Below are 41,595 nucleotides of genomic sequence, written 5' to 3'. Positions count from 1 at the left end.
GACAGATCACCTTTCGTTCAGGTTCTCCTTTTTTTGCTTTACCCGCGATGAATAAAGAACAGAATTTTATGAAATTATTTATGCAACATTAGTGAGTTCTCATATGTATCGGGTGGAATTTGTTCATAGGACATCACCCATTCGTGTCGTGCAGGAAGCGCATACAATCCCCAGTGAATAAAGAGCCCAAAGCGATCGTGCAACAGCCAATCCGGGTTTCCATAGTGTTGTGGCCAATTTGCTTTCAATTGATTCGTCATCTTGTCCGCTCCTTTGTTGATGTGTTCACCTTATACACCTTCTGTATTCATCATTTATTGAATAATCCCTTCTTTTCTGACAAATGATCAGGCGGTGAGACGTGATTCAGTTAGTGAATTCGGGTATAGTCAAGTAAGTACGAACTTAATTGAATGGAGGCATACAATGAGCGTCTATGAATTCAGCGCGAAAACCTTGATGGGGGAAGAAAAAGCGCTTGCCGACTATAAAGGAAACGTCCTCATCATTGTGAATACTGCGAGCAAATGTGGCTTTACCCCGCAGTTTAAAGAATTGCAGGAGCTATATGACAAATACAAGGATGAGGGGCTGGAGATTCTTGGCTTCCCTTGCAATCAGTTTATGAACCAGGACCCCGGAACGGATGAAGACATTCAGGAATTTTGCCAGTTGAACTTTGGTGTCAGCTTTCAAATGTTCAGCAAAATTGATGTGAATGGAAAAGACGCACATCCGTTATACGCCTATCTAGCCTCCCAAAAGTCTGGCATGCTCTCCAAAAAGATTAAGTGGAATTTCACGAAATTTCTCGTTGATCGTCAAGGAGAAGTGATTGATCGCTATGCGCCACAGACCTCCCCAGCAAAAATGGAAGACGACATAAAGAAAGCCTTACAAAGCTGAAGAAAACATCCGCACCACGGGACAGCCCCCTGGAGTGGATGTTTTAACTTTTGCAAGGAAACTAATTACCTTCTACACTGACTGTGTCTAGCAACATTTAGTTCAATTAGTAAGGTGAAGATAGCAATAATCACTAACTACATCTCAAAAAAACAAAGTCTGCTATTAGAAAGCTCACACCTCAACCATTAATAATTCGAATCGGTGTTGCCTTATGCCTTTAGGGTGAAAAGAAATCACGAACGCTTCGTCAAAATACTTCGCTTTCTGTGGGGCACGGCTTCAGCTTCCTCGGAAAGCAGGCTTTCCGAGGGGATCTTCAGCTCGCGCTGATCCCACTAGAGTCTACGTCTGTTGACTACGCTGGGGTTTGCTTCTGCGTAAATTGTTTTATTGTCTTTGTCACAGTTTCGCATAGCGAGTAAAAAGCGTGTTACAATCAAATTAGGCAAGTAAGTGCATCGTCACGCAAAGTTAGATCACCTAGTGCAGTATTGATGCAGCGGTGGACTTATGTTTAGAAAACTTGTGCAGTGCAAAATCAACTTCAACGCTGGATGTGTTCTAGTAGATGCAAGATCAATTGACCTTTGCGGAACAACACTTGCTATCTCCAGTAAGTAGCACGGTACCAATGGTCACAATCCTTTACTTTCTAAAAGGTCGTCTTTCAGTAATAAAGCTGACTTCTACGCTCTATATCACTAAATGAGCCTCTCTTTAATTGTGTTCATATCATAAAAATAAGTTCATCATAAAAACTGTCACTAGCGAGACTTCTGCGGCTAAGAAAACACGACGAGGTCCTTTCGAGTCGATGTTGCCCTTATGCCCTTTAAGGTACTAAGAAATCTAGGCCGCTTCGTCAAAACACTTCGCTTTCCGCGGGCACGACTTCAGCTTCCTCGGAAAGCAAAAGCGGCTTTCCTCCGGGATCTTCAGCTCGTGCTGTTCCCGCAGGAGTCTGCGTATTTTGACTACGCTGCTGTTTATTCTGTGGAAATTGTTTTTCTTTTGTCCCGGTCTCGTGTAACGAGTAAGAAAACGTGTTCAGGCGTTATTGCTTACCAAACAAGACAAGTAAGTGAATCGTTTCATGCAAAGTGATATCACTTAATGCAGTATTGATGCAGCTACGGACATAAGGTAGCGGTTAATGCCTTACTAGCAAAACAAAACTCCCAACAGATTCAATTGAATTGTTGGGAGTTTTGTTTTGCCCTAGTCTTTTCATATAAACTGTATGCGTTTTGCAGACCTCTCTTCGGTTGATGTTTTTATGTTCTTACTCTATCCCTTCACCGAACCGATGGCTACGCCTCCCATAATTTGGCGGGAGAATATCGAAAATACAATAATGATCGGGATGACGGATAGCGCAACGCCTAGGTATTGCAAGCCATAATCCGTGCTGTAGACATCCTGCATCATCGCTACAAGCACAGGCAACGGGTATTTATCCTGAGAAAACAAGAGCACAAGCGGGGTAATAAAGTTGTTCCATGCCCCAATAAAGCTAAAAATGCCAAGGGCAGACAACGGAGGCAACAACATCGGTAGAATAATCCGGTTAAAAATTTTTAATTCCCCTGCTCCATCTATTCGCCCTGACTCAATGACGGAATCAGGAATACTGCTCTCAATAAATTGCTTTAAGAAAAACACCGCAAAGGCGTTGGCGGCTGAAGGCAAAATGATTGCTGCATGCGTGTCGAGAAGCTTTAGCGTAGCCATGAGCTTAAAGTTCCCGATAAGCCCTAGCTGCATAGGGACCATCATCGTTGCCAGCACGAACACGAACAGGACATTTCGACCCTTAAAGTGAAATTTCGCAAACCCGTAGCCATTTAATGCAGCGCAATAAAGCGTAATTATGGTTGTCGACCCGGCGATGATTAGGCTATTCATAAAACCACGCCCGATGTTTACAGAAGCGCTCATCCGTTGAAAGTTGGTGATGAGCTCTTGCCCCGGGAGGATGATAAATTTCGACGCTATATCGGCATTGCTATGTGTCGCATAGATAATCATGATATAGAAAGGAACAATACAGACAATCGCCAGCAGTGATAAGGAAATATAGATGAAGAGTCTTGGCAATATCGGCTTTCGATGGCGAAGTGTTTTTTGTTGTTTTTCAACAGCAACCTGTTGGGCCATTGTTTATTTCACCTTCCTTTCTCTGTTCGATCGAGTGGATATCCAAAAGGACAGGACAGACAAGAGGATGATAAAAATAAACAAACAAAAGGCGATGGCAGCTCCATACCCATACTGGTATTGCACAAATGCCCTTTGGTACAAATACATGACGCTTGTTAAGATGGATCGATCTGGGGCGCCGGTTCCTTCTGAAAGGGTAAAGGGCTGATCGAAAATCTGCACGCCTCCGATAAGCGTGGTGATCACTTGAAAGATGATCACTGGCTTTAGAAGTGGAATCGTAAGTTTAAAAAACGTTTGTATTTTGCTTGCACCATCGATTTGTGCCGCCTCGTTGTATTCATGCGGAATGCCTTGCAAGCCAGCAATATAAATGATCATTGAAAAACCGAAATATTGCCAAAATAAAATAGCTGACGTAATGAGGCGCATAAACCAAGGATCGCTCTTCCAATTGATAGGATCATCAACAATGCCTAGTTGCAGCAAAATTTGATTGACGCTCCCCGCCTGCCAGTCAAACATCAGGCTGACGAGCAGTCCAAGGGAAGCAGCCGTAACAATATTCGGGAAAAAGAAAACGGCACGAAACATGTTCTTCCCTTTTAGAAATGCTTCATTCAAGATGACGGCGAGCACGAGACTAACGGTGAGCTGAGGAATGACCGAGATGATCCAGATAAACATTGTATTAAACAAAGCTTTGTAGAAAATCGGGTCAACGAGAATATAGCCGTAGTTTTGCAGACCAACGAACACTGGGTCACGAAGTCCATCCCATTGAGTAAGGCTCAAGTAAAACGAATAGATCATCGGATACAGCCCAAATATCGCGAAAATGATAAAAAATGGTGCGATAAAATAATAGCCATAATGATCTTTTTTCAATCCGCTCAGCGTCTTCATTCCCCTGCCCCCTCAACATCGAGATCTGGATAATAAAGCTTCACGTCTCGTTTGAACCGCTTCACAACATCCTCGTGTGTTTGAATGGAACCATCCACATAAAGTTGAACAGTATCAGTGAAGATCGGCGAGATGGTAGAATCGTATTTCGTTTCCTCCAATGGATAAACGCGATCGCCTTCATTCGCAAAAAATTCAAAGTAATTTTGCCCAGCTAAGAAAGGTGACCCCGTAGCGTTTGTTTTTTCTGCCATATACGCATTCACCTCGCGATTGCTCACAAAATATTCTTGATCGGTTGCCAACTGCTTCAAAAATTGGTCATCCCCTGCGTAAAACTTAATAAACTTCCAGGCGTTCTCCTTTTTCTCACTCCCACTGTACATCGCCAAGAACGTCCCACCTGCACTAAACGCATGTGGTGGACTTGCCAGCCCCCATTTTCCTTCTGTGTCAGGTGCGTTATTTTTAAACGTATATTGTAGTCCCCAAGTGGCGCCAGGAAAAAAGGCAACCGTCCCATTTTGCATCGCAGCCGTCCCCGCAGGAGAGCCGTTACGAATACGCTTCACTACGTTACGTGCATGGGCTTCATCAATAAGATCAAGAATCTCCAAGCGCGCAGGATCAATAACGAGCTTGCCGTCCTTCACCCAAGGTTTTTTCACATTTCCAATCTGAATTGTGTTTAAATTGTTCCAATTTGTGAAGCCGTACACTTCTCCCTCGCTTTTTTCATAAATCGATTCGCTCACTTCCATGACGGATTCCCAGTCAGCCATCATTTTAGTAATCTCTACTGGATCTTGCGTACCGAGATATTTTTCTGTCAAATCCCGACGATAATAAATCCCTCCTGGAGTGCCTTGATAGCCTAACGCTTTAACGTTACCATCTGCGTCCTTGGATGCGGCAGCGACATAATCATATTGTTCGTTTGTAATTTCTTCTGCATTGTATGGAGCATTTGACAGATTTTCGAGTTGCTTCAAATCAATAAGCTTTGGAAGGACACTCTTTTCAATAAGAAATACATCGGGGGCGTTGACTCCGGTCTGCAAAACAGCACGAGCCTTGGATTCATATTGGCTTCCTGGAATTTGCACATAACGGATATCAATATCGGGGTACTGTTCTTTAAATTTATCGACCGCATAGACTGCTTCATCCGTAAAGCTCCAAATGACAAGACGGTCATCGTTCGCGAGCACTGAACAGGAGCAAAGAAATGCCAACATGACAACTAAAGGGATGACGCGAAGCTTTTTCATCGAATGCCTCCTTTTGTTGATAACGCTTACATTTTGAACATTGCGTCAAATGGGCTCTTAATGGTTTCTTTGTTTAAGTAACATATCATAATTCGTATCGTTAGTTTAACCACTCGCCCTCTCTTTGTCAAACAAATAACTGTGTTTTTTCTGACAAATCACAAAAATCCTCGTCATTAAATTACTCTCGCGATGTCTGACGAAGAAAGGCAAAGAAACCGATACAGACCAAAAAAGCGAGACTAATAAGGAAGCCGACCCGCCCTTCTGTATGACTTAAAGTTCCGCTTATGGCAACCAAAATGAGGACGAATGCGAGCCGAATTGGCCATTGACTCACATGCTGCAATAGAGCTTTCCCTGAAGCCAGAATCATGACCCAAGTAAAAAGCAGCATCAAGCCAGCTGCCGTCGTCACGTACACATAGATACGTTCCGGAAGAATTAGCGCCGCTCCCACCGTACAACATAACCCAGCTGCCGTTAAACAAAGTGATCGCAACGGGATACCCCTTTTCGTTGCTTTAGAAAACCATGCGGGTGCGTCCCCTTCTTTGGCAAAGGTTTGAACTAAGGTGGTGATCGCAAATAGCGAGGCGAGCATTGTTGAAAAACCCGCTGCAATTAGGGCAGCATTAAATAGACTTGGAATAAATGGCAAGTCAAAGAGGGCAAGTGCTGTGACAAAAGGGCTTTCGTCTTCGGAGTAAACGCTGGCAGGGCGCATGTATAGTACAAGACCGAGGGACCCTACATAAAGAACAGAAAGCATAGCCAGCATCAACTTGCCTGCTTTTGCCGCCTCCTTAGGCTGCTTTAAATCATTGGCCATGATCCCCATGATTTCGATGCCACCAAACGCATAAAAGGCATAGATGAGCGCAGACCAAAACCCTAAACCACCCTGTAAAAAGAACGATTCTGCGTCTGTAGTAGCTTGAGTTGAGACTTCAGGAAGCCACCCCAGCAAACCTGCACAGGAAAGTCCGATAAATAAAATGAGGGCAGTTATTTTTATAATAGCAAATCCATGCTCCATTTTTTCAAAGGAACGTACCCCTGCAAACACGATAAGCCATCCGATCGCACCATAGAGAAAAGCAAATAGCCAAAGTGGTGCAGCTGGAAACCAAAGCTTTGTAAAAAGGCTCAACGCCGTTAATTGGCTCCCCATTATTAAAAGCTCCGCCGAACAGTATACCCAGCCCGTACTAAAGCCTGCCAACCTGCCAAATGCCTGCTTTGCATAAGACCTGAATGAGCCTCTCTCAGGGTGTTGCGCAGTCATTTTTGCTAACGTGGCATACACAATATACGTCGTTACTGCTGCAATAAGGATAGCAAGCGTAAACGATGCTCCTGTTTTTAAAATCGCCAAACTGGAACCTAAAAAAAAGCCTGTTCCGACAATACAACCGACACCAAGAAGAGATAATTGCCACCATGTCAGTTGTTTTTTAGGTTGCTCCATTTCAATCACCTCCTCGTTCGTGCTCATTATAGATGAAGATTCCTCACTTCACTAGGGCGTGTCTGAGAACTCAGAAGGGAGCAAATGTTGCCGAATTTTCGTTCCAAGCAAGGCGCTTTTTCGCAGGCGTACCGGGCGTACGTCAAGGAAAAGGAACGCAGCAGGGGACGAAAAGGCGGTGACAGATGCCTCTTAGCGAGTTTTAAGACACGCCCTAAACAGCACTCGCAAAAAACGTTATTGCATCCTAGCATAGAACGCTGTATCATGATAATGAGAATTATTATCAAAGGAGATTGCATATGATGCTTATGAAAAAGACCACTCTACTCTTCGGACTCTTCCTTGTTCTCTTGCTCGCCGCATGTGGAGCCAATGGAACTGGAGATTCGGAGACTAGCGATTCAACAGATTCAGCACAAACAGCTGATCCAACCGAGGAAGCCACAGAGAATGATGCGACACAAACGGTGACGGACGGGAAGGATCGCGAGGTTACCATACCTAAAAACCCAGAAAGCGTTGTTGCCTTAACTGAAATCGGCGAAGTGATGGGTCTTGGTGTCCAGCCAACTGCCTCTATAGGATACTATCTGGATAAATTCAATCCAGAAAAAGTCGAAGGAATTGAAAACGTTGGACAAGATCAAGCGAACTTAGAGCAACTCGTTGCGCTTGCCCCAGATTTAATTATTATTCCTAGCTATATGGAGCCTACTCAGGTGGATAGCTTAGAAAAAATCGCACCAACGTATGCGACGAAGTTCAAATCCACGCCGCTTGAGCGAATGGAAGGCTTGGCAACGATCTTGGATAAACAAGATGAGTTTGCCCAATGGAAGGAAGAGTATGCAACGAAGGTGGAAGAAACGAAGGAAGCGATTGCCCCTTATGTTGAGGAAGGGGATAGTGCACTCGTGGTGCAATTTTATGACAAGCTGATCTATCAGCATGCCCCTACTGTTTTCTCAGCGCTGTATGACAATGGCGTCGGGTTCCAGGTACCAGAAGGAGCTGAAGCCATCACCGATACACAAAGCATTTCGGAGGAAGTGGTTGCCGACTATGCAGCCAACACCGACTTTTTGTTCATCTTGACGCAAAACCCTGAGGACAATGACCGCTATCAGCAGTTGATTGATACTGTTTGGGCGGACATTCCCGCTGTACAGAACGGAAAAGCGTTCCTCGTTCCAAATGAACGCTGGAACGATTACAGTATCTCTGGCATGCAGTGGACACTTGAAGATTTGCCTAAAGTGCTTGCGGGAGAAAAAGTCGAATAACATACCCAAAAACCGTCACGTCCATGAATTTTGGACGTGACGGTTTTTTGTATGGCCATAGTCATCTAGGACAGGCTGAATGAAAGCGGCGCATTGTTGCCATGGCAATGAGTAACGAATTAGGCACCGACGAAAGCACGTGTGTCAGCTGCCTGAGCTTTATTCGTACTGGCTTTCAGACGTCTCGTGTTTCAACTTTCGTCTCAACACGATAATCGTCAGCGCTGTTACGATAAGGAGGATCGACCCCGTGATTAAGACAGCATGAAAGGCTTGATTAAAGGCTTCTTTCCCCGTAGTAATAATCGCATTTGCTGTACTATCGGGCAATTGCTCCGACGACAGAATTGCTTCATCTAGACTATCTCGTACATTCGCTGGGACATTGGAAATCCCCTCTGGCAAAATAAAGGACGCTGTATAAATAAACGATGCGACACTCCCTAAAATAGCAATGCCAATGGCTGCGCCTAATTCGAAAGCCACCTCTTCAATGGAGGATGCCATGCCTGCTTTTTCAACTGGCGCATTGTTAATAATGGAGCTTGACGCTGCCGTCATTCCGCTCCCAACCCCTAGTCCAAAAATGACAAGACACACCACCTGAATGACCACGGAGCTGTCCGCAGCAAACAAGTAGGCTCCCATCCCTACCCCCGCCGTCATCAAAGACAACCATTGGATGTTGAGCGTATTTGAAGCATTAATGATCGCCCCAATAAAGGTGCTTGAAAGAAATGAGGCCGCTGCAATAGAAAGTGTGAATAAGCCAGCTTGAAGCGGTGTAAGCCCCTCGACTAGCTGGAGTTGTTGGGTAAACACATATTGCATCCCCATCAGAGTAAAGGAAGACATTAACGCAGTAAGCACACCTGTCACAAAGCGGACGTTTCTAAAAAGAGTCAAATCGATTAAAGGCGCCTGAATTCTTTGTTGCCTTCTGATGAACAAAACAATCGCGATAAAGCCGATAATCGCAGCGATAAACATCGTCAAAAGCGAGCCATCTCGTTTGCTGAGCTCCTTCACAGCGAAAACGACCGCAACGAGGCCTACAAGTATTTGAACAGAACCGATCAAATCCCAAGTTGTACTTCGGTCTCCTGCTTGCTTTGGAACAAAACGAATCGTTAATAATATAGCGATGAGAACAACTGGTACATTGACGAGGAACACAGAGCCCCACCAAAAATGCTCCAGCAAAAGCCCACCAATTAACGGACCAAGAGCTGCACCACCTGACGCAACAGAAGCCCAAATGCCAATCGCCAAAGACCGTTCTCTATCGTCTGTAAACGTGAAGCGAATAATCGATAAGGTTGCTGGCATACTCATCGCGGCACCAATGGCAAGGAAAACCCTCGATGCAATAAGCACTTCAGGTGTAGGCGAGAACGCAGCCATAACAGAAGCTATGCCAAAGGTGATAAGACCCAACGTAAACAGGCGCTTATGACCAAAACGATCCCCTAACGAGCCCAGCGCAGGTAAAAGGCCTGCAACAATTAATGAATACACATTGACAATCCATAGTTTTTCAGAGGCTGTTGCAGCCAAATCATGTGTTAAAGCTGGAAGGGCCGTATAAAGAATGGTCATATCAACGACAATCAAAAAGAGTGCACTGGAGACCGTTCCTAATACGAGCCAACGCTGAAGTTTTGTCATTTGCGATACCTCCAAATAGCCAAGGTGCTATGCACTTACTCTCGGCTGTCCATAATGCCTTTTAAGAAAATAGGCCATGCCGCTGTAAAACGACGTTGAAAACTTTGCTTATTCACTCCATACACCAACTCAATCGTCAACCCATCATAGAGTGTTAAAAAGGCAGCAGCTGCATCCACAGGTCTGGTCTGCTTGATGTCATTGCGCTGACGCATAACATCAAAATAAGTCACTAAATACTGCTCAAAAGAGGCAAAGAAAGGGTCAATTAAATCAAAAACTTCCTCCAACAGCGATTGTGGAGGGAAATACGACATTCTAAGCAGGAAAGTAAATTCACTGCTGTTTTCAAATTTTGTCTGTTGCTGTTCAAGTAGACCATGCAAATGCTCATCCATCGGCTTCTCTATATCAGCAAGGTACGTTTTTAACAAGTTGCTTTCTCGTTGGAAGACTTTTTTTATAACGTGCAGGAAGATATCCTCTTTCCCGCTAAAATGAGCATATAACGATGGTTTTTTAATCCCTACATCCTTTGCAATCGCGCTTAATGTAGCTCCTTCATAACCGTTCCGCGCAAAATGATCTTGAGCAACTTTTAAGATTTGATCTGCGGTCAATATCATCACCTACCTAATGGTCGTTAGGAACATCATACAAAACATCCATCCCCTTTGTCAATAAGACGCAGGTGGATGGATGTTTGATCAACTAATGCCTTTATTTGATAACGTATTCTCGCAGGAACAATGACTCTACGAAAGGCATTTATTGTAGAATGCTCACAACGGGCTGTTCGTCCTTGGTTTCAGGAGATGTTTAATATCACGAAAGCCTACAAAGCGATTTTGTGATTGATCCCACAATCGAAAACGCAGTGATTGAAGGCTTGTTCGTAGCGTTATAGTAGTGACATGCTGAAGAGCAGGAATATGATTATGCGCCTTTTCAAGAAAATAATTTGGGACCCTTGGGCTTAAATGATGGATGTGATGGAAACCAATATTCCCTGTGACCCATTGTAAAATCTTAGGCAACTTATAATAGGAGCTTCCTTCTACAGCAGCTTTCACATAGCTCCATTTGTCTTCTTTTTCAAAGTACGTGTCCTCGAATTGATGCTGTACATAAAACAACCATATTCCAATCACACCCGCAATATAAAAAATCGGGCCATGGACGAGTAAAAAGGCTTTCCAACCAATTGTCAAACAAAGAATCGTTACGACGACAACCATTGCAGCATTTGTCAGATACGTGCTCGACCGCACACGCCACTTCGTCCCTTTTTTGTTGATTCGATTCATAATAAGAAAGCTAACGATTGGACCCAAGCCAAACATGATAATTGGATTACGATACAGACGATAACCAAACCTTTTAATAAAGGATGATTGGATATATTCATCGACGGTCAATACCCAAATATCCCCTGTACCTCTCTGGTCTAAGTTACTACTTGTCGCATGATGCACCGAATGATCTCGCTGCCATCCACGATATGGGAAAAATGTTATAATGCCCGTAACAGTGCCAACAATTGCATTGACACGCCTCTGTTTGAAAAAAGCGTAGTGACAGCAATCGTGAAATAGGATAAATATCCTTACGAAAAAGCCAGCAGCAACCACACAAATGCCGAGAGTAAGCCAATAGGAAATCGCTAAACTTTGATACGCCAAATACCATAAAACGAGAAAAGGAAGAATGGTATTTATCATTTGCCATATACTGCTTTTCGTGCGCGGTTTTGCAAAGGCGGCAACAGCCTTCGTTAATGCACTGCGTTCTGATGCCATGAAATCTCCAGTCCGAGCAATATAGCCCAAAGTTATAGTCGTTTTATTATGTTTAATTTGACAATATTTATAGGTAAAGAATCATGGCGCCATGATAAAGACACTACAATCCCACTCTACCCATCTTGACGCATTACATCACGGATTACAAGAGAAGTAGTCTTTCTCTTGTAATCTCTTTAGAAAGCGTCACATCTTCGCCATCTTTTTGATGTATTTATTTCCGATAATTTCTGGATTTAGTCCATTCACCACAACTCGGGGGTTGACATTGATTTAACAGTCGCCCGAGTCAATTTCAGGAATTGCAGTTTTATTAAAGACGACATAGATTTTGAGGTCGGTCAACGCAGCAGATGGTCGTGCTGGAAAAATGGGTGGGTATCTTGAGCGGTGATGGGCAGTAAGGATTACTTAACTCAACTTTTGTACCTTACATTTGGCAGACACGCTTCCTTTATAGTTACTGAATACAGCAGGAGCTGTTCTGTCAATCAATCGATCTATCTCACCTTGCTTTCACTAAAGCACTGCCAGCGTTGAAGGTGATTTCACACTGTCCAAGTTATCTAAACATTCGTTAACCACTGCATCAATACTGCACTCGGTGATGTAACTTTGCATGAAACGATGCACATACTTGTCTTGATTGGTAAGCAGTACGTCTTAACACGCTTTCTGACTCGTTATTATGAGACCAGGACAAAATAAAAACAATGTACGGAGAAACATACATCAGCGAAGTCAAAATACGTAGACTCCTGCGGGAACAGCGCGAGCTGAAGATCCCGCAGGAAAGCTTGCTTTCCGAGGAAGCTGAAGCCGTGCCCGCGGAAAGCGTAGTATTTTGACGAAGCGGTCCTGAAGACGTCGTGATTTCTTTGCCGCTGGAGTCTCACTAGTGGCTTCTTTTAATGATGAACTCGTTTTATGATATGACATGAATTAAAAAGGAATCGATCTATCTCACCTTGCTTTCACTCAGGCGCAGCCAGGGTTGAAGGTGGATTTTTGCTCTACGAAAGTTTGTCTCCTAATAATGAGTATTGTTCTTTTTTACATAATGGAGTTGTTTCGCACTTTACATTTGATAAGCTCCCTGCTAATGCAGGAAAAACCCACATTAACAAGGAGCTATTTGTTATACGATTAGCCTTATACTCGCTTTCACTCATGGGCAATCGCTTTTTGGTTGAAACGAGCTTTTCCGGTCAGGTCTAAGTTTCCGGTTACCTTCCGCTTTTTTATTGTTGAGAAGCTGATAAATGAAACTGGATTGCCGCCTCTTCGGCTTTACCAAGTGTTAACGAAATCACTTTGCGCCCATGAAGTTCATGAGTTTCAGCTTTCACGCCATTAACCATAGCATTGTCCCATTGAAGACCAGCCGACAGACGGATTGCATTTCCTTCCGTCCTTGACCTCAATATAAGCTTAATTTCATTAGAAGAAATGTCCCATGCAAGTTCCTTGACCTCTACTTGCGATCGAGCCATCAATCCATTGATTGAGCCAGTGGTCCAATCTTTTGGCAATGCCGGAAGAACTTCAATTTCACCAGAATTAGAGAAAAGTAAAGCCTCATTAATCGCTGCTACTGTCCCATACGAAGTGTCAGTACAGTAGGAATGATTGCGTCGATTCGTATCATGGTCCGTCATTAACGATAGATAGTACCCTGTATCCTGCATCATTGGCAGCAAGGATTGGACGACCCCCTCTCCATCCTTCAATCGCGCACTCACTAACGCTTTATGCATCCATCCGTGTCCTGCCGTTGCGTCCTCCGTATTGTATTTGTCTCTGTTCGCCAGAGCTTTGGTCGCCGCGGTTGCGAGATCACGGTCGTTTTGTGTTTCATAAGCTGGCCAGGCAGGATACAAATGACTTAAATGGCGGTGGTTATTGTTTTCAATATACTCATTCACCGCCCATTCTCGTAACGCGCCGTCTTCATCCAATAAATAGTTTGGCAGCTGTTCCAATAAGGCTTCCCATTTTGCAACGGCTTCTTCATATCCCGCTCGTTTCACTGCCTTCTCCAAGGCAATGACCATCATTAGCCCATCTCGCGCAGCAGAAATGTCCATCGTTGCGTTTGCAGTAATTCTGCTGCTGTACCCAATGGGATGATTTTCGGGGGAATACGCAGGGATAATAATGTAGGTCTCACCAGGGAGCAGCTCTGTTTTCCCCTGCTCATGGCATACCTCACCTTTGACATTTGTATAGTATTCAGGTGTACATATCTGCTCCCAAAAATTTGCCTGCTTTGTTAACAGTGGTAGTAAAATGTCTTGTTCAAGATCAATGGCGCCTTTTGCTTTCAACGCCGCAAACTCATTGTCTGTCAGCCCACCATTGTTTACGCTGAGCAGATGCTGGAGGGCATCAATGCGCATCAGCTCTTGAATAGGAATCTTTTGATTTCCATAACACTGCCAGTATTCATAAATTGGTAGCAGACACCAGCTGGCGCCAGCATTCCAATACTCAAACGGGAAGTCGTTATCGTATTCAATATGCATGGCTCGGTCCCCATCCGAGTTGACAGAAACCTGTATAGCGTCATGCATACCATACGCCATTCTTGCATTGTACTCAAAATCAGGTGCTTGTCGAAGGAAAAACGTAATGTATCCAAGTGGTGCATAGGTTAAATGCCCCGAGTTCATCGCTGCAATTTGAAGGTTTACGTTCGCATCTAACGTGTATATAGCACGCCAGGCTGGGTTCCATTCGCCTGTCCACAAGCCATATAAACGCGGCGCACTTTGTCCGCTTGTACAAATCATTGCATAACGTCCCTGATTATACACCTGTTCTATAAAAGCATGATGGAGCGTTGAACCTGTGTTTCTCTGTGTTTGAATCAACGCTAAGTTATCTAGTGCTTTCTCCTCTGCATTCCCATGAATAGAAAATTGAACAGCATTGAATTCAGGAGCATGCTTTTCAACATGTGCTTCAAGAGCATCGTCATAGTCAAATCCAACTTCTGTATCGGTGTAAGCGGTAGCTACTTTGTTCGTATGTTGAAGCAAAGCATCGATAATTTGATAGTCCTCCGCGCTTGAAAAGTCCTCTATTGGCCCCATATCAAAGGTTCTGTTGGATTGCGTGATCAAATAAACAGCATCCGCATCGGTGATTTGTATACCTGGATTTTGTTGCATACCCACATTCATCGACTCATCTGTATCAGCTAGGTGCACCCTTTTCTTCGTACCGTTCACTGCTATGACCTGTGTCACACCAGCATAGCCGCCGTTCATAAGCTCGCTACCAGGATACGAAGGGTAATGAACCACCTGAGCGACATAACTGGCAGACTCATCAACGAGTTTCTTGTATCGTAACGCTGTTAATTCTGTCTCTTTGTCGTGTGCACGGCTCATATTTGAGATGTCATCAATCGAGATTACAAGATTGAGTTTACATCCTGTCGATGAGGCGGTTAATTTCGTAATCGACACATTGTCTACTCTTGATGTAAACGAGGTTCTCGTCCATTCACCAAGTTCATCCTGGTACGTCACTCCGGTTTCTGCTGTTTCATAATTTGTCCAGCGTTCATAATTGGCGACGCTCCCCTTTCTTTCCATTGTCAAACGAAGCTGATGTCCGGGATGATAGCTGTAATAAAATGGCCTTCTTCTACGCTCGCCAGAAGCATCCTTTATCACCCATTGGTCATTTTGCTGAAACACATTCAGTCTTGCTTCCTCCAGTTGACCAGTTAGCTCCTCTGGAATTTCTCTCGGATCCTTTGATGGGTAGTTGTACCACATGTGTTGGAAAATGAAGCTATCCGTATATGGTGAGCCCGACGTTATGTAACCGTTCTCACCATTCCCACTAACCATACCGTCTCTCCACTCAAAACCAGGGTTTGTCGCTGGAACCTCGGTAAACGAGTTCGTATAGTTACCCTTTGTATACTTTCGTTTCGCTGTTGTGTCCGCTTTCATTTAGGATCCTCCTCGTATCGTATGGTGTAAGCTCAATATTCGAGTTACTTCCCTTCCCAAACATCTTCTTTTTCTTTTAGCTGGTGATGGATAGTGAAAATTGGTAAAGCCAGCGTTGAAGATAATTTTTGCGCAGCGAAGGTTATCAAAATTTAAGTCCACCGCTGCATCAATACTGCACTTAGGTGATCCAACTTTGCATAGAACGATACACTTACTTGTCTTGTTTGGTGACCGAGACAAAATAAAAACAATTTATACAGAAACAAACATCAGCGTAGGCAAAATACGTAGACTCCTACGGGAACAGCGCGAGCTGAAGCCGTGCCCGTGGAAAGCGAAGTATTTTGACGAAGCGGTCGTGATTGCAACAAGCCAACATCGATTCGAAAGGACCTCGTCGTGTTTTCTTTTCACCCTACGGGCACAAGTGCATCATCGAATCGAAAAAACCTCATCCTGTTTTCTTTGCAGCTGGAGCGTTTTTCAACAGCGTCAAGCGGGGGCTCATCTAAAGATGAACCCACCGGCTTCATTTTTACTTTGTTTCAAGGGCATCATACGATTTTTGCATAATTTCCAAGTATCGACTTCCATTCAAGCCATCAAACCCCGACACATACTCCTCCCATTCCGTTTCTATGTCCTTTGCACCAGTGATAAACTGAACCATGTTCTGTTCAATGTACCCGTTAAGGTTAGTGATCAGCATAGCCACTTCTCCAGCCTCTTCCTGATCAATCCATACCTTCCAATAAGGGTACATGTTTTCTTCAGGGGGTTCATGCCCCTCATAAAGGAGTGTTGCCTCTTGTAAACGGCGTTCAAAACCGGCCGTTGTATATATTTCTGTGCTTGAAACTTCCGCATCACGAAGACCTCTAAAATGCCAGTATTGCCCATTTGCTCCCCACGAGATATTCTCTTCCCTTTCTTCCTCCTCACGATTTTCAGGGAGCTTTCTATAAATTGGATCTACATCGGAATTCAACGCTACTTCACCCTCTTGAGGATCGCGCCAGCCAACGCCTTTAACTCCAAACTGAGCATTTAATGAACCTTCTACTGTAAACATGTAGTCTAGCGCCTTAATGGCTGCAATTTGTGCTTCCTCACTTGCTTTGTTCGTTAACACAAATGTCGCCCCAGGCATGCTCGGAAACTGATAGGTTGTAAGATTTTTTTGACCCTCTAGTGGTGGAATTGCTTGGTACTTATCTGAATTAAGGCGCTCTTCGTCAGTGGTAAACGTTCCTGGGTGGGTTCCCGGGCCAACACCCAAAATCACATCTCCGCCATTATTCCCTATTTGTAACAGCGCGTCAGCATTTTGCGTAAACGTGCCTGGGTCGATTAAACCAAGCTCAAAAAGCTCTGCCGCATAGCGAACCCCTTCTCTCCATCCCTCTGTTGTTGCAGCAAAGCTCACATTGCCATCTTCAAGTAGGAGCGGTATTTCACTTGAGTGGTAATACTCAAAAGAGTTCATTAAAAACGGGATTGGTGAATCATCAACACGGCCACTCATTGGAATTTCATCGGGTTTGCCGTTGCCATTTGGATCTTCGTTTTTAAAGGCCAAAAGGACATCCTTCATTTCCTCAGTAGTTGTAGGCATCTCAAGCCCTAACGTATCCAGCCACGTCGTATTAATCCATAATTTTTCTGGATATGAACAGTGGTAGCAATCGTTCCATTGAGGCATGCCATAAATGTTTCCATCAGGTGCCGTTGCCATCGCTTTAAGATCTGGTTCCTGATCAAAAGCCTTTTGAATATTTGGGGCATGCTCTTTAATGAGATCATTTAAAGGCAGGAAAATACCTTGTTGTCCGTATTTCAAAAGCTCAGACTGTGAAAATTGATCCACCCATGGAATCATTAGAAATAAGTCTGGATAGTCCCCACTCGCAAGCGAAATTTGCCTTTTTTCGCTTGCCGCTCCAGCATCAAGAGTCGTGGTCTGCCATGTAAAATCAATATTGAATTTGTCCTCAATGACTTTCGAGAACTTATTATCCTCAAAATTTGTTTCAGCGCCTTGTGGGGCAAACACATTAATTTTGACTCGCCCATCATCTGTCGTTGCACTTTCCCCTGAAGTCGCATCATTTGAACAACCCACAAGCACAACTGCAGCTATTACAACGAGGATTGTCTTCTTTATGAACCATTTCATTTGTCTCCACTCCCTTACGTTATCCTTTAACCGAACCGATAAGCATACCTTGCATGAAATATTTTTGCACAAACGGATAAATGATGAGCACAGGCAAGCTTGCCACAACAATGAGAGAGTATTTCATGAGTTCTGCCAGTTGCTGACGCTCCATCATTTCACTCGCGCTCATGAGACTACTCGCATCAGTGTTAAGAATCAAAATGTTGCGAAGCACGAGCTGAAGCGGATATAACGCTTCCGATTTTAAGTAAATTAAGGCATCAAAATAAGAATTCCACTGCATGATGGCGTACATTAACACCAATACCGCAATAATTGGCTTTGCGAGAGGAATGACGACGGACCAGAGAAAACGAAGATCACTGCATCCATCCATTTCACTCGCTTCAACAAGCTCCTCAGGAATGCTCGTTTGAAAGAAGGTGCGTGCGATAATCACTTGCCAAACCGCAATGGCTTTAGGAATCAGAAGAGCCCAGCGTGTATCCACCATACCAAGGTTTTGAACAACGAGATACTCTGGAATTAATCCACCTGAAAAAAGCATCGTAAACAAGATGAAAAACATTAAAAAGGTTCTGCCAAAAAAGGATTTACGTGATAATGGGTAGGCTAGCAGCACTGTCAGAGTGACCGCAATGATGGTGCCAAAAACAGTGTAAAATAATGAGTTGGCATACCCCATAATGACTTTACTGCTCCCGAGTACCGCCTTGTACCCATCCAATGTTACGTCAACTGGCCATAACCAGACTCTTCCTGACGTCACGGCAAGTGGGCTGCTCAATGATGAGCTGACAATGTAAATAAGCGGATATAAAATCGATAACGTAATCAGGGACAAGCCAACATAAATGAAAATGACGAACAACCGATCGCCTGCTGAATCTTTGATTTTGGTTGAGACATCTTTCACATTTCTTCCCTCCCTACTTACCATAAGCTGTTTCCTGTCACTCGCCTAGCAATGATGTTTACAGCTATAAGCAAGATAAGATTGACAACTGAATTAAACAGTCCTACTGCCGTTGCAAAACTGAAGTTTGCGTTTAACAAGCCAATTTTGTAAACGTACGTTGCAAGAACCTCTGAAGTTTCCAAGTTCATAGGGTTCTGAAGCAAATACACTTTTTCAAAGCCGATCGCCATCAAGCTTCCGACACTTAAAATGAGGATAATGGAGGCTGCCGGGAGAATTCCTGGCAAATCGATATAAAGAATCTTCTGTATTCTGGATGCTCCATCGACCTTTGCCGCCTCATAAAGAGCTGGATTAATACCTGCTAATGCTGCGAGATAAATCACAGCCGCATATCCTGTGTTCTGCCAGGCATCAGACCAAACAAAAATCGAGCGAAACAATTCAGATTCTCCTAAAAAGTTAATGGATTCTACGCCGAATACATTTAAGAGATTATTAAAAATGCCCAGCCTCGGCGCCAACAAAAGCATCATCATTGAGACAAGGACAACTGTTGAAATAAAGTATGGGGCATACGTCACCATTTGAACCGTACGTTTAAATGCCCTGACTCTCACCTCATTTAATGCCAAAGCCAAAAGGATTGGCAACGGGAAGCTGACCAGCACCCCATAAAGGCTTAATAGAAAGGTATTCTTAATAAGCGTCCATGCTTGAGGATTTGAGAAAAACATCTCAAAATACTTAAATCCCGCCCAAGGACTACCCATGACTCCTTGAACGACATTGTAATCCTTGAATGCAATAATTGCACCAAACATGGGAATGTACTTAAAGATAATAAAATACAACACTGGTGGGAGCACAAGCAAATAAAATTGCCAATGCTTTTTCCAACTACGTCTCGCCTGTGAGGCAATGCTGCGTTTCTGCAAAGCAGGCGATAATCCAGATGTCTGCGTTGCCTTCATCCAATCACTCCCCCCTCATCTTTAATTAATTATGATCCATTTTAGATAGCGTTTTCATATTCAAAACCCATCCTTGGATAGCGCTTACATCACTATAGCATCAAACGGTAAATAGAAAACAGGTACAATGAAATTCATGACGTACATTATCTGCCCATGCCTTGAGGCTCTAAGGATATACTTAAAAAGGTGAAGGGCATACAAGACACAAAATCAATATAACGCTGGCCATTAGAAGCAATGTTGTGTAAGGTTTTTGCTTGCCTTTTTTATCAATCGTCGGGCACTTCCCTTATGATATTTTCGGTATGGTTTTTCTCCCAGAGTTCACTCTATTTGCCTATGTCATTCTGTATACGATTCCTTTATAATGAAACACTATGTCATGCTGATATATGCATGTTCATTGATCATTGGCTATAGTGGAGGTATTTCTGTTGAAAGAGCAAAAAGTAACGTTTTCGTTTATTCTTACGTTAGGCTTCATGTTGTTTGCTCTATTTTTCGGAGCAGGCAACCTTATTTTCCCTGCCATGCTCGGGCAGCTGTCTGGAGATCATGTGTGGTGGGCGAATGGTGGATTTCTCGTCACCGGTGTCGGCCTCCCCTTATTAGGCGTATTAGCGTTTGGCATGTCAGGAAAAACGAGCGCACTGGAACTTACACAACGCGTTCATCCCGTTTTCGGTCTTATTTTCACAACGGTGTTGTACTTATCTATTGGTCCATTATTTGCGATGCCACGAACCGGAAGCACCTCTTACGAAATTGCGGTCACGCCGTTTCTATCTGACGGTAGCCACCCTTGGGTGCTGTTTATGTTTACCATCTTATACTTCGGCGTTACTTGCTTCTTAGCCTTAAAGCCTGCGAAGATTGTAGATATTGTTGGAAAATACTTGACACCATTTTTGCTCGTCTTTCTTGGTGTGCTCATTGTGACTGTATTTGTTCAACCACTGGGAAGCTTTCAAGAACCCTCTGAACAATATGCTGTACATCCCTTTTCAGAAGGGTTCCAACAAGGCTATTTGACAATGGATATCTTAGCATCGCTAGTGTTTGGTATTATCGTCATTCAAGCCATTCAAGCCAAGGGAGTCACATCTAGAAAAAAATTGCTAGGCGCAGCAGCAAGCGCAGCCATTATTGCGGCCGTATTTCTAGCGATCATTTACACGTCGATTTCCTATACAGGCGCTACAAGCGTATCAACTCTTGGGCTCCTTGATAATGGTGGCACTGTACTTGCACTCGTTGCAAACAGCTACTATGGAGCTGCTGGCAACATTTTGCTCGGATTAATTGTCACCCTGGCCTGCCTCACAACGAGCATTGGACTCACAACGGCTTGTGCGGCATATTTCAGTAAACTAATGCCCAATGTGTCGTATTCCGTTATTGCAATTATTCTTTCGGTGTTTAGTGCAGTCTTTGCCAATATCGGACTTTCGGAATTAATCTCGATTTCTGTGCCAGTCTTGTCCACAATATATCCTTTGGCGATTGTCATCATACTGCTGACCTTTTTGCATCGATTGTTTGGAGGACGGGCAGCTGTCTATCAAATGAGCCTCCTGCTCACGTTGGTAATTAGTTTATTTGATGGCTTAAAAGCAGCTGGCATCGAGATTCCGGTGGTTACGAATGTATTCAAACAAATTCTTCCTCTTTACGCTCAGGGACTTGGGTGGCTTGTTCCAGCCCTTGTAGGAGCAGTCCTTGGCTATCTATGCTCTTATCTGTTTGGCAAGGGGAAAAAGTACGCAACTTGAGAAACGCTCGCTCTTTTCATAGCATCGCTTTGGTTGTACTCATGCGCTCATCTACCAAGGTTTTACGTCTTGAAAGTAACATTTTTCATTTTTGCCTAAGCAAGCAGTTTCGTTTTTGAAGAGGGGCCTTCGGGTCTCTTTTTTGTATTCACGCACTTTGATACACTAAAGACACCAACAGAAGGAAGGGATAAAATGAAAACGCAAACATTTAATTTAGATCCGAACAATGACGCTATTACTCTTACCTCCTATATCCTAGATGAAGTCAAAGAGGTGACCGCGACTCATTCAAGACCTGCCGTTATCATTTGTCCGGGTGGCGCATACCAGCGAACGTCCGACCGTGAGGGGGAACCGGTTGCCCTACGGTTTGCAGCAGCCGGTTTCCACGCCTTTGTCCTTCGTTATCACACACATTCAACAGGTGGGTCTCTCCATCCTCAGCCACTGCTGGATGTTGCTGGCGCCTTAAAATTGGTGAGAGAACACGCAAATGAATGGCATCTTGACCCTGAGCGCATTGCCGTCTGTGGCTTTTCAGCAGGCGGTCACTTGGCTGCCTCGATTGGCGTGCACTGGAATGATGATTTGTTGCAAGAACATTATCAAATGGAACCTTCCTTCTTCAAACCAAATGCGCTCATTCTTGCATACCCTGTGATTGATCTTCGTTTAATGGGGCCTCATCTTCAACGCATTGCAGATCCGGATTGCTGCCTCGCATTGCTTGGAACCGCAGATCCTACAGAAGATGAGGTACAAACGCAAAACACTGCTCACTTTGTTTCCGCGGTGACACCGCCAACCTTTTTATGGCATACGGCAGAGGATACTCGTGTCTTTGCTGAGAATTCATTACGATTTGCATCCGAATTAGCAAAGCATGCTGTGCCTTATGAGTTACATGTGTTTGAAAATGGTCCTCATGGCTTATCGTTAGCAAATGACCAGACGTCAAGTCATACGCATCAGATCAATCCATCCATTCAGCCGTGGTTTGACCTCGCCATGACGTGGTTAAAAAAACATCTCTAAAAAATGCACAGTTGCCGTCTATTTCTCCAGACTTAAGCATAGGCTTTATGGACTGAGCGTATGCCTAACCGTGAGGAGGAAAAGCATGCCGGCGCTATTGGTCACGATTGCTTGGATCGTCGTTTGCGCGTATGCCATTTACCGTGTCGTCACTTTAGCGAATACCGCGGTGAAGCCTTGGTTTCCCATCCTGTTTTATATTGCTGTATTCATCATTAGCTTATCGTATTTATGGCCGTTGTTAGACACATGATGCCCACGAAAAAACGAAGCGCGCAAAAGACAGCGCACTCCGTTTTTTTATTGATGATCCACAATTCTGCACAATAAATGCTATTTAAATATGTCAAACCATCCTTTGCGTTTAAAATGCCAGAGCATAATAATTGTAATCAGAGCCATGACGATCAGTGCAACAAAATACCCATATGACGTTTGAAGCTCTGGCATATAAGCGAAATTCATGCCATAGACACCGGCAATAAAGGTCAATGGGATAAAAATCGTCGACACAATGGTCAGTGTCATCATAATTTGATTCATACGGTTAGAATTAATCGTTTGGTAGCTATCACGCATGTCAGATGTCATTTCACGTGATGATTCAACAAGCTCAGTTAATTTTAAAAGGTGATCGTGAATGTCGCGGAAATAGGCTTTGTGCGCTTGTATATGGGATAAGGACTCAAGGTTCAGCATGCGATACAACAGGTCTCTCATTGGCAAAACCGTCCGCCGAATATGTAACAGTTGACTGCGAATATTAAATACTTCATCTATAAGCGAACCATATGATTTCGAATTAACGTTGTCCTCAATATGATCAAGTCGATCTTCCATGCGATAAAGAATGGGGAAATACTCATCCACAAGCTGGTCGACCACGCGATAAAACAATATGGCGGCCCCATCCCCTTTAAGGCTTCCCCCTTGGACTTGAGTCCAAAGTTTATTTATACCAGGAGACTCATTCATATGAACGGTGACTAGAAAATTCTTTCCTACAAAGCAATCCACCTCTTCCGCCTCGAGCGTTTTTTTATTTAACGCATGAAGGACGAAAAAATTGTGCGACGCATAAGAATCAATCTTTGGCCGCTGCAGATCATTGAAGCAATCCTCAATCGCAAGTGAATGAAATTTAAAAACACCTGCCATCAGTGAAGCTTCATCTACATCTGGCGCTTCCATATCAACCCAATACCACTTCATGTCAGGCATCATTAAACGTTGCACGTCTACATCATTTAACATGACCCCTTTTTTGGTCATCCCCATTGATCTAATCACAGTCAACCTCCCTCTTAGTTTGTCTATTTGCTTCTCTCACGCTTTATAAGGTTCTGTAACCAGATGGGACATAATGTCCTCTTACGCCAACATCTCATTGAAGACGAGCGAATTTTATCTGTCCCATGAAACAAAAAGCTCGCCATTGCTGGCGAGCAGCTCTCACTATAGAATGTTGCTAACGTTTTCGTCCAATGACCAATCGATAGACGATAACAATTGCTGCAATAATGAGCAATATATGGATGAACCCGCCAGCTATTTTGAAAATAAAGCCTAGGAGCCAAAGCAATAATAATATCACAATCAGAGTCCACATGCGTTATCCGCCTCCTCTCTTGTTTACTATTTACCCAGATGTGTTCTAAAAAAAACGACCATATGTATAGCATTTGACGGTTGTGATGTTTTATACATAAATCTAAATTTCGTTTAATCGGGTAAACTCAACTTTCGCACCTGACATTTGGCAGACACGCTTAGATGTAAATGGGTAAACCTGAAATACATTGTCGGGGTTGCTTTTAATACATGCTGCCATACGCTCGCTTTCACACTAAAGGGTACAAGTGCAGCATCGATTCGAAAGTACCTCATCGTGTATTCTTTTAATGAAAGTTGTCGTGAAAATTTTACGACAAACGTAACATTTGACTATCTTCGGCACGACACAAGTCAAAAGGCTGCCTTAAAGTCAATTTCAACTTCTCAGACAGCCCACTTTGTTTTAATTATAGATCAATCCAAAAGCGATGAACGATGATTCCTTCCTCCGTCTGTTCATCAGTGCTTCGTCGACCGCCATTTTTCAAGATCGTCTTCTCAGATGTCACGTTATCAACGTCACATGTAATTAACACTTTTTCTAACTCCAACGATTTAGCTTCCTTTAGCGACAGTGCTAGCATTGTCTTCGCATACCCTTTGCCTCTAGCAGTCGGACGCAAGCCAAAACCGATATGGCCACCGACTCGTTCCAAATAAGGCGTCAGTTGATGACGGATATTGACTGCACCGAGAACCTCATTGTTTTCTTCATTGACGAGCCAGAAGGTTGAATTCGGCACGATTCCTTCCTCTAAGCCAATGCCCTGAGCATTATCATTAAGCCGTTGCACGTAGCCAGCAAAATCGGCAGGAAGGTCTTTGGCAACGGATGGGATGATTGCACGACCACTGTCTTGCCAATCTTGGTAAAAGGCCTTATAGTCCTGCTCATAAGCTACATTTGGTGTAATTAGTTGAAGCTTCGCCAAAATAAACGCCCCCTTACACAGAGTTTTCCTCATTGTAGCCTTGTTTTCTCTCGAGAAACAAGTGTCTTTTATGTTAATACTCGAATATTTGTTTGGCGTGGGCATGTTAGCTTCCCATGAGTCAGCACGAGTTCTGCAGCTAAAATAGAGGACCTTCTCGTTTCATATGTATTTTGCGAGAGACCTCTCCTCCAGCTTGGATGTGTAAAATAATAAATGATAGCGCGACCCTCGTGTACGAGCACGTCTGCATGCAATCCCGGTCCTTGATCATCCTCCAGCACCCCATTTTCTGTTAGGATGGTCGTCTGTTTCTCCCATGCCTCCCCATCTTCAGACTTGTACATCACTTGACCTGCCCAAGAGTCGACAATGAGCCAGTAGGACTCCTTCCAGACAAACACATTCGCTCCTTCATGAGGGAACTCCGTAATGACCGGACCTACAACTTTCCAACTGTACAGATCCGTACTGTCCGCAGCATACGTATGTGAATGATTGACCTCATCTTTATACCACATACGAAAACGTCCATCGGGAAGTGTAGCGATCGCCGCATCGATCACTTTCTCAGAACTAAGCTCAAGTGTTGATTGATACGTCCAGTCCCAGAGATTGGCGCTCGTGTAATGGAGGATTTGACGCAAGTGCCCCGCCCATTCATCTGGAACTCCTTGTATGTAGCTAACATACATATGATAAATGCCTTCGTGGCGGATAATTTCCGGTGCCCAGAACGTATTGCGACCGGGCTCTACAGCCAACCCTTGAAGCACGCCTCGATACGTCCAGTGAACGCCATCCTTTGATGATGCCGCTCCTAAATCCGTTCCGTGCACCCAAGAAACCCCCGCTCCCGGCGCATCTGCACGACGATTGGTGTATACCATCCACCATTGTTTCTCTTGCTCGTTGAAAATAATTGTTGGATCTGCCGCACCGTCATGAACAGGATCACGAAAAAACGCTGTACGTTCTTCACTCATTATCTTCCCAGCCTTTCTATTTTTAATTTTTTAATGTTTCTTACAAAAGTGTATCGTACTGCATGCAGAAGCTCAATGATCTACAGATTAAAAAAAGCAGCCAAATGTCTCAGCTGCTTTGCTTTGCAATAATTATTCTGTTGGGTCTTCATTTTCTTGCGAAGGCGTCTCAGTTTCTGTTTCTCCCTCAGTTTCACTCCCGTTTTCAGGATCAATGGTGAATTCGTCGACTGTGCCGAATTCACTTTCCACCGTCACGTTCGTTAATTCGGTCACACTAAGAATATTGTCCGCTGTGTCGATCGCCTTCACACGAACAACATCTCCTTCTTGAATAAACACCGCTTCTGGCACCTTACTAACATCAATTTCAATCACTCTTGTTTCGCCTTGGACGAGCATTTGAATGAGCGTTGAGCTGAATGTAGAGCTTATGCGGTACACTTCTCCTTCAACGGTTTCCTCCTCTAGGACATCGCTCGGAAGGTAATCATCTTGACCTAGATCCTGGGCGAGCATCTGACGATAACGGTCAAACGCTTCCTTGCGAGAAGTGCCATGCGCCACTTTTCCTGTCTCAGCGTGTACAAGGGCAATTTCACGCATCAGTCCGTTGCCATCAACGACAGGGATGACCCATGTGTAGTTGTCGAAAACCGAGTAAAGGACCGGTTGCTGCCCTATCCATTGTTCTCGTTGGAAGGACTTGTTGACAACCTCCTCTGCTCCCTTTGCGTTTAAGAGACCTGCTGAACCTGTATAATACACAAACTCGCCGGTGCTCGTATTGACCATTGAAAACCCAACCATTGTATTTGAGTCTTGATTTGGTCTCATATGATCGATCATCCAGAACAATTCGCCATTTTCGCCTAGCACACCGATCATTTCCTCATCGCTTGTCGGTTCATGGACACCTTTTTTAGCAAAGATTGAATTCCAAAAGCCATTACGGTACTTGCCGTACCATTTGGCATAATCAAGTGCAAGCTTGTAATGCAAGGCGTTGTCCACAAATTCAGGCTGCTCTCCAAGTGCATACTGCTGCATTTCACCAGTGATGGCATCGACGAGTATAACGCCTTCTGCTTCTGGCGCGGAACGATAGTGTGAATAACTAGCATAAGAGTAGGCATAGAAAGGCTTGCCTTCATCGTTAGGCTCAAAGCTTTGGTCAATGAGAATAGCCTCAGGATATGCCTGACGCACATGGCGTTCGAGGTTTTCACCAAAAAAGGCACTTGGAACATACGTCATCTGATGATCATCGACAAGCTGAGCTTCCGCGTTCGGATCCTCTGCACTCACCATAATATAACCTGGTGAGCTATCTGCAGACCACCAACGCCAAAGATTGGCATATTCAATGGGAGACACCCAAAACAATTCGCCATCAATTTTTTGGACGGATGATTCACCAAGCTCGTAATACGAGTAGTTTTCGATGTTGCCGAACACAATTTCTGATTTGTATCGGGCATAGGAGTATGGTACAGACCGTACAGCCTCTTCTGTCACTGACGCAATTTGTTCATCGCTTTGTTTAATGCCGCCAAGCGCTGCAAGATCCTTAACATGCATCCATGGGTACACAAAATTCATGAATAAAAGCCCAAGCAACAGCACTGTTCCAACCAAGCCACTCCTTGTGCCCTTTCCTTTCCTCCGCTTACCTTCTTTTGTGTATGCTTCGCCAACTGACGTAAGCAGTAGATTGATCGCAATCACATACCCAAAGGTCGTGATAAACCCTGTCATCGTGCGGTCAATTAATAAGACGTAGACGAGGAAAAAACTAATGATAAGACCAATAACATACCGTGTGACCTGCATGACAAAAAATGATTTTTTCTTTACTTTCAGCGCATTTCTCCAAGTGACAACGTTTAAGTTTAAACATGTCAGGGCACCGAGCACTATCCACGCGAACATAGGCGTCCTCCTTTATCATTCTTCATTGTTATGATCGTTTTCTATATTCTCTATACGTACGAGGCATTCATTATGTTTCACAATGTTCAATTGTTCTTTATGGTCAATTATAGTGATCCCCTTATAATTTTCCTGTTCATCTTGTGCAAACTCGTTCATCCTTCAAGGCAATGGCTACCCATTAGTATCATCAAAGGTACTATACCACTTTAAAGTACCTACTTCCCATTCCAATGCAGATCAGCAATACTTAAGTAAAGGAATTCTAAAAATGAGGTGATGGTATGACTGCTTTACTTGACCCATCCATTCGTTTGGAAAATGTCGTGTTAACCGTTCGCCATTTGGTGACATCGATAGATTTTTATGAAAACGTCGTTGGGCTTCGTATTGCCGAGCAAACCGCCAACGAGGCGTCCTTTACCGCTGACGGAAAGACGGTCCTTCTGAAAATAAAAGAGGTTCCTGATGCAAAAGTTGCGCCTCAACGATCTGCCATTGGCTTGTATCATTTCGCCCTTCTTGTGCCGTCGCGAAAGGCGCTTGCCGTTGTCCTTCGTCGCCTTATTGAGAAACAGATTCGCCTCGGTCAAGCCGACCATTTGGTCAGTGAGGCATTGTATTTTTCAGATCCTGATGGCCATGGCATTGAGGTTTATTGTGACCGACCACGAGACACATGGACCTACGACACAGAAGGTCTGGTTCAGATGGACAATCGTGCGATTGATCTTCAGGCGTTGCTTGAGGAAGCTGATGGTGTTCCCTGGGAAGGTGTACCGAAAGCAACAGTTCTAGGTCATATTCATCTTCATGTCAATGATTTGGTTGCTGCAAAGAGACTATACGTCGACGGTCTTGGCTTTCAGCTCATGTCGGATTGGCAGCATGCTGGTGCTCAATTCGTGGCCACTGGAGGGTATCACCACCATGTCGCCTACAATCTTTGGGCAGGCACAGCACCTTTGCCAAAAAACAGTGTCGGATTGTTATCTTATTCCATTGTCTTTCCGACCGAGAAGAGCCGCAAGCAAACGCTCGCTCGTTTAACAGCTGCCAACATTCCTGTCCAGACTGAAAATGATGGCTCACTATCAATCCAAGACCCAGCTGGCGTGTCCGTCATTCTCGACGTGCCCCTATCAATGAACAGACAGAATGGAGAAAAAGTATAATGAAAACAAATGGTCGTATTGGTTTATTAATTGTTAGACTTGTCCTTGGATTAGTCTTTGTTGTACATGGCTACGAGAAAATTGTAGCACTTTCGACAACAGCGAGCTGGTTCGATTCAATAGGCATTCCTGGCTTTATCGCCTATCTTGTAGCGGCCATTGAATTTGGTGGTGGTATTCTTATGATTGTTGGTTTTCTGACGCGTATCGTCGGGGGGCTTTTTGCCTTAGTGATGGTTGGTGCGATGGCAACTGTCAAACTGCCGGGGGCCTTTGTCGGAGGATTTGAGCTCGATCTTATCCTACTCGCTGTTTCTCTCATGTTCGCACTTTCAGGGAGTTCATTTGTAGCAGTAGATTCAATGATGGCGAAGAAAAAGGAATAAATAGACGAGCAAGAAGCAGACCAAAAACACTTGGTCTGCTTTTTTTCTTGTTAAATTCAATATAATTGCGGCTCTTTAACCATTAAACGTTTAATGAATTAAATCACATTATAACGCCTTTATCTTATAACGAAACAGCTGAAAATGCCTTTGGATGCACACATTCATTACAATTGTCACTACCCTTTTTTCTTTGGAACGATGATAATTCATGTAACAAATGTGCTTTTATCCGGAGGCGAAGTGAATGACAGTTGTTCAAATGAGAAATATTGTGAAGCGTTACAAATCCCATGTAGCGCTCGATCATATCGACTTGGATATTGCAGAAGGTGAAATTGTAGGGCTCCTCGGACCGAACGGGGCCGGAAAAACGACGTTAATCCATACGTTGTGTGGGCTCCAGCCGTTTGACTCGGGAACGATTCAATGCTTTGGTCGAGACCTGAAAACCAATCTTTTGGACATCAAAAAGCAGATAGGACTTGTGACACAAGACATCACCATTTTTGAAGATTTAACGGCGTCTGAGAACCTTGCCTTTTTTGGTGGCATCTATGGTCTTAAAGGAGCTGAGCTTCAAAAGCAGATTCAAGAAACGCTTGAATTTGTCGGTTTGCAGGATCAGGCACGTCGGTTGCCAACAAAATTTTCAGGTGGCATGCGGAGACGGCTTAATATCGCAGCAGCGCTCACCCATCGACCAAAGCTTTTAATCATGGATGAGCCAACTGTTGGCATTGACCCGCAGTCACGAAGTTACATTTTAAATTCGATTCGAGAGCTGAAGCAGCAAGGAACAACGGTGCTCTATACAACGCATTACATGGAAGAGGTGCAGGCGATTGCCTCGCGTGTTGTGATCATTGACCAAGGACATGTGATTGCAGAAGGCACCGTAAATGAACTGATTGAAAAAATTCAGCATGAAGAGAAAATAAAAATCGAGGTCGGTGACCCGACAGAGGAGCTTCTCGACCAACTTAAGCAATTAAATGACGTGAAGCATGTCAGCTTAGAGGGACATGTGATTCATTTAATTTCACAAGCCGGATCAGGGCATTTAGATCGTGTGCTTTCACTAGCAAAAAATGCGGGCGGCGTACGATCGGTGAGCTCAGATAAACCCACTCTCGAGGATGTCTTTCTCACGCTTACCGGGCGGCACCTGCGCGATGAGAAGGAGGACGAATAATGGGTTCCCTTCTTTTGCTAACGTTTAAGAGAATGCTGCGAGATTATATCGGGGTAAGTCTGCTCGTTGTGCTTCCTATCGGTTTGATCTCGCTGATCGGATTAGTTGCTGGCTACATGGCAATCCCAGAAGGCATTCCTGTGATGGATTGGCTATCAATCAGCTTTGTTCTATCGTTTCAGCTTTTTGGTGGTGCCTACACGATGAGTTATTTAAAGGAAGACATGTTCTCTCCACGGAGATGGCGTATTATGTCATTGCCTCTGCGAATCGATCTCTACAGCTTTATTATTGTGACCGCCAGTACATGTTACAGTATGGTGCAAGGCCTTAGTATTGTACTCTTTACCCACTTGGTTTACGGCGTTCATTGGGGAAACATCTTATGGCTCCTCGTTGTTTTGTTTCTTATCTCCCTTCTATCCCAGATCGTTTGCCTCATTTGCCTGCTAACAGTGAAGAGCTTTAAGCTTGCAGAACGGTTATCCGAGGTATATGGGATCGGTTCTATGGTTTTTGCAGGGTTGATTTTCGGGCTCCCAAACAATGGGTTCTTTACATTTATGAATACTTACGGAAACCCTGTGTCTGTTGCCCGGCATGCCATTCTTGAAATGCTCGATGGTGTTGCTTCACAAGCAGCGTTGTTTGCTGTTCTTCTTCTCGCCGCCTCACTTCTTCTCTTCCCAGTGACTGCTTGGCTAGGAAAAAGGAGGCTCGCATGACGATCTTTGTTTTTGCATTAAAGCGTTGCTTTCGTAGTCCTGCAACCATCATTCTTCTCGTCGCAGTGCCCATACTGTTTGTGTTTTTCCCACAAACAGTAGAGACACCTGTACCAATGAGCTTTACATTTTTTGGCGTTGCGCTGTTCTTTTGTGCGTCGCGTTTGGTGCATTTCATTATGGATGATCGCGTGTCTAAACGAATGACGCGTATTGCCGTAGCACCAATTTCCCACTTTTATTATCTGTGGCAAACCTTATTGGCTTACTCTCTCGTTCTATTCGGTCAGTCGATGATCTTTTTGCTGGGCAGATTATTCATCCATGGTGGCAGTATAGCCACCTCATTTCAGCTCATTATGGCCTACCTCTTTTTTTCGCTTAGCGCAATGGGGTTTTGTCTTGCCTGGTGTGCGTTATTCCGTAGCAAGCAGGCTGCGGGAACGATGATTGTTGGAGTCATTATGATGATGTCGATGCTTGGGGGCTTATTTTGGCCAGTAGAGATCATGCCAGAGTTTCTTCAACGAATCGCGCTGCTTTTGCCTCCTTATTGGCTAGCTGAAAGCCTGTTCCTTATCATCATAAGAGCAGATGGGCTCCAGCTTGTTTTTCCATGGCTGATGCTGCTGTTGTTTTCTGTTGTGTTTCTGCTTGGCGGCAGCAAACGTAGTCTCACTTGAGGATTGACCAGTTGAGTCGCATCCGCTATCGTACAAGTAACAACATGTCTTCAAAAATGCGACAAAACAGGAGGCCGTGCCATGAAGCATCTGGATTTCATGACCCCTGCCACCAGCGCACTCCTTTTCCGTGGGACTGGTGTTCTATTATTAAGCATGCACTGGCTACTGAGTGCCCAAAATGAAACCGGCATGGTCTTCATCCTATTTCTGACGGTCATGGGGTTGCTACGTTGGCATTTTTCCTTCCCTGTATGGACCATCGCCTTAGATGTTATCGTCGTGATTACTGCGTCAATGTTCTGGCCGGACGCTTGGTACGGCATAGCCATTCCCGTGTTTGAAGGTCTGCGGTTGGGGACACTTTACTCCTTATTGCTTGTGCCTATGGCCATGATCATGATGAACCAGATGTCTACCTCACTTCTTTCTGTCTTGTTCCTATCTATTCTTTATGGCGCAGGACTTTTTTGCTGGGAACGTCAGTTGGAGAAAGCAAGAAAGGAAGCCGACCGTGAGCGCCGGGAACGCTACGCCCTTGAGGCGCTGCAAACCGATCTCTTGTCGGCCAATGTAATGGTGTCACGAATGGCCGAGCTAAAGGAACGGCAACGCATTTCACAATCTCTTCATGACCATGTTGGCCACGAGCTAACGGCAGCCGACTTAGCCTTCCAAGCCTTTGAACACTTATGGCAGCACGGCGATGCGCAGGCAGAATCATTGTTCCGACAAGCACGAGAAAGGCTGTCCAATAGTGTGCTCCAGCTTAGAGAAACGGTGCATAACACCGAGCCCATTCATGCCTTTGGTATCCAAAACCTTGAATCAATTTGCCATCGACTTCCTGGCAACCTTGCAACATTCCATGCGTTTGGCGACAGTGGCGCGATTGAAGCCTTTCAATGGCACATTCTTGAGCAATGCCTGAAGGAAGGACTGACCAATGTAATAAAACACGCCGAAGCAACCAATGTCGTGGTCACTCTCGATATCAGTCCTCATATTGTCCGTCTAAGCATTCAGGACGATGGTGTTGGAAATAACCATGCATCAAGTGATGGCTCTGGACTCCGCAATTTACGCATGCGCGCAAAATTTGCTGGCGGCAGTTTGTCCACTAATACGACCAAGGGATTCCAGTTGATCTGTGTATTGCCTCTTAAAAAGGAAATGACGCAATGAAGCTCCTTATTGTAGATGACGATCCACTCGTTTGCCAAAGCTTAACGTTGCTTCTTGATCGCGAGCCAGACATTGATATTGTTGCCACGGCTCAAAATGGAGCTGAAGCCATTGACGCATGTCGGACGTCGTTGCCAGACACCATTCTAATGGACATTCGCATGCCGAACATGGGCGGTGTCGAAGCAACACGGGAGATCAAGCACCAGTGGCCCCAAGTACGCATAATGATGCTGACGACCTTTCAGGATGAACAAAATATTCGTTTGGCGTTGTTAGCGGGAGCAGATGGGTATTTACTGAAATCCACCGACACGACGAGTATGGCGAAACACCTGCGTGCGCTCTCAAGTGGGTCGTCCGTTTTGGACCACAGTGTGCTCCAGCAGCTGACTCAACCTCAAGTCGGGGAATTTGATGAACTCACTCCACGCGAAAAAGACATCGTCCAGCTTGTCGCCGAAGGCTTTTCAAACAAAGAGATTGCCCAGCACTTGTATATCAGCGAGGGCACTGTTCGAAATACCTTATCGGTTATCCTTGAAAAGCTTATGCTCAGGGATCGAACGCAGCTCGCCATTTTTTATTGGCGTCAGAGGTGAGTGGCACGGAGGGAGTTCGGGCACTTTTCGTTGGTTTTCGGACACTTCGATCTCTTTTTCGGGCGCTTTCCTGCCTTTTTCGAGCACTTACACCACATTCGAGCACTCACCACCGTTTTTCGGACACTTCCCCATCATTTTCGGGCACTCCACAGCCGTTAACCGTTTACTTGGAGCACAATCATTCAAATAAAAAAATGTGAGCCAACGTGCGCTCACATTTTTTCATTTAAACGACGACCTGTGCCTTTTTCTGCTGCAACGCACGGACGATTGGAAATGCCTCAAGCGGCTCGTGAATTGTATATCCCGGTGTTTCTGCTTCGCATGAAGGCAGCTTCGGGTAACGAGGTGACCAATCTAGAAAAATGGTTTCAATGCCGAGATCCTTCGCCCCTTTAATGTCACGAGCCAGATTGTTCCCAATCATGACGACACGATCTACATCAGCTGGTGTCAGGTCAGCGGCGGTAATCTTTTCAATAACATTGTTTGGATACGTGATTGCGCGAACGATTCGACTATACTATTGCATTACAACCTTTCTTTACCCCTAACAAACCACACGAACAAAAAGAAGCCCCACCTTCTCTGGGGCTCGTTTTAGCTAGTGAAAAAACAGTAGCACTACAAAAAACATGGCGCATCCCTTCATGGCGCCATGTTCGAGGTCATTCTACATCGAGACAACATCCTCTACCGGTCGAATATAGCATGTAAGGCTGTCGTCAATAAAGCAGGCAACGTTTGAAACGAATAGGTCGTTTCAAGTCGTTCTGTCCACTTGTGTAAATCCTTTCCGTAAGGACCGATGTTGATTACCGGCGCTTGAAAGCGTGCCATTGCTTCAAATGGAATCGAATACGTACGGTCCCACACTGGCATCTGTTCAGAAAACGCACTCGTTATTTTTGTCTTTTCATGGCCGACATAACTCAAATCAGTGATGCCGATGTGATAATTCACAAAGTTTATCTCAACATGGTGCTGTTCCTTTGCCCCCTTCATCAATGCATCCGTCACGACTTTCATACAGTTATCGTCCAACGATGTAATCGGGGGGTAATACGGCGGCGCAAAGAATACAACAATCAGCGGAGCTAGCTGTTGGCACTTCAAAGCGAGCGCATCGACAACATGAATCGTTTTTTCACGATCATCTAGGGCCTCATCTGCCGCTAGCGTCGTGGCAATCAATTCTTCAATACGTTCTTTGCCAAAGGTTTGACATGCGTGTGCATACAACTCGGCGTAGGTCATGACGTTGACTTCCCAGTCCCGTCCACGTTCTTCAGGGATTGGATGACGTTTTGCGCTTTCACGATACGTTTCTTCAATCTTGCGCGCGGCGGTCTTCGCCGTTTTCACAAGTGCCTCTAGGTGATCCTCCGCTGTCTTTTCCATTAGAAAAAGATGAAACATCGTTACCGCTCGGTATGGCGTGGTCACTGAGTACGCTCTGTGAATGGATTGTTGAATGAGATTGGTCGGAGGCGGAGTGACGCCCTTTTCACCGTTCTCACTAAAGGCGCTTGCCACCTCCATCTCACATGTGATTTGCGAGGCCATAAAATTCCCATTTAATCCTGTATGAGGCTCTTTTACATGTGTTTCTTTCCCAAGACAATAAAAGCCCGGAAGGACCTTGCCTATAGAACCAAGCTCTACTGAACGTGAAACACGATTCGGAAATTGCATTGGCTCAGAATTAATCACAAATTGATAACTCAACCCATGAGCTTCCGCGATGTCATTAACAATTGGTATTGCCGCTCGCATGCCAACCGAATTTACTTCCTCATCAGGCACGGTGAGGAGCAGGACATTGCCTTGAAATTCTCCAGCCGCGGCTTGTTCAAGCAAGGACATTTGCACGGCCAACCCGGCTTTCATGTCGAGACAGCCTCTACCGAAGACCCACTCTCCCTGCCTTAAATCCTCCTGTACGTCCTTTGGCAAGCGATCCTTCGTTTGATACATTTGCTGAGTTAGAGCTTCCAGCTGAAAACTTATCGACTTTAAATCCCCATAACAGTCGACTTCAACAACGTCAAAGTGGCTAATGAGAACGACGGTTTCTTTGACGTCCGCTCTGTTTTTCACAAGTGCGGTTAACACGCTTCGACCATCGCCTGTAGCATGTAGCTGTAGCTTTTCGGGATGCTGTTGAAAATAGTCGAGGCTACGAAGCTTTTCCGCGACATGCGATGGAAATTGCTCCTCGGCCTCAGAGCCAGTAATGCTAGGAATGGCGACAAGTTCTGATAATAGGTGACGAAGCTCTTCTTTGGTTGACCATTGCGCCATGGGTTCCCCTTCTCTCTATAGCTTTTCTGAAATTAACTTAGGTTGCGTAAATTGTAACAGATAATCAGGCCCTCCTGCTTTTGAATCGGTGCCAGACAAATTAAATCCTCCAAACGGATGGGCACCAACAATCGCCCCAGTACATTTGCGATTAATGTATAGGTTCCCAACGTGAAACACATCACGCGCTTTTTTGGCATGAAGGCCATTTCTTGTAAACACTGCCCCCGTAAGCCCATAGTCGGTGTCATTTGCAATCGCCAAGGCCTCATCGAACGAGCTCGCTTTACTAAACGCAAGCACAGGACCAAAAATCTCCTCCTGCATGATGCGTGCCTTCGCGTCGACATCCGCAAAGATGGTCGGTTCGATGTAATAACCGGCGTCGCTCCCTTTGCGACCTCCAGCGACTAGACGACCCTCCTGCTTGCCGATGTCAATGTAAGTGAGTATTTTCTGATGTGCCGCTTCATCAATCACAGGGCCTGTGTTGACTTTGATATCCTCAACATGACCGACAGTAAAGGCTTCCGTCAGTGCCACACAACGTTCTAGAACCTCATCATATACGGCTTCGTGAACGATTGCTCGTGAACAGGCGGAGCATTTTTGCCCTGAGAAACTGAATGCAGAGCCGACGATTGCGACGGCAGCTTCCTCAAGATCCGCATCTTGATCGACAACGATCGCATCCTTTCCACCTAGCTCCCCGATAAACCGCTTGAGCCACTTTTGCCCCGGCTGCAGCACGGACGCTTTTGCAAAAATCCGCAGTCCAACGTCCTTTGAACCTGTAAATGAGATGAGTCGAGTGTGCGGATGGTCAACGAGCACATCTCCAATCTCACTGCCACTGCCCGGCACATATTGAAGCACACCTTTTGGCAAACCTGCTTCCTCTAACAGTTTAGCGAAATGATAAGCAACGACTGGTGTTGCACTTGCTGGTTTGAGCACGACCGTGTTCCCTGCCACAAGAGCTGCTGTCGTCATACCCACCGTAATTGCAAGCGCGAAATTCCAAGGAGGGATCACCACTGCCGTCCCTAAAGGAAGGTACTGAAGCTCGCTTAGTTCACCTGGGAGCGGAGTCAGCTTTGCATTAGCCGTTTCGCTTAACGCAATCATTTGCCGGCCATAGTATTCCATAAAATCAATTGCTTCGGCAGTGTCCGCATCCGCCTCTGCGGCCGTTTTTCCTGCTTCAAGCATTAACCAAGAGGAAAATTCGTGCTTTCGCCTGCGCATTTTTGCCGCTGCCCGGAACAGAACCGCCGCTCGATCATAAACCGACGTGTACGCCCATGCAGGAAACATCTCATGCGCATGGTCAACAGCCCGCCTTGCTTGTTCTGCCGTCGCTTTGGATACGTGACCAATCACCTCGTCTTTTTGGGATGGATTGATTGAAGAAAAGGTTTGCTCCTGCATCACTGGAATGCCCTCGAGAAGCAACGGATACGATTTTCCTAAGGCTTGCCGAACCTCTTCTAACGCGTTGGTTAATGCGACTTTATGCGCCTCTTGTGCAAAATCCGTGAAGATTTCAGGACGATATGGAATCATTCTTCTTCCTCTCCTTTCAAAAATGATTTTGCTGTAAAAACGGCCTCAATTTGTTCAATAGCCCAATCCAAATCAACCTTTTTTATAACGAGTGGCGGAGCAAGTCGAATGACAGTGGCGTGCGTTTCTTTACAAAGTAGACCAAGGTGCATCAGTTTCTCGCAGTAAGGTCTGGCATCCTCAAACAGTTCAATGGCAACAAACAAGCCGCGACCTCGAACTTCTTTAATGACTGGGTGCTGAATGCTAGCCAATCTCGTTTTCAAATGCTCTCCTAGCAAACGAGATCGCTCAGCCAAATGCTCGTTTTCGATGACTTGAAGGGACGCCACCCCCACCGCCGCAGCGAGAGGGTTGCCTCCAAAAGTGGACCCATGAGACCCAGGCTCAAAAACACCTAACACGTCTTTATTTGCGACAACAGCAGATACAGGATACATCCCCCCACCAAGCGCTTTGCCTAAGATGTACACATCTGGAACGACCTTCTCCCAATCACAGGCGAAGCGCTGCCCCGTTCGGCCAAAGCCTGTTTGAATTTCGTCTGCCATAAACAAGATCCCATGCCGATCACAGAGCGTTCGAACCTGCTGAAGATAGCTGTCAGGAGGGATGCGTATACCGGCTTCCCCTTGAATTGGTTCAAGTAAGACGGCCGCGGTGTTTGCGGTAACCGCCTTTTTAATTGCTTCTGCATTACCAAACGGCACCGTTACAAACCCTGGAGTAAAGGGACCAAACCCACGCTTGTAGCTTTCTTCTGTGGAAAAGGAGGTGACCGTCAACGTTCTGCCATGAAAATTTCCATCACACACGATAATCTCTGCCTTGTTTTCTGGCACACCTTTGATTTGATACGCCCATCGCCGCGCCGCTTTAATCGCCGTTTCCACCGCTTCGGCACCTGTATTCATCGGCAAAACCATGTCTTTGCCTGTGAGTTCATGAAGTCTTTTGGCAAACTGGGCAAATGAGCTCGTATAAAACGCCCTTGATGTTAGCGTGAGCGTTTGCGCTTGGGCAATCAACGCCGACACAATGGCTGGGTGGCGATGCCCTTGATTCAAGGCGGAATAACCACTTAGCATATCAAGGTATCTCCTGCCCTCCGCATCCCAAACCCACGCTCCTTCCCCTTTTTCGATGACTATTGGCAACGGATGATAGTTGGCGGCACTCCACTGTGTGGTTTCACGAATGACTGCATCAGTTTGACGCACAGCGTCTCCTCCTTACGCCTATTTTTTTGCCATTGATTTTAAAACGAACGTCAAATTTTCTGGTCGCTCTGCCATTCTGCGCATAAAATATCCGTACCAGTCCACCCCATAAGGCACATACACACGCACTGGATAGCCTTCTTTTACTAACGCATGCTGCAACGCGGTTCGAATGCCATAAAGCATTTGAAACTCAAACTGGGTCACCGGAATATGGTGCTGCTTTGCATGCTCTTTCGTGGCTTGAATAATGGCTTCATCATGGGTGGCGACGGCGGCATAATGGCCATTGGCGAGATGGGCAAAAATGAGCTGCTTAAAGTTTTCATCGACATCAGTTTTATGCTCGTAAGCGACAGTGGTGGCTTCCTTGTATGCTCCCTTCACTAACCGGTAATTGGGCTGGCGCTGCTTTAAACGCGTCATATCTTCGCCTGCCTTATACAAATACGCTTGGATGACAATACCAATATGCGGGGAATACACGTCATCCAACGCTTCGTACATCCGAATCGTCGCTTCATTGCGAGCGTAATCCTCCATATCCATACGAACAAAAACGTTTTGTTCCACAGCACGAGCCACGATACGCTTCATCCGTTTGAAGCATTCATCATAGGAAAGATCGAGCCCAAGCTGAGTCAGCTTTAATGACACGTTCGCTTCAGCTTTGGCAGCAGCGATCGCATCAATTGTCGCAATGACCTCGTCAGCAGCTTGATCGGCTTCGGCAGGATCGGTCACAAATTCACCAAGATGATCAAGCGTGACTCTTAACCCTTGGCTATTCAGTTGCTTCACGACGTCAATGGCCTGATTCAGCGTGTCTCCAGCCACAAAACGATCCGCACCTAAACGGCGGCCAAACTTCTTTGCCGCTTTGTTTGCGATTCGATTGCTGGACAAATAGAGCAATAGATTTTTCATCATGTGTAGCACCCTCCCTCAAGAAAGCGTTTACAAAACAAATGAATCGCCTTATGATTTTCCGTATTGCGGAAACTGTTTCCGTTTTTCGGACAACATTGAAGGTCCACCGAACAAAGCCGAAATCGCCTGTGCTTTTTCTTGAACACGTTTAATCAAGTCATCTAACCGCCTCTCTTCAATCACCTCTCCGACGAGCTCCACGCCAAGTGCACCAAGAACACTACTGTCGTAAGATAAAATTGGAGCAGCTACAGACGCTGTGCCCTTTGTAATTTCACCGAAGCTGATGCTGTACCCCCGTGCAACAATGACATCCAGCTGATCACGCATGCGTTCGCGATCCTCTTCTGCCTCGAAACAATCTCGTAGGATACGCTCACGATCTCCATGTTCTGTAAAAGCAAAAATTGCTTTATTCGGGGCCCCATAATGCAGCCCTCTTCGTTCACCGAGCCGTTCAATCACTTTAACGTTTAATGGTCCATCAATTCGATCGATCAAAATGCCATGATTGTGATTTCGCACACTCAAAAACACACTTTCTTCGGATTCCTCTGCCAGCTTCTTCATATACGGTCGGGCCGCATGCTTCAGCTCCATCGAATCTAGCATTCTCAGCCCGATCTCAACCCATCTCTTCCCTAGGCTGTATTTCTTCGTTTCCTCTTGTTGCTCAATCAGCTTATGCTTTTGCAGAGACATCAGCAAACGATGGGTCGTGCTGAGGGGCAAGTGGAGCTGGTCCGAAATCTCCGAAATACTCCAATCCGATTTCTGCTCATCAAACGCTATCATTGTCACGATATGCATTGCACGATCAAACGATTTCATAAAATGCCTCCTGCCTGATTGCTTAGGCTCTTGTTTCTAAGATATGAACATCATACATGATCCGTTCATAAAAAATACGTCTGCTGTTAGCTGTGTTAACACGGAATTTTCAAACATCTGTCTGTTTTAAGCGGTCTGCGAACTGTGGCGTCTCTTACGCTCGCCAGTGAATTACAAAAATATATAAGATTTACTGCTAATTGTAGCCCTTTATCAGATATATTCCATAAAAAGGCCTGGTTTCCTTCAAATAAATAATGATAGACATCAACCGGTCTCAACAATTAAAAATAGGTTCAAATGAGAGATTGAAATCTTTTCATCTGAACCTTCTATGTAGTGGGGATTGTCGAACGATCGTTTCCCGTTCGTTAAGAATTACCTTCGTCTAAAATCAGTTTTAAACGAGGACCAATTTCAGTAAAACCTTCACGTTTATAAAAGGAAACGGTTCTTTCCCATGTCAAAGGATTCGGTGCTCCTACTTCAATACGACGCCATTGATTCTTTTTCCCATACTCAACTACCGTAGTGAGTAATTGTTGGCCGATTTTTGATGAGCGATGCTCTGGGGAAACATAAAACTCTTGAATAATTCCAAATCGTCCACCTGAGTGTAGCGCAAAAGACTCTGCGACGGTTATCATACCAACACACTGATTCGTTTCGGAAAGGGCTAAAAAAGGAGTATACATGATCTTTTTTTCAAGCTGTTCTAAACAAACGTTGAGAAGTGATTCCTTATCAATAGCGCGCGTACCACCTGTCAATTCAGTAAGCAGTTTAATGACCATGTCAACAACAGTGTCCGCATCCTTAATATTCGCTGATCTAATTCGTATCACGATCAATCTCCTTTATTGGTAATTAATTCAATGAAGTATCTTCGACCGCTTCGTCAAAATACTTCGCTTTCCGCGGGCACGGCTTCAGCTTCCTCGGAAAGCAAAAGCGGCTTTCCTGCGGGATCTTCAGCTCGCGCTGTTCCCGCAGGAGT

The 41,595-nt window shown here is 44.9% G+C and carries 36 protein-coding genes; 12 read left to right on the top strand and 24 right to left on the bottom strand.

The features are described 5' to 3' along the window. Positions 1-74: 74 nt before the first annotated feature. Positions 75-260: an alpha-L-fucosidase gene (locus EV213_RS08565; RefSeq protein ID WP_208112730.1), complete on the bottom strand. Its 186-nt coding sequence runs from the start codon at positions 258-260 to the stop codon at positions 75-77. Between the two features lie 166 nt (positions 261-426). On the opposite strand from EV213_RS08565, the gene EV213_RS08560 reads away from it, so the two are divergent. Further along, complete coding sequence (locus EV213_RS08560) at positions 427-906, top strand: glutathione peroxidase (RefSeq protein WP_133580094.1); 480 nt, start codon at positions 427-429, stop codon at positions 904-906. 1,290 nt (positions 907-2,196) lie between these two features. On the opposite strand, the gene EV213_RS08555 is transcribed toward EV213_RS08560, so the two are convergent. From EV213_RS08555 to EV213_RS08540, 4 genes are all read right to left on the bottom strand, one after another. Next, a complete protein-coding gene (locus EV213_RS08555; protein WP_133580093.1) occupies positions 2,197-3,066 on the bottom strand; it encodes a carbohydrate ABC transporter permease in 870 nt (289 codons plus the stop codon). Between the two features lie 3 nt (positions 3,067-3,069). Next, on the bottom strand, positions 3,070-3,975 hold the full coding sequence (locus EV213_RS08550) for a carbohydrate ABC transporter permease (RefSeq protein WP_133580092.1): 906 nt from the start codon (positions 3,973-3,975) through the stop codon (positions 3,070-3,072). Continuing rightward, the gene (locus EV213_RS08545; RefSeq protein ID WP_133580091.1) at positions 3,972-5,246 is read right to left on the bottom strand and encodes an ABC transporter substrate-binding protein; all 1,275 of its coding nucleotides are present in this window, start codon (positions 5,244-5,246) and stop codon (positions 3,972-3,974) included. Before EV213_RS08545 ends, EV213_RS08550 begins: the two co-directional genes overlap by 4 nt. Positions 5,247-5,427: 181 nt before the next feature. Beyond that, on the bottom strand, positions 5,428-6,717 hold the full coding sequence (locus EV213_RS08540) for an amino acid permease (protein ID WP_133580090.1): 1,290 nt from the start codon (positions 6,715-6,717) through the stop codon (positions 5,428-5,430). A gap of 302 nt (positions 6,718-7,019) precedes the next feature. Between EV213_RS08540 and EV213_RS08535 the strand changes: the two genes are divergently transcribed. Further along, positions 7,020-8,003, top strand: a complete 984-nt coding sequence (locus tag EV213_RS08535; protein ID WP_133580089.1) for an ABC transporter substrate-binding protein — start codon at positions 7,020-7,022, stop codon at positions 8,001-8,003. Positions 8,004-8,162: 159 nt separating this feature from the next. Here the strand turns inward: EV213_RS08535 and EV213_RS08530 are convergent, their stop codons facing one another. The 7 genes from EV213_RS08530 to EV213_RS08500 all read right to left on the bottom strand — a co-directional run bounded on the left by EV213_RS08530 (position 8,163) and on the right by EV213_RS08500 (position 19,516). Beyond that, positions 8,163-9,671, bottom strand: coding sequence for an MFS transporter (locus tag EV213_RS08530; protein ID WP_133580088.1), 1,509 nt, complete (start codon positions 9,669-9,671; stop codon positions 8,163-8,165). 35 nt (positions 9,672-9,706) lie between these two features. Then, on the bottom strand, positions 9,707-10,291 hold the full coding sequence (locus tag EV213_RS08525) for a TetR/AcrR family transcriptional regulator (protein ID WP_166639222.1): 585 nt from the start codon (positions 10,289-10,291) through the stop codon (positions 9,707-9,709). 162 nt (positions 10,292-10,453) lie between these two features. Beyond that, positions 10,454-11,470 carry a Delta(5) desaturase DesA gene (gene desA, locus EV213_RS08520; RefSeq protein WP_133580086.1) on the bottom strand — a complete coding sequence of 339 codons (1,017 nt, stop codon included), beginning with the start codon at positions 11,468-11,470 and terminating at the stop codon, positions 10,454-10,456. A gap of 1,244 nt (positions 11,471-12,714) precedes the next feature. Then, complete coding sequence (locus tag EV213_RS08515; RefSeq protein ID WP_133580085.1) at positions 12,715-15,441, bottom strand: glycosyl hydrolase family 95 catalytic domain-containing protein; 2,727 nt, start codon at positions 15,439-15,441, stop codon at positions 12,715-12,717. A 538-nt stretch (positions 15,442-15,979) separates the two neighbouring features. Then, positions 15,980-17,620: an extracellular solute-binding protein gene (locus tag EV213_RS08510; RefSeq protein ID WP_133580084.1), complete on the bottom strand. Its 1,641-nt coding sequence runs from the start codon at positions 17,618-17,620 to the stop codon at positions 15,980-15,982. Positions 17,621-17,639: 19 nt separating this feature from the next. Further along, positions 17,640-18,563, bottom strand: a complete 924-nt coding sequence (locus tag EV213_RS08505; protein ID WP_133580083.1) for a carbohydrate ABC transporter permease — start codon at positions 18,561-18,563, stop codon at positions 17,640-17,642. Then, the gene (locus EV213_RS08500; protein WP_133580082.1) at positions 18,557-19,516 is read right to left on the bottom strand and encodes an ABC transporter permease; all 960 of its coding nucleotides are present in this window, start codon (positions 19,514-19,516) and stop codon (positions 18,557-18,559) included. Before EV213_RS08500 ends, EV213_RS08505 begins: the two co-directional genes overlap by 7 nt. Positions 19,517-19,953: 437 nt before the next feature. Here EV213_RS08500 and brnQ point away from each other — a divergent pair, with 437 nt between their 5' ends. From brnQ to EV213_RS20690, 3 genes are all read left to right on the top strand, one after another. Continuing rightward, positions 19,954-21,291, top strand: a complete 1,338-nt coding sequence (brnQ, locus tag EV213_RS08495) for a branched-chain amino acid transport system II carrier protein (RefSeq protein WP_133580081.1) — start codon at positions 19,954-19,956, stop codon at positions 21,289-21,291. Between the two features lie 195 nt (positions 21,292-21,486). Continuing rightward, complete coding sequence (locus tag EV213_RS08490; RefSeq protein WP_133580080.1) at positions 21,487-22,329, top strand: alpha/beta hydrolase; 843 nt, start codon at positions 21,487-21,489, stop codon at positions 22,327-22,329. An 85-nt stretch (positions 22,330-22,414) separates the two neighbouring features. After that, positions 22,415-22,582: a hypothetical protein gene (locus tag EV213_RS20690; RefSeq protein ID WP_166639221.1), complete on the top strand. Its 168-nt coding sequence runs from the start codon at positions 22,415-22,417 to the stop codon at positions 22,580-22,582. A gap of 80 nt (positions 22,583-22,662) precedes the next feature. Here the strand turns inward: EV213_RS20690 and corA are convergent, their stop codons facing one another. The 5 genes from corA to EV213_RS08465 form a co-directional block, all read right to left on the bottom strand. Then, the gene (gene corA / locus EV213_RS08485) at positions 22,663-23,619 is read right to left on the bottom strand and encodes a magnesium/cobalt transporter CorA (protein WP_424923035.1); all 957 of its coding nucleotides are present in this window, start codon (positions 23,617-23,619) and stop codon (positions 22,663-22,665) included. A gap of 178 nt (positions 23,620-23,797) precedes the next feature. Continuing rightward, on the bottom strand, positions 23,798-23,938 hold the full coding sequence (locus EV213_RS08480; RefSeq protein WP_133580079.1) for a lmo0937 family membrane protein: 141 nt from the start codon (positions 23,936-23,938) through the stop codon (positions 23,798-23,800). A 412-nt stretch (positions 23,939-24,350) separates the two neighbouring features. Further along, on the bottom strand, positions 24,351-24,875 hold the full coding sequence (locus tag EV213_RS08475) for a GNAT family N-acetyltransferase (RefSeq protein ID WP_243740038.1): 525 nt from the start codon (positions 24,873-24,875) through the stop codon (positions 24,351-24,353). 68 nt (positions 24,876-24,943) lie between these two features. Beyond that, on the bottom strand, positions 24,944-25,861 hold the full coding sequence (locus tag EV213_RS08470; RefSeq protein ID WP_133580077.1) for a family 43 glycosylhydrolase: 918 nt from the start codon (positions 25,859-25,861) through the stop codon (positions 24,944-24,946). Between the two features lie 132 nt (positions 25,862-25,993). After that, complete coding sequence (locus EV213_RS08465; protein WP_133580076.1) at positions 25,994-27,793, bottom strand: hypothetical protein; 1,800 nt, start codon at positions 27,791-27,793, stop codon at positions 25,994-25,996. A gap of 284 nt (positions 27,794-28,077) precedes the next feature. Here EV213_RS08465 and EV213_RS08460 point away from each other — a divergent pair, with 284 nt between their 5' ends. The 7 genes from EV213_RS08460 (at position 28,078) to EV213_RS08430 (ending at position 33,744) form a co-directional block, all read left to right on the top strand. Further along, complete coding sequence (locus EV213_RS08460; RefSeq protein ID WP_133580075.1) at positions 28,078-28,968, top strand: VOC family protein; 891 nt, start codon at positions 28,078-28,080, stop codon at positions 28,966-28,968. Beyond that, the gene (locus EV213_RS08455) at positions 28,968-29,354 is read left to right on the top strand and encodes a DoxX family protein (RefSeq protein ID WP_133580074.1); all 387 of its coding nucleotides are present in this window, start codon (positions 28,968-28,970) and stop codon (positions 29,352-29,354) included. Before EV213_RS08460 ends, EV213_RS08455 begins: the two co-directional genes overlap by 1 nt. A gap of 247 nt (positions 29,355-29,601) precedes the next feature. Further along, complete coding sequence (locus tag EV213_RS08450; protein WP_133580073.1) at positions 29,602-30,549, top strand: ABC transporter ATP-binding protein; 948 nt, start codon at positions 29,602-29,604, stop codon at positions 30,547-30,549. Continuing rightward, positions 30,549-31,274, top strand: a complete 726-nt coding sequence (locus EV213_RS08445; protein ID WP_133580072.1) for an ABC transporter — start codon at positions 30,549-30,551, stop codon at positions 31,272-31,274. The genes EV213_RS08450 and EV213_RS08445 overlap by 1 nt, the downstream gene beginning before the upstream one ends. After that, positions 31,271-31,957, top strand: a complete 687-nt coding sequence (locus EV213_RS08440; RefSeq protein WP_133580071.1) for an ABC transporter permease — start codon at positions 31,271-31,273, stop codon at positions 31,955-31,957. Before EV213_RS08445 ends, EV213_RS08440 begins: the two co-directional genes overlap by 4 nt. Before the next feature lie 81 nt (positions 31,958-32,038). Further along, on the top strand, positions 32,039-33,142 hold the full coding sequence (locus EV213_RS08435) for a sensor histidine kinase (RefSeq protein ID WP_133580070.1): 1,104 nt from the start codon (positions 32,039-32,041) through the stop codon (positions 33,140-33,142). Beyond that, positions 33,139-33,744: a response regulator transcription factor gene (locus EV213_RS08430; protein WP_133580069.1), complete on the top strand. Its 606-nt coding sequence runs from the start codon at positions 33,139-33,141 to the stop codon at positions 33,742-33,744. Before EV213_RS08435 ends, EV213_RS08430 begins: the two co-directional genes overlap by 4 nt. 229 nt (positions 33,745-33,973) lie before the next feature. On the opposite strand, the gene EV213_RS08425 is transcribed toward EV213_RS08430, so the two are convergent. The 7 genes from EV213_RS08425 to EV213_RS08395 form a co-directional block, all read right to left on the bottom strand. Further along, positions 33,974-34,204, bottom strand: coding sequence for an HAD hydrolase-like protein (locus tag EV213_RS08425; protein ID WP_279512757.1), 231 nt, complete (start codon positions 34,202-34,204; stop codon positions 33,974-33,976). A 236-nt stretch (positions 34,205-34,440) separates the two neighbouring features. Next, a complete protein-coding gene (locus EV213_RS08420) occupies positions 34,441-36,051 on the bottom strand; it encodes a M20/M25/M40 family metallo-hydrolase (RefSeq protein WP_133580067.1) in 1,611 nt (536 codons plus the stop codon). Positions 36,052-36,066: 15 nt separating this feature from the next. Then, positions 36,067-37,617 carry an L-glutamate gamma-semialdehyde dehydrogenase gene (pruA, locus tag EV213_RS08415; protein ID WP_133580066.1) on the bottom strand — a complete coding sequence of 517 codons (1,551 nt, stop codon included), beginning with the start codon at positions 37,615-37,617 and terminating at the stop codon, positions 36,067-36,069. Continuing rightward, positions 37,614-38,837: an ornithine--oxo-acid transaminase gene (gene rocD, locus EV213_RS08410; RefSeq protein WP_133580065.1), complete on the bottom strand. Its 1,224-nt coding sequence runs from the start codon at positions 38,835-38,837 to the stop codon at positions 37,614-37,616. Before rocD ends, pruA begins: the two co-directional genes overlap by 4 nt. Before the next feature lie 18 nt (positions 38,838-38,855). Beyond that, positions 38,856-39,776, bottom strand: coding sequence for a proline dehydrogenase family protein (locus EV213_RS08405; protein ID WP_166639219.1), 921 nt, complete (start codon positions 39,774-39,776; stop codon positions 38,856-38,858). 39 nt (positions 39,777-39,815) lie between these two features. Continuing rightward, positions 39,816-40,598, bottom strand: coding sequence for an IclR family transcriptional regulator (locus EV213_RS08400; protein WP_133580063.1), 783 nt, complete (start codon positions 40,596-40,598; stop codon positions 39,816-39,818). A 371-nt stretch (positions 40,599-40,969) separates the two neighbouring features. Further along, positions 40,970-41,443 (bottom strand): GNAT family N-acetyltransferase, encoded by a 474-nt coding sequence (locus tag EV213_RS08395; RefSeq protein WP_133580062.1) that lies wholly within the window; start codon positions 41,441-41,443, stop codon positions 40,970-40,972. Between the last annotated feature and the right edge of the window lie 152 nt (positions 41,444-41,595).

The organism is Aureibacillus halotolerans (assembly GCF_004363045.1).
Taxonomy (GTDB): Bacteria; Bacillota; Bacilli; order Bacillales; family DSM-28697; genus Aureibacillus; species Aureibacillus halotolerans.
Note: the sequence above shows the minus strand (reverse complement) of the source record. Positions and strands in the feature narration are given on the sequence as shown.

Bases quoted from the DNA above. Each gene is read 5' to 3' on its own strand.
- EV213_RS08565 (WP_208112730.1), bottom strand. From the start codon at position 260: ATGACGAATCAATTGAAAGCAAATTGGCCACAACACTATGGAAACCCG.
- EV213_RS08560 (WP_133580094.1), top strand. From the start codon at position 427: ATGAGCGTCTATGAATTCAGCGCGAAAACCTTGATGGGGGAAGAAAAA.
- EV213_RS08555 (WP_133580093.1), bottom strand. From the start codon at position 3,066: ATGGCCCAACAGGTTGCTGTTGAAAAACAACAAAAAACACTTCGCCAT.
- EV213_RS08550 (WP_133580092.1), bottom strand. From the start codon at position 3,975: ATGAAGACGCTGAGCGGATTGAAAAAAGATCATTATGGCTATTATTTT.
- EV213_RS08545 (WP_133580091.1), bottom strand. From the start codon at position 5,246: ATGAAAAAGCTTCGCGTCATCCCTTTAGTTGTCATGTTGGCATTTCTT.
- EV213_RS08540 (WP_133580090.1), bottom strand. From the start codon at position 6,717: ATGGAGCAACCTAAAAAACAACTGACATGGTGGCAATTATCTCTTCTT.
- EV213_RS08535 (WP_133580089.1), top strand. From the start codon at position 7,020: ATGATGCTTATGAAAAAGACCACTCTACTCTTCGGACTCTTCCTTGTT.
- EV213_RS08530 (WP_133580088.1), bottom strand. From the start codon at position 9,671: ATGACAAAACTTCAGCGTTGGCTCGTATTAGGAACGGTCTCCAGTGCA.
- desA (WP_133580086.1), bottom strand. From the start codon at position 11,470: ATGGCATCAGAACGCAGTGCATTAACGAAGGCTGTTGCCGCCTTTGCA.
- EV213_RS08515 (WP_133580085.1), bottom strand. From the start codon at position 15,441: ATGAAAGCGGACACAACAGCGAAACGAAAGTATACAAAGGGTAACTAT.
- EV213_RS08510 (WP_133580084.1), bottom strand. From the start codon at position 17,620: ATGAAATGGTTCATAAAGAAGACAATCCTCGTTGTAATAGCTGCAGTT.
- EV213_RS08505 (WP_133580083.1), bottom strand. From the start codon at position 18,563: ATGGTAAGTAGGGAGGGAAGAAATGTGAAAGATGTCTCAACCAAAATC.
- EV213_RS08500 (WP_133580082.1), bottom strand. From the start codon at position 19,516: ATGAAGGCAACGCAGACATCTGGATTATCGCCTGCTTTGCAGAAACGC.
- EV213_RS08490 (WP_133580080.1), top strand. From the start codon at position 21,487: ATGAAAACGCAAACATTTAATTTAGATCCGAACAATGACGCTATTACT.
- EV213_RS20690 (WP_166639221.1), top strand. From the start codon at position 22,415: ATGCCGGCGCTATTGGTCACGATTGCTTGGATCGTCGTTTGCGCGTAT.
- EV213_RS08480 (WP_133580079.1), bottom strand. From the start codon at position 23,938: ATGTGGACTCTGATTGTGATATTATTATTGCTTTGGCTCCTAGGCTTT.
- EV213_RS08470 (WP_133580077.1), bottom strand. From the start codon at position 25,861: ATGAGTGAAGAACGTACAGCGTTTTTTCGTGATCCTGTTCATGACGGT.
- EV213_RS08465 (WP_133580076.1), bottom strand. From the start codon at position 27,793: ATGTTCGCGTGGATAGTGCTCGGTGCCCTGACATGTTTAAACTTAAAC.
- EV213_RS08460 (WP_133580075.1), top strand. From the start codon at position 28,078: ATGACTGCTTTACTTGACCCATCCATTCGTTTGGAAAATGTCGTGTTA.
- EV213_RS08455 (WP_133580074.1), top strand. From the start codon at position 28,968: ATGAAAACAAATGGTCGTATTGGTTTATTAATTGTTAGACTTGTCCTT.
- EV213_RS08450 (WP_133580073.1), top strand. From the start codon at position 29,602: ATGACAGTTGTTCAAATGAGAAATATTGTGAAGCGTTACAAATCCCAT.
- EV213_RS08445 (WP_133580072.1), top strand. From the start codon at position 30,549: ATGGGTTCCCTTCTTTTGCTAACGTTTAAGAGAATGCTGCGAGATTAT.
- EV213_RS08440 (WP_133580071.1), top strand. From the start codon at position 31,271: ATGACGATCTTTGTTTTTGCATTAAAGCGTTGCTTTCGTAGTCCTGCA.
- EV213_RS08435 (WP_133580070.1), top strand. From the start codon at position 32,039: ATGAAGCATCTGGATTTCATGACCCCTGCCACCAGCGCACTCCTTTTC.
- EV213_RS08430 (WP_133580069.1), top strand. From the start codon at position 33,139: ATGAAGCTCCTTATTGTAGATGACGATCCACTCGTTTGCCAAAGCTTA.
- EV213_RS08420 (WP_133580067.1), bottom strand. From the start codon at position 36,051: ATGGCGCAATGGTCAACCAAAGAAGAGCTTCGTCACCTATTATCAGAA.
- pruA (WP_133580066.1), bottom strand. From the start codon at position 37,617: ATGATTCCATATCGTCCTGAAATCTTCACGGATTTTGCACAAGAGGCG.
- EV213_RS08400 (WP_133580063.1), bottom strand. From the start codon at position 40,598: ATGAAATCGTTTGATCGTGCAATGCATATCGTGACAATGATAGCGTTT.